This window comes from Pseudoalteromonas sp. NZS127, from assembly GCF_015864805.1.
Taxonomy (GTDB): domain Bacteria; phylum Pseudomonadota; class Gammaproteobacteria; order Enterobacterales; family Alteromonadaceae; genus Pseudoalteromonas; species Pseudoalteromonas nigrifaciens.
Genome location: NZ_JADYWN010000002.1, coordinates 1 through 57,671, shown reverse-complemented (window position 1 = coordinate 57,671; position 57,671 = coordinate 1). Strand labels below are relative to the sequence as shown.

General features: G+C 39.6%; 47 protein-coding genes, 17 tRNA genes and 1 pseudogene (1 of these 65 running past the window's edge). 47 read left to right on the top strand and 18 right to left on the bottom strand.

Annotation, left to right across the window (positions count from 1 at the left end):
- The 10 genes from prfA to rlmM all read left to right on the top strand — a co-directional run.
- Nucleotides 1-1,041, top strand: the 3' portion of a protein-coding gene (gene prfA / locus I6E78_RS02090; protein WP_011327744.1) for a peptide chain release factor 1. Its footprint begins 45 nt before the window's first position; 1,041 of the gene's 1,086 nt are visible here — the last part of the coding sequence; its start codon lies off the left edge, out of view; its stop codon occupies nt 1,039-1,041.
- Nucleotides 1,042-1,046: 5 nt separating this feature from the next.
- Complete coding sequence (prmC, locus tag I6E78_RS02085) at nt 1,047-1,886, top strand: peptide chain release factor N(5)-glutamine methyltransferase (RefSeq protein WP_086997954.1); 840 nt, start codon at nt 1,047-1,049, stop codon at nt 1,884-1,886.
- A gap of 83 nt (nt 1,887-1,969) precedes the next feature.
- Nucleotides 1,970-2,344 (top strand): SirB2 family protein, encoded by a 375-nt coding sequence (locus tag I6E78_RS02080; protein ID WP_011327746.1) that lies wholly within the window; start codon nt 1,970-1,972, stop codon nt 2,342-2,344.
- A 148-nt stretch (nt 2,345-2,492) separates the two neighbouring features.
- A complete protein-coding gene (locus tag I6E78_RS02075) occupies nt 2,493-3,323 on the top strand; it encodes a tetratricopeptide repeat protein (protein WP_011327747.1) in 831 nt (276 codons plus the stop codon).
- 14 nt (nt 3,324-3,337) lie between these two features.
- On the top strand, nt 3,338-4,591 hold the full coding sequence (locus I6E78_RS02070; protein ID WP_011327748.1) for a DUF819 family protein: 1,254 nt from the start codon (nt 3,338-3,340) through the stop codon (nt 4,589-4,591).
- Between the two features lie 9 nt (nt 4,592-4,600).
- Nucleotides 4,601-5,455 carry a 3-deoxy-8-phosphooctulonate synthase gene (gene kdsA, locus I6E78_RS02065; protein ID WP_011327749.1) on the top strand — a complete coding sequence of 285 codons (855 nt, stop codon included), beginning with the start codon at nt 4,601-4,603 and terminating at the stop codon, nt 5,453-5,455.
- A 110-nt stretch (nt 5,456-5,565) separates the two neighbouring features.
- A complete protein-coding gene (locus I6E78_RS02060) occupies nt 5,566-6,462 on the top strand; it encodes a transcriptional regulator GcvA (RefSeq protein WP_011327750.1) in 897 nt (298 codons plus the stop codon).
- Nucleotide 6,463: 1 nt separating this feature from the next.
- Nucleotides 6,464-7,093, top strand: coding sequence for an alpha/beta family hydrolase (locus I6E78_RS02055; RefSeq protein WP_182683214.1), 630 nt, complete (start codon nt 6,464-6,466; stop codon nt 7,091-7,093).
- 19 nt (nt 7,094-7,112) lie between these two features.
- Complete coding sequence (locus I6E78_RS02050) at nt 7,113-7,481, top strand: DUF423 domain-containing protein (protein WP_041454382.1); 369 nt, start codon at nt 7,113-7,115, stop codon at nt 7,479-7,481.
- Nucleotides 7,482-7,490: 9 nt separating this feature from the next.
- Nucleotides 7,491-8,576, top strand: a complete 1,086-nt coding sequence (gene rlmM / locus I6E78_RS02045; protein WP_011327753.1) for a 23S rRNA (cytidine(2498)-2'-O)-methyltransferase RlmM — start codon at nt 7,491-7,493, stop codon at nt 8,574-8,576.
- A gap of 72 nt (nt 8,577-8,648) precedes the next feature.
- Here the strand turns inward: rlmM and cysZ are convergent, their stop codons facing one another.
- Nucleotides 8,649-9,362: a sulfate transporter CysZ gene (cysZ, locus tag I6E78_RS02040; protein ID WP_192532571.1), complete on the bottom strand. Its 714-nt coding sequence runs from the start codon at nt 9,360-9,362 to the stop codon at nt 8,649-8,651.
- Between the two features lie 352 nt (nt 9,363-9,714).
- Between cysZ and I6E78_RS02035 the strand changes: the two genes are divergently transcribed.
- Nucleotides 9,715-10,068 carry a YkgJ family cysteine cluster protein gene (locus I6E78_RS02035; RefSeq protein ID WP_011327756.1) on the top strand — a complete coding sequence of 118 codons (354 nt, stop codon included), beginning with the start codon at nt 9,715-9,717 and terminating at the stop codon, nt 10,066-10,068.
- 569 nt (nt 10,069-10,637) lie between these two features.
- On the top strand, nt 10,638-12,197 hold the full coding sequence (locus tag I6E78_RS02030) for a BCCT family transporter (protein ID WP_197181859.1): 1,560 nt from the start codon (nt 10,638-10,640) through the stop codon (nt 12,195-12,197).
- Between the two features lie 67 nt (nt 12,198-12,264).
- Here I6E78_RS02030 and I6E78_RS02025 read toward each other — a convergent pair whose 3' ends face one another.
- From I6E78_RS02025 to I6E78_RS02015, 3 genes are all read right to left on the bottom strand, one after another.
- Nucleotides 12,265-13,002, bottom strand: coding sequence for a DUF3726 domain-containing protein (locus tag I6E78_RS02025; protein WP_058372965.1), 738 nt, complete (start codon nt 13,000-13,002; stop codon nt 12,265-12,267).
- Between the two features lie 11 nt (nt 13,003-13,013).
- A complete protein-coding gene (locus I6E78_RS02020; RefSeq protein WP_197181858.1) occupies nt 13,014-14,723 on the bottom strand; it encodes a hypothetical protein in 1,710 nt (569 codons plus the stop codon).
- 395 nt (nt 14,724-15,118) lie between these two features.
- A complete protein-coding gene (locus I6E78_RS02015) occupies nt 15,119-16,018 on the bottom strand; it encodes a LysR family transcriptional regulator (RefSeq protein WP_058372967.1) in 900 nt (299 codons plus the stop codon).
- A gap of 93 nt (nt 16,019-16,111) precedes the next feature.
- Between I6E78_RS02015 and I6E78_RS02010 the strand changes: the two genes are divergently transcribed.
- The 5 genes from I6E78_RS02010 to I6E78_RS01990 all read left to right on the top strand — a co-directional run bounded on the left by I6E78_RS02010 (nt 16,112) and on the right by I6E78_RS01990 (nt 22,115).
- Nucleotides 16,112-17,557 (top strand): aldehyde dehydrogenase family protein, encoded by a 1,446-nt coding sequence (locus tag I6E78_RS02010; RefSeq protein ID WP_058374533.1) that lies wholly within the window; start codon nt 16,112-16,114, stop codon nt 17,555-17,557.
- Between the two features lie 14 nt (nt 17,558-17,571).
- Entirely contained in the window at nt 17,572-18,564 is a 993-nt protein-coding gene (locus tag I6E78_RS02005; protein WP_058372968.1) for a dipeptidase, read from the top strand.
- 87 nt (nt 18,565-18,651) lie between these two features.
- On the top strand, nt 18,652-20,211 hold the full coding sequence (locus I6E78_RS02000) for a BCCT family transporter (RefSeq protein ID WP_197181857.1): 1,560 nt from the start codon (nt 18,652-18,654) through the stop codon (nt 20,209-20,211).
- Nucleotides 20,212-20,361: 150 nt separating this feature from the next.
- Nucleotides 20,362-20,736 carry a RidA family protein gene (locus I6E78_RS01995; RefSeq protein WP_058372970.1) on the top strand — a complete coding sequence of 125 codons (375 nt, stop codon included), beginning with the start codon at nt 20,362-20,364 and terminating at the stop codon, nt 20,734-20,736.
- 134 nt (nt 20,737-20,870) lie between these two features.
- Nucleotides 20,871-22,115, top strand: a complete 1,245-nt coding sequence (locus tag I6E78_RS01990) for an MFS transporter (RefSeq protein ID WP_058372971.1) — start codon at nt 20,871-20,873, stop codon at nt 22,113-22,115.
- A gap of 21 nt (nt 22,116-22,136) precedes the next feature.
- Here the strand turns inward: I6E78_RS01990 and I6E78_RS01985 are convergent, their stop codons facing one another.
- Nucleotides 22,137-22,874, bottom strand: coding sequence for a sulfite exporter TauE/SafE family protein (locus tag I6E78_RS01985; protein ID WP_058372972.1), 738 nt, complete (start codon nt 22,872-22,874; stop codon nt 22,137-22,139).
- A 280-nt stretch (nt 22,875-23,154) separates the two neighbouring features.
- On the opposite strand from I6E78_RS01985, the gene I6E78_RS01980 reads away from it, so the two are divergent.
- The 17 genes from I6E78_RS01980 to msrB all read left to right on the top strand — a co-directional run bounded on the left by I6E78_RS01980 (nt 23,155) and on the right by msrB (nt 41,326).
- On the top strand, nt 23,155-23,454 hold the full coding sequence (locus tag I6E78_RS01980; RefSeq protein ID WP_197181856.1) for a hypothetical protein: 300 nt from the start codon (nt 23,155-23,157) through the stop codon (nt 23,452-23,454).
- A complete protein-coding gene (locus tag I6E78_RS01975) occupies nt 23,442-23,615 on the top strand; it encodes a hypothetical protein (RefSeq protein ID WP_157756041.1) in 174 nt (57 codons plus the stop codon). The genes I6E78_RS01980 and I6E78_RS01975 overlap by 13 nt, the downstream gene beginning before the upstream one ends.
- Before the next feature lie 1,338 nt (nt 23,616-24,953).
- The gene (locus I6E78_RS01970; RefSeq protein ID WP_197181855.1) at nt 24,954-25,124 is read left to right on the top strand and encodes a hypothetical protein; all 171 of its coding nucleotides are present in this window, start codon (nt 24,954-24,956) and stop codon (nt 25,122-25,124) included.
- Between the two features lie 201 nt (nt 25,125-25,325).
- Nucleotides 25,326-25,769, top strand: coding sequence for a hypothetical protein (locus I6E78_RS01965; protein WP_197181854.1), 444 nt, complete (start codon nt 25,326-25,328; stop codon nt 25,767-25,769).
- A gap of 373 nt (nt 25,770-26,142) precedes the next feature.
- Nucleotides 26,143-28,056, top strand: coding sequence for a biosynthetic arginine decarboxylase (gene speA, locus I6E78_RS01960; RefSeq protein WP_197181853.1), 1,914 nt, complete (start codon nt 26,143-26,145; stop codon nt 28,054-28,056).
- A gap of 2 nt (nt 28,057-28,058) precedes the next feature.
- Nucleotides 28,059-28,982, top strand: a complete 924-nt coding sequence (speB, locus tag I6E78_RS01955) for an agmatinase (protein WP_197181852.1) — start codon at nt 28,059-28,061, stop codon at nt 28,980-28,982.
- 244 nt (nt 28,983-29,226) lie between these two features.
- The gene (locus I6E78_RS01950; protein WP_011327763.1) at nt 29,227-29,436 is read left to right on the top strand and encodes a DUF1656 domain-containing protein; all 210 of its coding nucleotides are present in this window, start codon (nt 29,227-29,229) and stop codon (nt 29,434-29,436) included.
- Nucleotides 29,436-30,296: an efflux RND transporter periplasmic adaptor subunit gene (locus I6E78_RS01945; protein ID WP_086997979.1), complete on the top strand. Its 861-nt coding sequence runs from the start codon at nt 29,436-29,438 to the stop codon at nt 30,294-30,296. Before I6E78_RS01950 ends, I6E78_RS01945 begins: the two co-directional genes overlap by 1 nt.
- Nucleotides 30,296-32,347 carry an FUSC family protein gene (locus I6E78_RS01940; protein WP_197181851.1) on the top strand — a complete coding sequence of 684 codons (2,052 nt, stop codon included), beginning with the start codon at nt 30,296-30,298 and terminating at the stop codon, nt 32,345-32,347. Before I6E78_RS01945 ends, I6E78_RS01940 begins: the two co-directional genes overlap by 1 nt.
- A 67-nt stretch (nt 32,348-32,414) precedes the next feature.
- The gene (locus I6E78_RS01935; RefSeq protein WP_041454384.1) at nt 32,415-33,146 is read left to right on the top strand and encodes an RNA methyltransferase; all 732 of its coding nucleotides are present in this window, start codon (nt 32,415-32,417) and stop codon (nt 33,144-33,146) included.
- A 53-nt stretch (nt 33,147-33,199) separates the two neighbouring features.
- Nucleotides 33,200-36,613 carry a chromosome segregation protein SMC gene (gene smc / locus I6E78_RS01930; RefSeq protein WP_197181850.1) on the top strand — a complete coding sequence of 1,138 codons (3,414 nt, stop codon included), beginning with the start codon at nt 33,200-33,202 and terminating at the stop codon, nt 36,611-36,613.
- Between the two features lie 68 nt (nt 36,614-36,681).
- Entirely contained in the window at nt 36,682-37,428 is a 747-nt protein-coding gene (zipA, locus tag I6E78_RS01925) for a cell division protein ZipA (protein WP_179808210.1), read from the top strand.
- Nucleotides 37,429-37,509: 81 nt separating this feature from the next.
- Entirely contained in the window at nt 37,510-39,531 is a 2,022-nt protein-coding gene (ligA, locus tag I6E78_RS01920) for an NAD-dependent DNA ligase LigA (protein ID WP_197181936.1), read from the top strand.
- Nucleotides 39,524-39,868 carry a DUF3392 domain-containing protein gene (locus I6E78_RS01915; RefSeq protein WP_011327770.1) on the top strand — a complete coding sequence of 115 codons (345 nt, stop codon included), beginning with the start codon at nt 39,524-39,526 and terminating at the stop codon, nt 39,866-39,868. Before ligA ends, I6E78_RS01915 begins: the two co-directional genes overlap by 8 nt.
- Nucleotides 39,865-40,380, top strand: coding sequence for a DUF2919 domain-containing protein (locus I6E78_RS01910; RefSeq protein ID WP_011327771.1), 516 nt, complete (start codon nt 39,865-39,867; stop codon nt 40,378-40,380). Before I6E78_RS01915 ends, I6E78_RS01910 begins: the two co-directional genes overlap by 4 nt.
- A gap of 2 nt (nt 40,381-40,382) precedes the next feature.
- On the top strand, nt 40,383-40,823 hold the full coding sequence (locus I6E78_RS01905) for a hypothetical protein (RefSeq protein WP_011327772.1): 441 nt from the start codon (nt 40,383-40,385) through the stop codon (nt 40,821-40,823).
- Nucleotides 40,824-40,885: 62 nt separating this feature from the next.
- Nucleotides 40,886-41,326, top strand: coding sequence for a peptide-methionine (R)-S-oxide reductase MsrB (gene msrB / locus I6E78_RS01900; RefSeq protein ID WP_086997997.1), 441 nt, complete (start codon nt 40,886-40,888; stop codon nt 41,324-41,326).
- 5 nt (nt 41,327-41,331) lie between these two features.
- Here msrB and I6E78_RS01895 read toward each other — a convergent pair.
- From I6E78_RS01895 to I6E78_RS01850, 10 genes and pseudogenes are all read right to left on the bottom strand, one after another.
- A pseudogene (locus I6E78_RS01895) lies at nt 41,332-42,971 on the bottom strand (response regulator).
- A 939-nt stretch (nt 42,972-43,910) separates the two neighbouring features.
- Nucleotides 43,911-43,986 (bottom strand) — tRNA-Val (locus tag I6E78_RS01890).
- 56 nt (nt 43,987-44,042) lie between these two features.
- Nucleotides 44,043-44,118 (bottom strand) — tRNA-Val (locus tag I6E78_RS01885).
- Between the two features lie 150 nt (nt 44,119-44,268).
- Nucleotides 44,269-44,344: transfer RNA gene (locus tag I6E78_RS01880), tRNA-Val, on the bottom strand.
- 158 nt (nt 44,345-44,502) lie between these two features.
- A tRNA-Val gene (locus I6E78_RS01875) sits at nt 44,503-44,578 on the bottom strand.
- A 151-nt stretch (nt 44,579-44,729) separates the two neighbouring features.
- Nucleotides 44,730-44,805 (bottom strand) — tRNA-Val (locus I6E78_RS01870).
- Between the two features lie 49 nt (nt 44,806-44,854).
- A tRNA-Val gene (locus I6E78_RS01865) sits at nt 44,855-44,930 on the bottom strand.
- 151 nt (nt 44,931-45,081) lie between these two features.
- Nucleotides 45,082-45,157 (bottom strand) — tRNA-Val (locus tag I6E78_RS01860).
- A gap of 49 nt (nt 45,158-45,206) precedes the next feature.
- A tRNA-Val gene (locus I6E78_RS01855) sits at nt 45,207-45,282 on the bottom strand.
- 150 nt (nt 45,283-45,432) lie between these two features.
- Nucleotides 45,433-45,508, bottom strand: a tRNA-Val gene (locus I6E78_RS01850).
- 735 nt (nt 45,509-46,243) lie between these two features.
- On the opposite strand from I6E78_RS01850, the gene I6E78_RS01845 reads away from it, so the two are divergent.
- The 10 genes from I6E78_RS01845 (at nt 46,244) to I6E78_RS01800 (ending at nt 51,457) form a co-directional block, all read left to right on the top strand.
- Nucleotides 46,244-46,319: transfer RNA gene (locus tag I6E78_RS01845), tRNA-Ala, on the top strand.
- A gap of 37 nt (nt 46,320-46,356) precedes the next feature.
- A tRNA-Glu gene (locus tag I6E78_RS01840) sits at nt 46,357-46,432 on the top strand.
- A gap of 144 nt (nt 46,433-46,576) precedes the next feature.
- Nucleotides 46,577-46,652 (top strand) — tRNA-Glu (locus tag I6E78_RS01835).
- 174 nt (nt 46,653-46,826) lie between these two features.
- Nucleotides 46,827-46,902: transfer RNA gene (locus I6E78_RS01830), tRNA-Glu, on the top strand.
- Nucleotides 46,903-47,080: 178 nt separating this feature from the next.
- Nucleotides 47,081-47,156: transfer RNA gene (locus tag I6E78_RS01825), tRNA-Glu, on the top strand.
- Between the two features lie 178 nt (nt 47,157-47,334).
- Nucleotides 47,335-47,410: transfer RNA gene (locus I6E78_RS01820), tRNA-Glu, on the top strand.
- Between the two features lie 178 nt (nt 47,411-47,588).
- Nucleotides 47,589-47,664, top strand: a tRNA-Glu gene (locus tag I6E78_RS01815).
- 174 nt (nt 47,665-47,838) lie between these two features.
- Nucleotides 47,839-47,914: transfer RNA gene (locus I6E78_RS01810), tRNA-Glu, on the top strand.
- Between the two features lie 284 nt (nt 47,915-48,198).
- Entirely contained in the window at nt 48,199-51,066 is a 2,868-nt protein-coding gene (locus I6E78_RS01805; protein WP_197181849.1) for a M16 family metallopeptidase, read from the top strand.
- Between the two features lie 124 nt (nt 51,067-51,190).
- Nucleotides 51,191-51,457: a DksA/TraR family C4-type zinc finger protein gene (locus I6E78_RS01800; protein WP_089367986.1), complete on the top strand. Its 267-nt coding sequence runs from the start codon at nt 51,191-51,193 to the stop codon at nt 51,455-51,457.
- 53 nt (nt 51,458-51,510) lie between these two features.
- On the opposite strand, the gene gloA is transcribed toward I6E78_RS01800, so the two are convergent.
- The gene (gene gloA / locus I6E78_RS01795; RefSeq protein ID WP_086998883.1) at nt 51,511-51,912 is read right to left on the bottom strand and encodes a lactoylglutathione lyase; all 402 of its coding nucleotides are present in this window, start codon (nt 51,910-51,912) and stop codon (nt 51,511-51,513) included.
- Between the two features lie 562 nt (nt 51,913-52,474).
- Between gloA and I6E78_RS18815 the strand changes: the two genes are divergently transcribed.
- Complete coding sequence (locus I6E78_RS18815) at nt 52,475-52,609, top strand: hypothetical protein (protein WP_011327778.1); 135 nt, start codon at nt 52,475-52,477, stop codon at nt 52,607-52,609.
- Nucleotides 52,610-52,675: 66 nt separating this feature from the next.
- Nucleotides 52,676-53,758 (top strand): class II fructose-bisphosphate aldolase, encoded by a 1,083-nt coding sequence (gene fbaA, locus I6E78_RS01790; RefSeq protein WP_011327779.1) that lies wholly within the window; start codon nt 52,676-52,678, stop codon nt 53,756-53,758.
- 232 nt (nt 53,759-53,990) lie between these two features.
- On the opposite strand, the gene I6E78_RS01785 is transcribed toward fbaA, so the two are convergent.
- The gene (locus I6E78_RS01785) at nt 53,991-55,898 is read right to left on the bottom strand and encodes an aminotransferase class V-fold PLP-dependent enzyme (protein WP_011327780.1); all 1,908 of its coding nucleotides are present in this window, start codon (nt 55,896-55,898) and stop codon (nt 53,991-53,993) included.
- Nucleotides 55,899-56,338: 440 nt separating this feature from the next.
- Between I6E78_RS01785 and I6E78_RS01780 the strand changes: the two genes are divergently transcribed.
- Nucleotides 56,339-57,247 (top strand): HNH endonuclease, encoded by a 909-nt coding sequence (locus I6E78_RS01780; protein WP_197181848.1) that lies wholly within the window; start codon nt 56,339-56,341, stop codon nt 57,245-57,247.
- Here the strand turns inward: I6E78_RS01780 and I6E78_RS01775 are convergent.
- Nucleotides 57,244-57,671, bottom strand: a 428-nt coding sequence (locus I6E78_RS01775) for a transposase (protein WP_197181847.1), incomplete at its 5' end; no start/stop codon positions are given. The genes I6E78_RS01780 and I6E78_RS01775 overlap by 4 nt on opposite strands.

Genomic DNA, 57,671 nt, shown 5'->3' with positions numbered 1-57,671 from the left:
TATGAAGAAGTACAAGCGCTACTAAGCGACCCATCGGTCATTCGTGATCAAAACCGCTTTCGTGCACTTTCTAAAGAATACTCAGATTTAGAAGAGGTAGTAAAAACGTTTTTAAGCTACCAACAAGCGCAACAAGATGTAATAAGCGCAGAAGAAATGCTGAAAGATTCAGACCCAGATATACGTGAAATGGCACAAGAAGAATACAAAGAAGCTAAAGCACAAATACTGACCATAGAAGATGAAATTCAAGTATTAATGCTGCCAAAAGATCCTAAAGACAATAATAACGTGTATTTAGAAGTGCGAGCGGGCACTGGTGGCGACGAAGCGGCTATATTTGCCGGCGACTTATTTAGAATGTACAGCCGTTATGCCGAAACTAAAAAATGGAAAGTAGATGTGGTGACCACCAACGAAGGTGAGCACGGCGGCTATAAAGAAATAATTGCTAATATTAGTGGTGAAGGCGTTTTTGGTCAGCTGAAATTTGAATCTGGCGTGCATCGTGTACAACGTGTACCAGAAACCGAATCGCAAGGTCGAGTTCATACCTCTGCGTGTACGGTTGCGGTAATGGCTGAAGTACCAGAAGCTGAGGCAATTGAAATTAATTCGGCCGATCTTAAAGTTGATACGTTTCGTGCATCAGGCGCGGGTGGTCAGCACGTAAATAAAACCGATTCTGCTATTCGTATTACCCATATACCTACCGGTGTGGTTGTAGAGTGTCAGGATCAGCGCTCGCAACATAAAAACCGTGCTAAAGCTATGTCGGTACTTGCAGCGCGTTTGCAACAAGCTGAAGACGAAAAGCGCGATGCAGCAGAAGCCTCTGAGCGTCGTAACTTAGTTGGCAGTGGCGATCGCTCTGAGCGTATTCGTACTTATAACTATCCACAAGGTCGTATTACCGATCACCGTATTAACTTAACCCTATATCGCTTAAACGAAGTGGTAGCTGGTGATTTAAGCTGTATTGTAGAGCCATTAATGCAAGAGCATCAGGCCGACTTACTAGCGGCCATGGGCGACGAGTAATAATAGTGACCCAAACCCTCGAACAAGCAATTGCTGCAGGCGCTAATTTATTAGCACCTAGCAGCGAAAGCGCTAAATTAGACGCGCAAGTTTTACTACTGCATATATTGCAAAAACCTCACAGTTATCTTTTTACTTGGCCAGAAAGCACGCTTAGTACAGAGCAACAGCAGCAATTTGATACATTTTGCCAAAGGCGTTTAAATGGCGAGCCAGTTGCACATATTACAGGGCAACGTGAATTTTGGAGTTTATCGCTAGAGGTTAATGCCACCACTTTAATACCGCGTCCAGATACCGAAACCTTAGTAGAGCAAGCGCTTGAAATGGCGGTGCCAAGTAATGCAAAGGTGCTCGATTTAGGCACAGGGACTGGCGCAATCGCGTTAGCACTGGGGAGCGAAATGCCCACTTGGCAAATTACCGCAGTAGATAGAGTAGCTGATGCTGTTGCACTTGCTACACGTAACCAGCAGCGATTAGCCATTAATAATGTGCAAGTAAAGCAAAGTAATTGGTTTAGCGCGCTTAATGGCGAAAAGTTTCATTTAATTGTATCTAATCCGCCGTATATAGAAACAACCGATATACACCTCAAGCAAGGTGATGTGCGCTTTGAACCGCTCTCAGCACTTGTTGCAGATGATGATGGACTGGCTGATATAAAACAAATAATTACCCAATCACGTGACTATCTTCACGCTAAAGGTTATCTTTTGATCGAACATGGTTTTGAGCAAAGTGGTGCGGTTAGCCAATTTTTTGCACAAATGGGGTTTATAAATATTAAAACAGTGAAAGACTTAGGCAATAACGATCGCGTTACACTTGCACAGTGCTCTTAAACTAAATTACAGCAGTGTAATATTTGCACTGCTTATTCGTTTTTAAAAATAAAAACATTTAACTAAACAGAAGTATTAAAACTATGGATTATTTAGCAGTTAAACATTCACACATGGCTATTGCGATGTTGAGTGTAATTTTATTTTATGTACGCTCATTTTCACGCATGGGTAGTGGTAAGTTGGCAAAAAATAAACTGGTGTTTATTGGCAGCCACGGCATAGACACTTTGTTACTTGTTTCAGCATTAATGCTAATGGGGATCGCTAAAATTAATCCGTTTGAGCAATATTGGTTACTAGAAAAGATAGTGCTAGTGGTTATTTATATTGCCGTTGGTATTGTTAGCTCAAAACAAACAAAAACAGCACCAAAAGTAGCATATACCATTTTTAACACTTTGGTTATTTTAGCTATCGGTTATTTAGCAACCGCTAAGTCGGCACTGCTTTTATAAGTAATAATTAGCCCAATTGAGCTTTGTATAATTGTGTACAAAGCTCAACTATTTCTAAACATAAGTTCACATTCAAGCCCCTCTACATTGGTATCTAGCTTAAAAAGTAGTAAACTACGCCTTCGTTTTCTAAAATGTTGTAGTATGAATGACCACCCTCGGGTTTGATGAACACGATGATTCTTATTTTGATGAAGCTTATGATGATTTTTTGCCACCGGCGATTTATCGTTGTATTCAAGCCGAATCTAAATGGGACCCTCAGATTGACTTAACGCCTAGCTATGAAATTTTAACTTCCTTTGAACAGGAAATAGATGCTTTGTGTCTGCAAACATCTGACGAGCATGTGCGTTTAGATAAGCTATTAGATCGCTTTTATAGTGAATGGCTATTTAGTGCTTCTAGCTTAAAAGTGCCAGAGTACAAATTAAATTGCATAAGCTATACATTAACTATGCGCAGTGGTTCACCAACAACACTTGCTATTTTACTCAGCCATTTTTTACAACATGCCAAACTAGACGCTTGCGTAAGTATTACCCAAGGTGATATTGGTATACATGTAGCTATGAGTGATGAAGAAGGCTATACCATTGAGCCAAGCAGCGGGCAACAAAGCTGGTATATCATTCCTGAAAACGTTGATGAAGATAATGCCCAAGAGCAAGAGCCACTTGAGCTTATTTTTGACGACGAAGTATATAAATTATTTTTAGCCCAGCAAAAGTGGTCGTTTATTAGCGAAAATAAATTTGGTCATGCGTTAAACTGCGTCGAAATGCTGATGGATATAATTGGTGACGACCCTTATGAGCGACGCGACAGAGGGTATTTACTCAATCAATTAGGTTGCCCTAAAATGGCACGTGACGATTTACAGTTTTTTGTAGATGAATGCCCAGACGATCCTGCAATAGAGATTATTCAACACCAAATAGAAGAACTAGAAGACAATAATAATAAAACTCACCATTAAAAATAGGAATAACTATGGTTGAAGCCCAAACTGCATTAATTACTAACGATGCTGTGGTACTTGGTTTACTGGCTATTATTTTAGGGTTTGTGTTTAAAACCTCTAACAGCCAGCACCCAGGTTTTAAAGCATTTTATAAATATGTACCCGCTTTACTGTTATGTTACTTTTTGCCCTCATTACTTAATACCTTTGGTATTGTTGATGGTAATAAATCAAACGTATATTACGTAGCGTCACGCTACTTATTGCCAGCGTGTTTAATACTGCTGACTATAAGTATTGATTTAAAAGCCATTATAAACTTAGGCCCCAAAGCACTCATTATGTTTTTAACCGGTACTACTGGTATTGTTATTGGTGGCCCTTTAGCTATTTTAATTATGAGCGCAGTGTACCCAGAAGCAATTGGCGGACATGGCCCCGATGCCGTATGGCGCGGTATGACCACAGTAGCAGGTAGCTGGATTGGTGGCGGTGCTAATCAAGCATCAATGAAAGAAATGTTTGAAGTTGGCGGTGATATATTTTCGGCCATGGTGACGGTAGATGTCATTGTTGCTAACTTATGGATGGCCGTTTTATTATTAATGGCAGCGAATCATAAAGCCATTGATGCAAGAACAGGTGCCGATACCAGCGCCATTGAAGATCTTAAAAACCGGGTTGAAAAATATCATGCTGAGCATGCGCGCATGCCAACGCTTAACGATTATATGATGATTATTGCCATTGCCTTTGGTATTACCGGCTTGGCACATTTTTGTGCTGACTTTTTAGGCCCTTACTTTGGTGCTAATTTCCCATGGGCACAAGAGTACAGCTTAAACAGTAAGTTTTTTTGGTTAATCGTGATCTCAACCACTATTGGTATTAGTTTATCGTTTACTAAAGTACGCCATATAGAATCGTTTGGCGCGTCGAAAGTTGCTTCTACATTTTTGTATATTTTGGTTGCATCAATCGGCTTACACATGAATATAACGGCGATTTTTGAAACACCAATGTATTTTGTAATTGGCATTATATGGATGCTTACCCATGCGAGCTTAATGTTAATTGTAGCTAAACTAATTAAAGCACCGTTATTTTATATGGCGGTAGGCTCACAAGCCAACGTAGGCGGCGCGGCATCTGCACCCGTTGTTGCCGCTGCATTTCACCCGTCGCTTGCTCCTGTAGGTGTATTATTAGCGGTACTTGGCTATGGCGTAGGTACTTATATGGCTTATATTTGTGGATTAATGATGCAAGCAGTTGCACCATAAGGAATAAAAATGAACAACCAAATTATTAAAATTAATGACATAGAACTTGCAAACAACAAACCGTTTGTATTGTTTGGCGGTATTAATGTATTAGAGTCTCGTGATTTAGCCATGCGTGTTGCAGAGCATTACGTAGAAGTAACCACTAAATTAAATATCCCTTATGTATTTAAAGCGTCGTTTGATAAAGCTAATCGCTCATCAATCAACTCTTACCGCGGCCCGGGTTTAGACGAGGGTTTAAAAATATTTGAAGAAATTAAAAAAACATTTAATATTCCGTTAATTACCGACGTACACGAACCACATCAAGCAGCACCTGTTGCTGAAGTAGTTGACGTTATTCAGTTACCGGCATTTTTAGCCCGCCAAACAGATTTGGTTGTTGCTATGGCAAAAACCGGCGCAATTATAAACGTAAAAAAACCACAGTTTTTAGCCCCACACGAAATGCGCCATATTATTACTAAATTTAACGAAGCAGGTAATAACAACGTGGCACTGTGTGAGCGTGGTTCAAGCTTTGGATATAATAACTTAGTGGTTGATATGCTCGGCATGGACGACATGAAAGTAATGGCACCTGTTATTTTTGATGCTACCCATGCACTACAACGCCCAGGTGGCCGTGCAGATTCGGCTGATGGTCGTCGCGCCCAAGCAGCAGAGCTTGCTCGCAGTGGTATGGCACTTGGTATTGCGGGCTTATTTATAGAAGCACACCCCAATCCAAATGAAGCAAAATGCGATGGCCCATGTGCACTAGCATTGAGTAAATTAGAAGGCTACTTAACACAAATGAAAGCCGTAGATGATTTAATTAAAAGCTTTGCACCGCTTGATACCAGTGCCAGCGATTTATAATTTATAACCTATATATTAGGTAATATTTAAAAAGCGACTAAGGTCGCTTTTTTTACACCTTAAATATATAATTCCATGCATAAGAAAAACTAATTCAAAGCGTGGTTATCATGTCAAGACGGGTCCCTCCATTAAACGCGCTTAAAGCCTTTGAAGCAGCAGCACGTCATTTAAGTTTTACCAAAGCTGCAGAAGAGCTATATGTAACGCAAGCCGCTGTAAGTCATCAAATAAAAACATTAGAAGAACATTTGGGCTTAAAGCTATTTATACGCAGAAACCGCTCGCTATTATTAACCGAAGAAGGGCAGGGTTACTTTCTCGATATAAAAGAAATATTTACCCAACTAATAGACGCCACCGAAAAATTACTAGCACGAGGTGCAAAAGGCTCTTTAACGGTAAGCTTAACGCCAAGCTTTGCGATTCAGTGGTTAGTACCCAGATTAAGTTTATTTAATGAGTTACACCCAGAAATAGACGTGCGAATAAAAGCGCAAGATCTAGACGAAAACTCTTTAACCGACGATGTCGACGTTGCTATTTATTATGGCCGGGGGCATTGGAGTGGGGTGCAAACTTTTAAGTTACATACCGAGTATTTAGTGCCGCTATGTAGCCCGCTATTATTAAATGGCATTAAGCCACTTAATCAACCCAGTGATTTAGCGCACCATACTTTATTGCACGACACCACGCGTAAAAATTGGAAAACATGGATGAAAACCGCCGGTGTACGTAATGTACAAGTTAACCAAGGGCCTATTTTTAGTCACTCATCTATGGTGTTACAAGCCGCAGTGCATGGTCAAGGTGTGGCTATAGGCAATAGTGTACTCGCTAAGCCCGATATTGACGCCGGACGATTAGTGATCCCGTTTAATCATAGTTTAGAGAGTAAAAACGCTTATTATTTAGTGCTGCGCGAGTCGCAAACTGAAATGGGTAAAATAGTGTCATTTAAAGAATGGATGCTGAGCTTAGTAGAGCAAGAACAAGAGTATTAATATGATTGAATGGTTTAAAAGTACACAGCAGCCAGCTATAGCACAGTTTATTTTTGCCCATGGTGCAGGAGCCGGTAGCGACCATGAGTTTATGCAAAATATGGCACAACTCATTAGTGAGCAAGGGATTGATGTTGGTTTATTTGATTTTGAATATATGCAAATAGCGAAACAAACCAATAAACGCCGCCCACCCGATCGCGCGCCTAAATTGCTTAGCTACTATGAGCAAATACTTAGCCATGCACAGCCAGGGTTGCCGTTATTTATTGGTGGCAAATCTATGGGGGGACGAATGGCGTCAATGCTTGCCTGTACTAGCGAGCATGCTATTTTAGGTGTATTAGCGTTTGGCTATCCGTTTCATCCGCCAGGCAAGCCTGAAAAGCTACGCACCGATCACTTTGCTGATATAGGCTGCCCATTTTTGGTATTACAAGGTGAGCGCGATACGTTTGGTACTCGTGAGGAGCTAGCTACTATGTTAATGCCCAAGCAACCAGAATATTGCTGGCTACCCGATGGCGACCATTCACTAAAACCGCGTAAAAAAAGTGGCGTTAGTGAGGCGCAAAATCGAGCAACTGCAGTACAAAGTGCTGTGCGCTTTATAAAATGCATTGTTAAATAAGTATTCGAGAGAGTAATAAATGATTAAATTATTTTTAATGACCGGGAGCTTTTTTTGTATGCTGTCGGTAATGCTAGGGGCGTTTGCCGCCCACGGTTTAAAAAGCCGACTGTCGGAGTACTCATTAGGTGTGTTTAAAACCGCAGCTGAGTACCAAATGGTGCATGGATTAGCGCTTATAGCTGTGGCGGTGTTAATTAAGTGGGGTATTAACCTCAATTGGGCTGGCGGTTTTTTTATTGCGGGCACACTGCTTTTTAGTGGCAGTTTATACTTACTTGCCATAACAGGTATGAAGTGGCTAGGCCCAATAACCCCATTGGGTGGTTTATGCTTTATTATTGGTTGGATTGTTATTTTAGTGCAAGTTGCACGATTTAAGTTTTAAAGGGTTAATATGTCTAGTGTTGTAATTTACTGTCGTAGTGGGTTTGAAAACGATGCCGCTGCTGAAATAACGTTCCACGCTGCCGAGCAAGGTTTTGCCGGTTATGTTAAAGCAAAGCCAAATACCGGTTATGTTATTTATGAGTGTTTTGACGCGCAGCATGGCGACGAAATAATTAAAAAAGTTGATTTTAAAAACATGGTGTTTGCTCGTCAATGGTTTGCTGGTACGCTGATCGAAAACATGCCAGTAGAAGATCGTGTAGGGGCGGTTGTAGAGGCTGCTAAAGATTTTACCTTGTGCTCTGAGCTACGTGTAGAAACCCCCGATACCAACGAAGGCAAAGAGCTTTTAACCTTTTGTAAAAAAATATCAACGCCCCTTAAAAAAGCCCTCGAAAAACGTAATATTGTACTGCGCGAGCCAAAAGCAAACCGCCCAGTAATGCATGTACTGTTTTTAACTAACAACACCGCTTATGTGGGTTACTCGTATAGCTTTAATAACTCGCCATTTTTTATGGGTATTTTACGTTTACGTATGCCAAGTGATGCGCCAAGCCGCTCTACTTTAAAATTAGATGAAGCATTTAATGTGTTTATTCCAGAACAACAACGCGAGTCACGCGTTGCAGCCGGAATGCGCAGTGTTGACTTAGGGGCGTGTCCAGGTGGCTGGACTTATCAGTTAGTGCGCCGTGGTATGTTTGTAAGCGCGATAGATAATGGCCCAATGAACGACGATTTAATGCAAACAGGGCAGGTAAAACATTTTAGGGCCGATGGCTTTAAATATCGCCCAGAAAAACGCAACATTACTTGGTTAGTATGTGACATGGTAGAAAAGCCAACTAAAGTAACCAGCCTAATGATTGACTGGGCAGTAAATGCATATGCTAAAGAGCTTATTTTTAACTTAAAGCTGCCAATGAAAAAACGCTTTGATAGTGTTTACGAGTGCTTAAGCATGATCAGAGCTGAACTAGAAAAATACGGTATAAGCTATGAGTTACAAGCTAAGCATTTATATCATGATCGCGAGGAAGTGACCGTGCACTTAAATGTGACCAAAGTGCCACAAAGCTTGTATAGCTAATGATGAATTAGTAAATAACCAGAGTTAAGGTTAAATCAAAAATGGGTCAAGTGACCCATTTTTTATTTCATATTATTGATTTCGGTATTGGCTGCGAAAGTTATCAACCCATAATTTGGTGCCACCACAAACAGCAACAGGCATTACAATTAAATTTACCAACGGAATGGCTGTTAGCAACATTACTGCAAAACCAAACCCGTACGATAAACCTTGCTTGCTTTGTAAATCGTTTTTCATTTGCTTAAAGCTGATTTTATGATTATCGAACGCGTAATCTTGGTATTGCACGGCAAACATCCAACACGAAAAAAGCACCCACAGTATTTGCCCTATAACCGGCAACACCCATAACAATATAAAAAAGCCAATGGCGCGGGGAAGGTAATAGCAAAGTTTTGTCCACTCTCGGCCAAGCATGCGTGGCACATCTTTTAATAACTCAGCAAAGCCATCATCATTAATTTTTTGACCTGTTAAATGCAACTCAACTTTTTCACTGAGTAAACCATTAAAAGGTGCGGCAATAAAGTTTGTGATTACAGTAAATAACATACTGTAGCTAAACAGCACTATTAACAGGGCAATGGGCCACATTAACCACTCAAGCCAGCTTAACCACTCGGGTAGCATATTATTTATGTAGCTAAAACTGTCGCTTAACCAGCCAAATAAAAAAAACAACGAGCTACCAAAAAGTAAAATATTAATTAACAACGGAATAAACACAAAACGCTTTAATCCCTTTTGAGTAATTAATTTAAAACCCGAAAAAAAATACTCCATACCTTGTATGATCTGCACAACTACCTCAAAAAATATTTTTCATTTGCACTAGTATAAATAGCTGAGTAATTTTAAACAGTATTTTTAGGTAACAAAGTGTTTAAGTAAAATAATAACAACGGCCAGCTTACTACTTTGTTCATCCTGCTTAATAAATAATATTTAGTTTATAAGCTGTGTATATTAGCGCTATGGCGTAACTAAATGCTAACTTAGCTTGATTTTTGGGCAGTGCAAAGCGTACTATAGCTGATCTAGCCACTCTAGGCTTAGGCATCGCTTTGATGCGTTGTGGAGAAATTAGTAAAGTTGCCGCGTCAGTGCGTTGCAAAAATAAAGGGTATAAATAGTGATGTACAAAAATCAGGAAGTAATTTTACGATTACGCGCTAATATTCCAGCGTTTGAATGCGTAAAAGGATGCCACGACTGCTGCGGGCCAGTAACAACGTCTTCAGAGGAAATGTCGCGCTTACCGGTAAAAACAGATGCTGAGCATGAAGCGGCGTTAAACGAGTTCAATTGTGTACATCTTGGTCCCAATGGCTGCACTGTATATGACGAGCGTCCATTAATTTGTCGCTTATTTGGTACTACGCCAAGAATGCCTTGCCCGAATGATCGTCGACCAGACGAACCTGTTGACCCTAAAATTGAGCGTGAAGTACATCACTTTATAGCAAACACGCGTCAAGTATTAGTGTAAGTATCGGTATTTATTAAAGTAATAGAGCGCTTATTAAGCGCTTTTTTTATGTATGTTATACGCGTTGCTAATAATTTAAAAACCATCAATAAGTTTATTCCAAACACTCTCTTAGTTATTTTACAAAAATACTATCAATACATATTAAATTTATTACGAGATTGATTATGCATTTGACTATTAATAAACTTAGCCTTATGTACCTTTTTTTATCGCAGTACTTTCGCATCTCTTTATTTATATTACCATTTCTGTTTGCCTAGCCCCTTCAAAATTGTTGTTTTATATTTGTTTATTATTAAAAATAGCTGTAAGCAAGGCTTTGCTATTGTGTAAATTCACTATTAATAATTAGAGTACCGTTGGATTAGGTTGCTGAAAAGGGTAAAATATTCACAAATTGGCAGTTAAGATATTTGTTATGGCATTTTCTAAACTCGAAATAAAGCAAGATCGAAAGATAATTTAACCTTTTGATTAGCGTCGCTTCATTGTGTAATTTCGTATTTAGGGTGGGTGTTGTGGTATGTCGCTATGTCGGTAACTAAAAATCCATCAGGAGACGATAAATGAGTACCACTGGAGTAACAAAACAACATAAGGATGAGCATTCATCTACAATAAAGTATTTGGCAGGGGTTGATATACCGGTATTTTTAATCAGTGGTGGCATCCTTGTGCTATTTGCTGTGCTAGCACTTTATGATATTGATTTGATGTCGGGTTGGATCAATACCGCCTTTGCTTTTTCTACTAAAACGTTTGGTGCCTTTTGGCAAATATTATTGCTTTCGACCTTTATAATTGGGTTGTTTTTAGCCTTTGGACGTACCGGGAAAGTGGTATTAGGTGGCTTAAAAAAGCCAGAGATTACTACCTTTAAGTGGATCAGCATTATTATGTGTACACTCCTTGCTGGTGGCGGGGTGTTTTGGGCTGCTGCTGAGCCAATGGCACATTTTATTTCGCCGCCACCAATTTTTGGTGGTGAATCAGGCACTAAAGAGGCTGCATTTAATGCTTTAGCGCAAAGCTTTATGCATTGGGGATTTTTAGCCTGGGCTATTTTAGGCAGCCTTACAGGCATAGTGTATATGCATTTACATTATGAAAAAGGTTTACCGCTTAAGCCGCGTACTTTGTTGTATCCGGTATTTGGCGATCGCGTAATGAAAGGCGCATTTGGTGCTATTGTCGATTCGTGTTGTGTTATAGCTGTAGTAGCAGGCACGGTAGGCCCTATTGGCTTTTTAGGCTTGCAAGTAAGTTTTGGTTTAGAAAAATTATTCGGTATTCCAGATACTTACACCACTCAAGTGGCCATTTTATTTAGTTTAATTGCAATTTATACTCTATCTGCTGTTAGTGGTGTTACTAAAGGAATTCAATTACTCAGTCGCTTTAATGTAATTTTAGCCGTTGCGTTAATGCTGTTTATTTTGCTGATGGGGCCTACAGCCTTTATTTTTGATAGCTATATTCATTCGTTTGGGCTTTATATTAATAACTTTATTCCTATGGCCACCTTTCGTGCCGATACCGCTTGGTTAGACTGGTGGACAGTATTCTTTTGGGGCTGGTTTTTAGGTTACGGACCTTTAATGGCTATGTTTGTTGCACGAATTTCGCGCGGCCGTACTATTCGTGAAATGATCACGCTTATCTCAATAATTGCTCCTGTTATTACTTGTTTTTGGTTTACGATAGTGGGTGGTTCAGGAATATTTTTTGAGTTAGCAAACCCGGGTGTTATTTCAGAACCCTTTGCGGGCTTAAATTTACCCGCTGCGCTGTTGGCCATTACTGAGCAGCTGCCTATGGGCTTTGTTATATCGGTGTTGTTTTTAATTTTAACCACAATATTTGTAGCAACCACGGGTGACTCTATGACCTACTCGGTATCTATGGTAATGACAGGTAACGATCATCCGCAAACACCCATTAGAGTGTTTTGGGGCATTATGATGGGAGTTATGGCAGCAATATTAATTTCGATAGGTTCTGGTGGTATTTCTGCACTGCAATCGTTTATTGTAGTAACCGCCGTACCAGTGTCTTTTGTGTTGTTACCATCACTTTGGACGGCCCCACAAATTGCGAAAAAAATGGCTACTGAGCAAGGTTTATAAGCAATAGACGTTAAAGCTAAATAAAGGATTGATTGCCCAACGAGAGGCAATCAATCTTATTTACAGGTTAGCGCCCCCCTGCATCGAGTCTAGAGCGATCGGTGTTTTCTACCAAGACTCCCGCACCGAGATAATTTATTTTTAGCCAAATATCTTCGTCAATTTCGATCCCATGATTAACTGAGTGATTTTTGTTTTTTTCAATTTTTTCAGCGCTAATCATATGACTGTCATCACTTTGAAGTGAAGTAGTTAAATCGACCCTTGAACTACAAATAATGGTTAACGCTTGCTTGTCATCATCAGTGGTTATTAAGTTGGTTACACCGCTGCTATAGCTAGGATAACGTCTACCCGAAAGAATAGCTGCAGTATGTTCGGTAATTATATCGCTGCCATTTTTCCAATAAGCCGCAGTACTGATCCCTCTGCGACCTCGGTCGGTCAATGCTTTTAGTACAAACATTCTGTTATGACAGTTATGCACAGTTACGGTTGCAATACCTGTTTCGAGTGCTTTTGCATGGGCCAGATCTACTGCTGCAGCAATACAATTTAGTGCACTACGATTGTGCGCATCAATAATTGCAGAAGTGCTATCTTCATAAATTACATTACTTAGCGGCTTGTCAGCATCATCACAAAGGTATGGCAGCGCCTGGCGTAATTCTTTTAAGCCATTTAAACCATGTTTTTCTAACCACAACACCATGTTTGCAGCATCTTCATAGTTACCAACAAAATAGCCACTAGCTTCAAAACACCTACGTAGCGAGGCTTTAAGTTCATTCATAGAAATATTCACAAAGAATCTCCTTATTGTTTTGGTGTTAATGGCATAAACCAGTCATCAATAAATGGTTTACCAATGTCTTCAAGTAATGGTGCGCCTTGAAACATGGTATTTCTTACCCATAATCGAGATCGAGGATCAAATTTACTCACGCCAAAAAAAGCAAGTTTACAGCGCAGTAAATGTATAGGTAACACATCGCGATCGAGTAAGTTGGCCTGGATATCACCATATACACTGCGGTTCATGCTTTGAATACGCCTTACAATACCGCGTAACTTAGGGTGAGCTACCATAAAGCGCGCAGTAATGTGCTCCGGGTTGTTTACTATATATTCAACCAGCATGTTATAGCATTTGCGCACCGCGTAACCTACGGCAAGCGCCATCGCTTTCTTTTTACCTTCTACGTCGGCAATACTACCGAGGCGAGGTTCCATTTTCTCTTCTGAGCGATACCAATAAGTTTCTTTAGCGCCCTCAGCGTCAAAGTCTATAGCCAGCGCCCAATCATAACGTTGTTCAATAACTGCTTTTAACTGCTGTAATGGCATAAGTGGATCTAAATCTAAAAACTCATCGGAACAGTGAAAGTCTTCAAGCTCATCAACTAAATCCGGATAAATTTCTAACATAATAGAAACTAACATTTCCTGACCTTGTAAAGAGCAGTGTTGTTCACTATAAGCAATTAACTCATCCCAACTATTAAAGCCGCCAGTAACCAGTGCTTTAAGTTTTTGCATGTCTTGGACGACAATTTTGTTTAGAGCTGTTTGCGATGCATCTTCAGTAATGGTTTCATGTGTGTACTGAACGGCACGGGTTATTAACTCAACCGTTAATTGTTGAGTATATGCAGTAATTGCACCCAGTGCTCTGATACGAGCTAGTGCGAGTTCTCGCATAGATATCCACTGGTTTATGAGTAGTGGATGATTTACTAAATAGGGTGCCATGCCTAGCCCGGTAGAATTACCAATGCCAAAATAACGTTTAATATCATGGTGCATAGGGGTAAATGTGGCAGCATTACGGTGGCGGGCAATATGCTCTACTTGCAGTAAACTAAAGTTACGTAGCATAAAACAAACAAACATCTCACTGGCAAATGGGCGTGCAAAGTCAGGAAATTTTTGTTGAACTTTTTCCCAATCAGCCATACCCAATTTACCACTGCCATAAACAGCAGTAGTGCGATACAAATAGCCTACTTCTGCTATTTTTGCTACTTCGGGTTGCTTACCGCTGGCTAGTTGCTCAACCACATAATCAAAGTTACGGGCACTGCGGTTAGCACGCGATAACACAAAAACCCGCGAGTCAACGCGTCCGGCTTCTTGTTTTGGTACATTTTGCTGTAACTGGACAACATATTCTGGGGTCACTTGGCCTTCAACTAACGCCATAGTTAAATCCCACTTTGTAGCAATTACGCGATCATTACGCTCTTCTGACAGTAGCTGTTCAGAAAAAAGTACAAAACTAAAGAATCCATCGGGTGCTTGTACTTCATAAACAACCGTCCCAAATCCTTGTTCATTTAGATCTAAAGTGGCAAGTTCAATTTTCCAACGCTCGCGAAAAATTCGACGTACCAAAGTGCGCATAAAGCTTAGGCGGCTTTGATGTAAAGAGCCTAACCTTTCTAGTTTCATAACTTGACTGGCAGGGCGCAGTGGCAGTGCGTTGTCGCCCCAAAGTGAAGCGTGAATATCGGCATGTTTAGTCATGTTAATGATCTCATATTATACCGTTTGAGTACGTTTGATTGATCACACGTTGCGCGTAACTGGGATTAAGTGTTAACCAATTTAAATGGTATAAATAATGTGTACTCAAAGTGGTGCTATTTTACTGGTGGCGCCATTTTTGACCAATAGCTGGAATTAGCACAAGTCAAAAAAGTCTATCTATCGATAAGTAAAACTTATTGTTGCGGACTGTTTTTTGATTCTATTGAAGTATTTATATATTAAAATTGTTTTAAATGTAACTTAATAACGTTAGTTAGCGTGTTTCTTGTTGTTTGTTTTGTTAAGTTGAATTTAGTGATCATCTAGTTAAAAAGTTAATCACTATCGCAAAGCATATTAGGTTTGTAACTCATTATACGTGCTCTGGGGCACTATTGTTGCTCAGCCCCGTGCTTTAAAATAAAGTCAGTTAACGCTTGTGCCGCTGGGGCAAGTGACTTGTTTTTAAGTTGTACTATGCCTATTTCGCGCACCACATGCGGGGTTTTTAATGGAATAAAACACAAGGTGTTGTTGTGTTGCGGAAAAGCAAAACGCGGTAATGTGGTTATACCCATTCCAGTTTCTAGCATGGCTATAAGCGATAGCATGTTTGAAATATAAAACTGCGAGTTTTCGAGTAGCGGCTCAGCAGCTGTTTTTTTAAGTAAGCGCGAAGTGCCATTACTTATAAATCGCTGTTGTTGTAGATCCTGCCAGTGTAGTTCTTGCACGTGTGTAAGAGGGTTATCTTTATGACAAACAACACCTATTTCATCCTGCCATATAGGGGTAAACAGTACATTATCGTGTTCATGACCAGGTGTAAGACTGGCAATTCCTAAATCAACTTGTTGTTTTTCGACTTTTTTTAATACTGTTTCAGAATTATCATCATAAAGACTAATGTGTAACTCAGGAAGATCTGCCACAAATTTAGATAATAAGTTAGGCAGTAATCTACAGCCGATGGAGGGCACAGATGCAAGGCGTAAATGGCCCGTTTTATTTTGGCGCATTAATACCATATCTTGAGAAATACTGTCGTGATGGGCAATCAGCTCTTTTGCTTTGGGCAAAAAGTTTCTACCAAATGGTGTAAGCTCAGTCATAGTACTTTTCGTACTTCGCTTTTCAAAAACATCGGCACCTAATTTATTTTCAAGGTCACGAATCGATAAAGAGATTGCCGGCTGTGTACGACATGCCTTTTGCGCAGCGTAATGAAATCCTTTTAATTCAGCAACCCAGACGAAATGTCGTAGCTGGGTAATTTTAAATTCAGGTAGCACGATAAGTTTTCCTTATCAAAATATATTAATTATTAATTTTAGTTATTAGAGCATGGTTCTTATACTGAATCCAATTATTTAATGGAGGTATTTATGTCATCAAATTCAGTGTTTCAAAATTACATCGCAGGTCAGTGGGTTGAAGGTAAAAGTTCAATTGAGAATATTAGCCCAGCAGACTTAAGCGATACGATAGGACATTACGCCCAAGCAGATAAAGCACAAACAGAAGCAGCAATTGATGCTGCGATTGTAGGTCAACTCGAATGGCAAAAAAGTGGTCTTGAAGAGCGCTATCGCGTTTTAATGGCCATTGGTGATGAGTTAATTGCCCGTAAAGATGAGCTTGGCAAACTACTAGCACGTGAAGAAGGCAAAACATTAGCAGAAGGCGTGGGCGAAACTTATCGTTCAGGTCAATTTTTTCATTACTACGCTGCAGAAGTGTTACGCCAAATGGGCGAAACGGCCGATTCAGTACGTCCAGGAGTTGAAATTGAAACCCGCAGAGAACCTGTTGGTGTTGTGGGTATTATTACTCCATGGAATTTTCCTACGGCTACTGGCGCATGGAAAATTGCTCCGGCACTGGCCTTTGGTAATGCCATTGTATTTAAACCCGCTAACCAAGTACCAGCAAGTGCATGGGCATTAACCGAAATCATCTCACGTCAAGGTTTACCAGCAGGTACGTTTAACTTAGTTATGGGGCCTGGCGCTGAAGTAGGTGATTTACTTATTAATTCTAAAAAAATTAATGCGTTAACATTTACAGGTTCACTGGAAACAGGCCGTAAAGTGGCTATAGCTACAGCAACAAACCTAGTTAAATGTCAGCTTGAAATGGGCAGTAAAAATGCCTTAATCGTACTAGACGATGCCGATTTAGATAATGCAGTGGAATGCGCTGTGGGTGGTGCATTTTTTGGTACTGGTCAAAAATGTACTGCATCATCGCGCTTAATTGTTACCGAAGGTATCCATGACCGTTTTGTTGCTGCTGTAATTAAAAGAATGGAACAGCTAGTAGTGGGTCACCCACTTAGAGATGGTGTGCATATTGGTGCTGTCGCCGATGCACGTCAAATGGCACAAAACTTAAAGTATCTACAAATAGCTAAAGACGAAGGCGCTACGCTTGCCATCGGTGGTGAAGTGATCACTGAGGAAACCGAAGGTTATTACTTAAAGCCTGCTCTGTTTATTAATACTACTAACGATATGACCATTAACCGCGAAGAAGCGTTTGCGCCAATTGCTTGTGTTATCAAAGTTAAAGATTATGAAACAGCCTTAGCCACATTAAACGATACAAACTATGGTCTTACAGGCGGAATTTGTACGCAATCACTTAAATATGCGAGTGACTTTAAACGCCGCGCACAAACAGGCTGTGTCATGGTTAACTTGCCAACAGCGGGTACTGACTACCATGTACCATTTGGTGGTCGTAAAGAGTCTAGCTTTGGTGCACGTGAGCAAGGTACTTACGCGAAAGAGTTTTACACCATAGTTAAAACAACTTACATCCGCTCATAATCTAAGGAATCATTATGCATAACGATCTAATTGTCATTGATGGATTGCAGTATTCCAATTGGAATAGGACTATTTTTGAACAACTTAAAAGTGGTGGCGTAACAATGGTGCATGTGACCATTGTTTACCACGAACAAATTCGTGAAACATTATTACGTATCGCACAGTGGAATCGCCTGTTCGAGATGCATAATGATCTGATTATGCCAGTAAAAAGTACAGATGATATTCACCTTGCCAAAAAGTTAGGCAAAGTGGGGATTATGTTTGGTGCACAAAACTGTTCAACCATTGAAGATGACATTGGTATGGTGGAAATCATGCGCGAGTTAAATTTAATGATTATGCAGCTCACTTATAACAACCAAAGCTTGTTAGCTTGTGGTTGTTATGAGGCTGAAGATAGCGGTGTTACCCGTTTTGGCCGCCAAGTTATTAAAGAAATGAACCGCGTAGGCATGATTGTTGATATGAGCCATAGTGGTGAGCGAAGCACGCTGGAAGCAATTGAAATATCGCAGCGTCCTATCGTCATTTCGCATGCTAATCCAAGTAGTTTTCATGCCGCTAAACGTAATAAATCAGACACTGTACTAAAAGCACTTGGTGAGTCGGGCGGTTTATTAGGGTTTAGTTTATATCCATTTCATCTTAAAAATGGCCCCGATTGCACTTTAAACGAATTTTGCGACATGGTGGCAAATACGGCCGATTTAATGGGTATAGATAATATTGGTATTGGTACCGATTTATGCCAAGAGCAGCCAACCTCAATTTTACAGTGGATGCGAAACGGACGTTGGTCTAAAGAAATGGATTATGGCGAAGGCTCTAAGTCGGATGCAGATTGGCCCAAACCGTTACCTTGGTTTAAAGATAGTAGCGATTTTCCCAATATTACAAAAGGGCTTCAGGCACGAGGTTTTCATGATAATGAAGTTGCAAAAATAATGGGCTTAAATTGGCTTAATCTTTTAAATAAAGGCCTGAAACCACAAGACGTATAAATTAATTTGTTATTAAGGAGTGATATCAAAAAGTAATACAACATATTGATAAACTATAACTAAAAGAGATCCATCAGGAGACGAGAAATGAATACCACCAGTACAACGATAAAACAGGATATGGGTACATTACCCTGCAATAAAATTCTGCCTGGGGTAGATATAGCGGTACTATTGATCAGTGGGGGAGTACTCGTGTTGTTTGCTGCACTAGCGCTTTACGATATTGACTTGATGTCGAGTTGGATCAATACCGCCTTTGCATTTTCTACTAAAACTTTTGGCGCATTTTGGCAAATACTACTGCTTTCGACTTTTGTTATCGGTATATTTTTAGCGATCGGTCGCACGGGTAGGGTTGTTTTAGGTGGGTTAAAGTCTCCTGAAATTTCGACGTTTAAATGGATCAGCATCATTATGTGTACGCTGCTTGCTGGTGGAGGCGTATTTTGGGCTGCCGCTGAGCCAATGGCGCACTTTATTTCATCGCCGCCGCATTTTGGTGGCGAGTCGGGCACTAAAAACGCGGCTTTTAATGCATTAGCACAAAGCTTTATGCATTGGGGGTTTTTAGCCTGGGCTATTTTAGGCAGCCTAACTGGCATAGTGTACATGCATTTACATTACGAAAAAGGCTTACCGCTTAAACCACGTACTTTACTTTACCCTGTGTTTGGCGACCGTGTAATGAAAGGCGCTTTTGGTGCTATTGTTGACTCATGTTGTGTACTTGCGGTTGTTGCCGGTACTGTAGGACCAATTGGCTTTTTAGGACTACAAGTGAGCTTTGGTTTAGAAAAACTATTTGGCATTCCCGATACCTATACAACTCAAGTGGTTATTTTATTTAGCTTAATTGCTATTTACACGCTATCGGCAGTCAGTGGTGTGACCAAAGGGATTCAGATGCTAAGTAGCTTTAATGTTATTTTAGCGGTAGCGCTAATGTTATTTATTTTAGTAATGGGGCCAACGGCATTTATTTTCGACAGCTATATTCAATCATTTGGTCTTTATATTAATAACTTTATTCCTATGGCGACCTTTCGCGCCGATACCGCCTGGTTGGATTGGTGGACGGTATTTTTTTGGGGCTGGTTTTTAGGCTATGGTCCATTAATGGCGATGTTTGTTGCACGTATTTCACGCGGTCGCACTATTCGTGAAATGATCATGCTGATCTCTGTAATTGCCCCTGTTATCACCTGTTTTTGGTTTACGATAGTAGGTGGTTCAGGAATATTTTTCGAGCTGGCTAATCCCGGTGTCATTTCAGAACCTTTTACTGGTTTTAACTTACCTGCAGCGCTATTAGCCATTACTGAGCAGCTGCCTATGGGTTTTGTTATCTCAGTATTATTTTTAATATTAACCACTATTTTTGTGGCAACCACTGGTGATTCGATGACCTATTCAGTCTCTATGGTAATGACTGGAACTGATCACCCGCAAACATCAATCAGGGTGTTTTGGGGAGTTATGATGGGGGTTATGGCTGCTATTTTAATCTCTATTGGCTCTGGAGGTATTTCTGCTTTGCAATCGTTTATTGTAGTAACCGCAGTGCCAGTGTCTTTTGTACTGTTACCTTCGCTTTGGACCGCGCCGAAAATAGCTAAAAAAATGGCTGATGAGCAAGGTTTGTAAACGTTAAAATTAAGGATAAAAGGGCTATGGCTATAGCCTTTTCATTTACTGCATTTTAATAGAATTAATTTTAAAGTCCCAAATTTTTCCAACAGTTTGGGCAAAACAACCAACCATAATGTTACTTATCCAATTAGAGCTGAAACTAAAATGAAAACACCTGTTAAAACTAATTTATTCGCATCTAAAGCCCCATTAGAATGGGCAATTATTGCCAATGGCACATTATCAACTGCACAAATACCAATTGATGCAGAAGGCAAAGTTGTTGCCGGTGGTATTGAAGCACAAGCGCGTCAAACAATGGAGAACTTTAAGCACACAATTGAAGCAGCTTCGCTTACTATGGATGATGTAACGCAAGTCCTTATTTACGTGACCGAACGTTCGCAGTTGGCCACTTTTAATAAAGTGTACGCAGAGTATTTTAAGCCACCTTATCCAAATCGTGCTGCTATGATAGTAGCAGGCTTAGCCCGAGAAGAGATGCTGTGTGAAGTAGTGGCTTACGCTGCAGTACCTTAATTATTAAAGTTAAGTACCTCGTTTTTGCGCCCAAAAGGCTGGTAGATGAAGGTATGAGTAAGCCAGCACTATGCTGGCTTTTTACGTTTACATAATGCAAATAACAGTAGTAACCACTTCATTAGGGACAAGGTATGCGAGCAACTTATATTTCATTACTAGCGTTATTTTTTAGCTGTTTTATTTTATTATTAGGTAATGGCTTACTCAATGTGTTACTTCCAGTACGTATGGGGCTTGATGGCGTAGATATAGATACTATAGGCATGGTTTTGTCGTTGTACTTTGTAGGCTTATTAATAGGGGCTCTTTATAGTATTAATTTGATTCGCCGAGTGGGGCACATTCGCATGTTTGCTGGATGTGTGGCACTGGGAGCTATTAGTGTACTTATGTATAGTATTTATCCCAGTATTATTTTGCTGGCAGTTATGCGCGTTATTATTGGTTTTTGTAATGCTTGCGCATTTACTGCTATGGAAAGTTGGTTAAGCGATAGCTCAACTAAACAAACCCGAGGTAAAATGCTTGCAGTGTATAATTCGGTTGTTTTGTGCGGCTTATTTGGTGGGCAGTTTTTTATGGGCTTAGCAGAGCCTCAACAATCTACATTATTTGTGTTGGTAGGAATATTACTATGTGCATCCGTTATCCCGTTAATATTTAGCCGCCATACCGGGCCGACTATTCAAGACGTAACCGCTATGCCCTTACTGGCTTTGTATCGCATTTCGCCATTAGGGGTAGTGACTTGTTTTATTTCTGGCTTGATTTACTCCGCCATTTTTAATCTACTGCCAGTGTTTGCACTGCAATACAATATTATTGAGTTTCAGCTTTCTTTGTATATGGGCGCAGCAATTTTTGGTGCGTTTTTATTGCAATTCCCAGTGGGTTATTTTTCAGATCGATACGACCGACGCTCAGTACTACTTATTTTATTGTGTATTTCGGTATTGGCCGATATTGCAGTAGTACAGTTTGTATCATTAAATATGATCCCGGCATTATTTATTGTTACCGCACTAACTAGTGGCATTATTGCGTGTACCTATCCGCTAAGTATTTCGGAAGCGTTTGATCGCTTGAAAAAAAGTGAAATGGCGGCCGCCATGGGCAGTATGATTTTGGCATTTGCCTTAGGTGGGATCATTGGACCTTATACAACGTCAGTTATGATGAAAGAATTTGGGGTCAATGCAATGTTTTACTTTATGGCATTGGTACAGCTTTTTCTCGCAGTTTTTGTGGTTTATCGTATGATTAAGCGCCCAGCACTGCCAATCGACGAACAAGAAGTGTTTGTAATGCAAAGTCCTGCAATTTCTCCGGCAATAGAATTTGACCCGCGTACAGAGCAAGAGCCCGAAAGTAACTAGCTTAAGTCTGCGCCGCTAATTTTATGAGTTAAACAAATCGTGACTAACTTGAAATAAAATTAGCGCGCAGGCGCTTAAAGAAAGTAGCGCAATAGCGGGTTTAAGATAGTGAGCTTTAAAGTACTTTTCTAATCGTCGAGACAGTAAAAATCCAAATAGCACTGCGGGTAATAACGGCAATGCAAGCTGAAGTTGATAATAACTAAAGTTACCCGTCACTATTAATAAAAATAATGATAAAATAGTTGATATTAAAAAGAATATACTTAGCTCGGCACGTACCGAACTCGCATTACTATTTTGATACACAATAGCGATAGGCGGCCCGCCAATCGAAGTAGAAGTCCCCGCGAGACCAGAGAAAAAACCACCGATAAATAAATTTTTTGCTGAGTAACTAATTTGCCAATGACTGTAGGTTAATAGCACGCACAGTATAATTAATATTGAAAATAATATGGTGAAAAACAACGGCGGTAATAGTAACAATAGTGCCACAGCTAATAACGACCCCATAAAACGCCCGCATAAAGCAATGCTAATACAACTAATCTGTATGTTCTTTTTATTATTTAGTACACTTAATAGCGATAAGCCTAATCCTAAAAGCAAAATAGGGGCGGGTATAAAAGCAGGATCAATCAATACTAAAATTGGCGCAGCAATAACCCCTAAGCCAAAACCAAGTAAACTTTGCAGTGCAGCAGCACCAGCAATAAGGGTTAAAACAAGGATTAAAATTAAAGGGTCGGTGAGCATAATCACATAGCAAGGAGGCATAAGTGGATGAATTATCTTAAATATTTAATGTCAAGTCTAATTAGGAGTTTTTATCTTTTAATAATAATTACTAGTGGCTGAAGTTGTTATTAGTTATACCCATATAATTCAATTTATTTAAGTTCCCTTTATATTCAGCCACTTAAGTTAACTGATTTCACACCCAGAGTAAGTCTTCTTATGATCACCCTGCATAAAATAATAAATATTTAACAACCAACGGTAAATATCGTTATTACCAAATAAGAAAGCGATATGTATGCATTTAAATAACTTAGCCGCTAAATACATTATTGGCGATATTACCGTATCAGCTTCACGTTACGATTTAACTGCCATGGTAGGCGAGAATAAAGTAGATGCAGTACAGGTAGCTTATAATCGCGACCATCTAAGCTTGGCAGCTCGCTTACAAAGCTCTAGCGATATGCGTTTTTACCAAGGACTAAAACCCAGCGGTGAAATAGTTAAAGAAAAAATGTGGGAAATATATTCAGGCTATAAAATTTACAATATTCAACTACAAGCCACTTATGCCAATGTAGCATGGACTCTGTAAGTGGTTTAACCGTAGACACCAGCCAAGTGATGCTTGATGCAATATATAATCATAAAGCGGGGAGCTTTTACGTAGAGTACAGTATGTGGGTCGATGAAGCCGAGCAAATATTTGAAGCTGCTGATGAGTTGTTGATTAGCTATCGATTCGATTTTTGCTGATGCATAAAAAAGGCGCCAATATTATTGGCGCCCTTTTTTGTTATTACTTAGATTTTCTCTTTCTTGGTTTTGCAACTTCAACAGTATTTGATTCTTTCAGTTTACGTTTTTCTTTTAACGATAAAGCGGGTTTTTTCTTATCATTTTTAGACATATTCACCACCTAAACAATAAATAATAGATTAATTTAAAATGCTTTTTTCACAAACTAAAAACCTAACAACAATCAAGGTAAGTTACCTCCAGACTTTGTCGAAAATAAACGTTAGTTACTTATAAATTATTCGCATTAAAAGTGGAGCGGGGTTAGTTTCCTTCTACCGATAAGCCGGCTGATCCACGTTCGGCTTCATCGTAAATAACCACCGCAGCTCACTTTATTTGCCTAATTAAAGGCATAGCTAATAACATTAAAAGTTAGCGTTACTTAAAGTAACTTAAGCCTTTCTCTTTTTCCTTGGCTTTGCTACTTCTGTTGTATTCGATTCTTGTTTTAACTTACGTTTTTCTTTTAACGATAACTGTGGTTTTTTCATATCATTTTTAGACATATCATCACCTATTAATAAATAACAAATTAATTACTTCTGCTTTTAGTAAACTAAAAATTAAAGAAACAATATCAATCGGCTATTCACCTCCTTTAATAAGATTAAATAATTACTGATCTTCGTTTATATTGCTTAAAACTAAACGAAGAAACTTTATGCTTTTACTGTATTTAATAACCAAATTTGCCACACGCTAAACAATAGCGCATAAATAATATTGATAATAAAAACACAGTAATATTTAAATCTCACTTTAATCTAGGCGATAGAAAGCTTGCCGAGAATGGCCTAAATTAAAAGTTAAATTAAAAATTAATAGTAAATTCTGTGAAACAGATGGACGCAGAGAAGCGTCCGCTTAAGCGGGGAATTTTAGGGCGAAGCTCCCCAAACAAATAATATAATTAAATAAAAAAATATATGTTTTCATAGCTCCAATATAGCAGCTTAAATAATAACTTCAAGCTCTCTTAGATGCTTTAATTAAAGATTAAATTTATGGGTTAAATAACCATTATTTTTAAACTGAAAGCAGTACTCATTTAAGTATTAATTTAGTTAAGGTATTGTTTTAAATTGGTTTATATTCTACGCGTTTGGCTTGTAAGGGGGCGGGAATATTAACCAACACTTTTAAAGAGTATGACGGCCTTGAATGTAATACGTAATTATAGCGGAAAAATATTTTTAGATTATTTAAAAATGATTACGTAGCAATACTTTAAGTTATTTGTTAAAACTATTAAATTATTATCCTAGGTATAAATGTGAGTATAAGGAGTATTTTATGTCGAAAAAAGTAGTAACTTTTGAATACGAAAAAGAAACAAAAAACAGTGTTCGTTACAAAGAAGCCCCAGATGAAGGCGTTGCCCCTATTGTTGGATCTTTGTATGTTCAGAAGTGGTTTGCTGGGAATAGCAAAACGCTTGAAATAACGATAGATAAAAAAGACTAATTAGCGGCATTATTTTTGCGCCATGTGTTTGTTTAGGTAAAAGCGACTAATAAATACTACGTTTTATTTAAGGGCGCATAATATATTTTTAAACTAATAAAGTTGCTTATAGCGTATTATAGTAACTCATTTATTATTAATATTAGGCTTAAGTAAAAGTACGCTAGCCTCACAAATTTGATTAACAAGGAAGTTGTATAGATGAAGTATTTTGTTTTAATTTCTATTTTAATTCTTAGTGGGTGTACATCAACACCTAAAGTTATATCTGACTCGGATATAACCAGCACTATGAATTTAATTGCCCTTACCGAAGAAGCCGCTCCTGCAGGAATAAAAGGCGTATTTAAGTTATCAATAAAGGCGGCGGGCATTCAAAACAGTGGTATCTATTTAAATACAGAATTGGATTATAGAGATAGAAGAAATGTGAGTGTCGCTATTCACCCTAGAACAGTAAATGCTTTTATAAAAAAGTATGGAACTTCGCCCGATTTATATTTTATTAATAAAACTGTTGAAGTTACGGGCGAGGCTAAACGTATGATAATTGATTTTTACGCTATGGGTAAAAAAACAGGAAAGTACTATTTTCAAACGCATATAAATATAACATCACTCAATCAGATAAAAGTATTGGACTAGGTGAGTTATTAAATAAGCTATAATTTGTCGGGTGGCGCTGCGTTTATCCGACTTTAGCTTGTACCCTTTTTTATTTTAATATCGCTAATATTGACTTTTCAAGCCGCAATTTAGCAACTAATTTTACGCTATATATCTGCAATCCTTAATAACAAAAGTTGTAATAAAAGCCGTATATTAAGCGCAATTTAGATTCTTCCTTTATGTTACCTGCCTCTGAGGCGCTATGATCTTTAGCGTTACTTTGTTTCTAATTTTTAACATTAAAATTTACTCGTTACGAGTAAAAATTCTTGTTGGACTTAAACCGCTATTTTTCTTTTAATGCGCGCAATTAGCCAGTTCGGCATTTCTAAATAAAAGAGAAAGATAAATGAAAGAAACAACATCACTAGAACAAGCTCGTACGAGCTACAATGTTCGTCATTGGAGCCAAGGTTTTTTTGGTATTAATGAACAAGGTGATGTATATGTTGCCCCTAAAGCCGATGCGCCAGAGCAAACTATTGCACTGACGGACATTGCTAAGCAACTAGAAGATAAAGGCTTAAGTTTGCCTGCATTAGTACGTTTTCCGCAAATATTACATCATCGTGTGCACAGCTTATGTGCTGCATTTAATACCGCGATTGCAGATTACGGCTACCCTAAAGATTATTTATTAGTTTACCCAATTAAAGTAAACCAACAGCGTGAAGTGGTTGAAGAAATTGTTGCCAGCCAAGCACAACTAGAAAAAAAACAACTAGGTTTAGAAGCAGGTAGCAAACCAGAGTTATTAACCGTACTTGCATTGGCTGAAAAAACCAGTGCGGTGATTGTATGTAACGGTTACAAAGACAAAGAATATGTACGCTTAGCGCTAATAGGCGAAAAGCTAGGCCATAAAGTATACATAGTGCTTGAAAAGCTCTCTGAACTCGACATGGTTCTTAGCCAAGCTAAAGAATTAAATGTAAAGCCACGCATTGGTATTCGCGTGCGCTTGGCATCGCAAGGTAAAGGTAAATGGCAAGCAAGTGGCGGCGAAAAATCAAAATTTGGTTTATCGGCATCACAAGTTTTGCATGTGGTTAATCGTTTGAAAGAATCGGATCAACTTGATTTAGTCCAGTTGGTGCATTTTCACTTAGGTTCGCAAATGGCGAATATTCGTGATGTACGTTTAGGTGTAAGCGAAGCAGCACGTTTTTACTGCGAGTTACGTAAACTAGGTGCAAAAATTGAGTGTCTTGATGTGGGCGGTGGTTTAGCTGTTGACTACGATGGTACTCGTAGCCAGTCACATAACTCAATGAACTATAGCTTAGCTGAATACGCTAACAATATTGTGTACACCATAGGCGACATTTGTAAGCAGTATGAACAGCCGTTTCCAACTATTATTTCGGAGTCGGGGCGGGCATTAACCGCGCACCATGCTGTGCTTATTTCAAATGTGATTGGTACTGAAAGTTATACACCTGAAGAAATTGAAGCACCGGCTGATGATGCCCCGCAGTTACTTAAAAATATGTGGATGTCGTGGCAGCAATTGCATGTATTAACTGATGACCGTGCATTAATTGAGATTTATCACGATAGCCAAGGCGATTTAGCCGAAGCACATAATCAGTTTGCAATGGGGTTACTAAACTTAACCCAGCGTGCGTGGGCTGAGCAAACAAATTTACGCGTGTGTTATGAGCTTAATAAGCACATGGACAACAAAAACCGCTTTCATCGGCCAATAATTGACGAGCTTAATGCACGTTTAGCCGATAAGTTTTTTGTAAATTTCTCGTTGTTTCAATCACTGCCAGATGCGTGGGGAATTGATCAGGTGTTTCCGGTGTTGCCATTAAGTGGCTTAACCGAAGCGCCAAAAAAACGTGCAGTATTACTGGATATTACTTGTGATTCTGACGGTGCACTCAACCATTATGTTGATGGTCAAGGCATTGAAAGTACACTACCAGTACCTGAGTTTAGTGCAGATAAACCATATTTAATGGGGTTTTTCTTGGTGGGTGCTTATCAAGAAATATTAGGTGATATGCATAATTTATTTGGCGATACGCACAGCGCTATGGTGAATATGGATGAGCACGGCGTAGCCAACATTACCGAAATAAACCAAGGCGATACAGTAGCCGATATGATGCGTTACGTGCATTTAGACGTTGAGAGTTTTCAGCAGTCGTATCAGCAGTTGGTAAGTAGCAAAATTGCAGAACACGAACAGCAAAGCGTTTTAGACGAATTGCAAAATGGCCTTGATGGCTACACTTATTTAGAAGAGCTATAAGTATGTCGACTTTGTTTGATCATCCAGATCACTCATTGTATTCCAATGGGATGACCTTTTTACGTTGTCCTATGGTGCAAAATATTACCGCGATTGACGCTGATGTAGTAGTGCTTGGTTTACCATTTGATATGGCGACCTCGGGCCGCCCAGGTGCACGTTTAGGCCCAGACGCGATTCGTCGTGCATCGGTGCATTTAGCGTGGGAAGGCACTAAGTATCCATGGACGTTTCCATTATTTGAGCATTTAAAAGTGGCCGATGCTGGAGACTTTACTTATCCGGTAGGCGACGCAGAGTATTTTACGGCGCAGCTTGAACAAGCCGCGAGTAAAATATTAAGCCAAGGTAAAACCTTGTTAGGGCTAGGTGGCGATCATTTTGTGACTTTACCATTGCTACGTGCGCATGAAAAACAACATGGCAAAATGGCTTTGGTGCACTTTGATGCGCACACAGATACTTACAGTAATGGCTCACGCTACGACCACGGTACCATGTTTTATCATGCACCAATGGAAGGGTTAATTGATTTAGAGCACAGTATTCAAATTGGTATTCGCACCGACTTTGATCAAAGCAAGCATGGGTTTGCAGTGATTGATGCCATGCAAGCCAACGATTTATCGGCAAACGATATTGCTGCGCAAATAATTGCGCGAGTAGGTGATTTACCGGTTTATTTAACCTTTGATATTGATTGCCTTGATCCTGCGTTTGCACCTGGTACAGGCACTCCCGTGTGTGGTGGTTTAACATCAGACAAAGTACTTAAAATATTACGTGCTTTAAAAGGCATTAATATGGTAGGTATGGATGTAGTAGAAGTATCGCCAGCGTATGATCAAAGTGAAGTAACCGCCATTGCTGCAGCAACCATTGCGCATGAGCTTTTGCACTTATGGACATATAAAAATAAGTATTAAACTAAATTAAACTAAAGAAAATACTAATAAATAGGGCACCCTTAAAGCGTGCCCTATTTTTTTGCGCCCCATAAAAGTAGTATAATTTTTTAGTCGTGTTTATTTAATACCGTTATGCAGTAATTTGGTGTTATTTAACCTGAATTTAGGTTATTTACATATCATTCTATTATAAGCTCGTCAGGCTCAGTCTATACTGAGCTTAATTATCCACTTATAAAAACTAAAATAGGATACCTTTTTTATGCTTCAGGCTGTTGTTTTAGGAGGGCTAGAATTTAGTCCTTTGGTTGTTTATTTTCCCATAGCATTTTTATTAACAGCGCTGAGTCGTTTTATTTTGCACCGTTTAGATTGGCACGATCGCATTTGGCGGGTTGCCTGGTTTGAGGTGTCTTTATTTGTATGTTACTTAGCATTAACCGTATATTTATTAAGTGGAAGAATAATTTAATGGCCAAATATTTACGTATTTTAGTTACAGTACTGGTTATTTTTATGGCCGTATTTGCAGGGCGTTGGGTATGGAATGATTACATGCATACACCATGGACCCGCGATGGCCGCATTAGAGCCAATATAGTTACGGTAGCGCCAGATGTGTCTGGTTGGGTAACTCATTTAAACATGATTGACGGGCAAAGTGTAAAGCAAGGGGATCTGCTTTTTAGTGTTGATGCTAAGCGTTATCAGGCAGCGCTAGAGCGCAGTAAAGCCAGTACCGAAAATGCATTATATACCTGGGAGCTTGCTAAGCATAAATACGAGCGTCGAATAGCATTAAACAGCCAACAAGCAATTAGTGAAGAAAGTTTAGAAGCAACGCGAATTAATACAAAAATAGCAAAAGCAAACTATGAACTCGCTAAAACAGAACAAGCAGTAGCGCAGTTAAACCTTGATAGAACCCAAGTTGTTGCACCTGTGTCGGGTTACATAATTAACTTAGATTTACGCCAAGGCAATTATGTTGCTCAAGGCGTGTCGGTATTTGCCATTGTACAAGCTGACTCTTTTTATGTAACCGGATACTTTGAAGAAACCAAAATCCCTCTTATTCATTTAAAGCAACACGCAAATGTAGCTTTGTTAAGTGGTGGTAAACCTTTAACTGGTCAGGTAATGAGTATAGGGAAAGCAATTGCTAATACTAATACGCAAAGTAATGGCCAGCGTTTACCACAAGTTCAGCAAACCTTTAACTGGGTACGCTTATCGCAGCGCATTCCGGTGGATATTAAATTAGACGCGTTTCCTGCAGATACTCAGCTTAGTGCCGGAATGACCGCAACTATTCGACTTGTTGAGCGCTAATGGAGGCTGTGCTGCGTAACCTGTTTTTACCTAAAAAGCAGGCTGTTATTTTTGCACTAAAAGGCGTAATTGCTATGGCAATGGCGCTTACAGTTGCTTTGTTTCTTAATTTAGATCGCCCTTACTGGGCTTTAGTTTCAGCGGTGTTTTTACAAATACGCCCAGAGAGTGGCTTAGTGGCCGAAAAAGCTCTGTGCCAAATAGTAGGCACTGTTATAGGCGGCTTGTTTGGCATATTACTATTAACGCAGCTCATATCTTACCCTTACTTAGCACTGGGCATACTGGGGTTGTGGCTGGGTATTAACTCAACGTTATCGGCTTTGGTTAGGCAAACAAATTTTATTTATGGGTTTGCTATGGCGGCGGTTACCGCCGAAATTATAGTGTTACTGGTAATAGCAAGCCCTACCACCGTAAGTAGCCAAGCTGTATTTAGTATTGCCCAATCGCGTATGAGCGAAATTATAATTGGCTCAATTTGCGCCGGCATTGTGAGCCATTTATTTTGGCCAGTAAAAGTGAAGAATGGGCTGCAAATTCAGGCAAAGTCATTAATAAACCAAACCCTTAATTACCTAGTTACTGAGCTAAACATACAAGGCTCGCACGAAGAACGACACCAGCAAATAGATGGCATTTTGGCAACCTTAGGCGCAGTTAACGAAGATTCTAGCGCGGTGCGTTACGAAGGCCCTAAAGGTCCTGGGCGCGCTCGTGCAGCAAATCAACTGTCGCAAAAAGTATTATCTTTACTGGCGTTAATTCAAATATTTGGCCGTTTACAACGTAGCCATACAAAATTGATGAGCCCGTTACTGACTCAATTATTTACTCAGCTCAAACAGATTTTAGCAAATATAGCGCAAGCAAACAGTGTTGATGATTGCATAGAACAAGTAAAAAACTTGCGCCGAGAGTTAACCGAATATCGTGCGAATAATAGCAGTGAGCTGCCCTTTGAATCGCATATGCTCAATGTTAGTGTTGATATAGCCACAGAGTTAACAGTGCTGCTGCGTGCTTATCGCGCCCTTGAAGAGCGCGATACAAGGCTGCTAAATGCACCTAGCACAGTAACTTACCGTGATCCGTTAGCGGCAATAATTGTTGGGTTTCGCACCGTTATGGTGTTTTTTATTGGCGCGTGTATTTGGGTAAGCACAGGATCGCCGGCAGCAATAATGATTATGATTTTACCGGTGATATTTTCAATTATGTTAGCGCGTTTTCCACTCATTGTTTTGCGTGTGGTGTTAAAGCGGATAATGATTGGAGTTGTGGTTGCTAGTTTTGTCAGTATTTTTTATGCACTTAACTTATTAGCCTACAGTGGTGGGCAATTAGAAATACTCATATTGGTATTAGCTGGTCCTTACTTTATTGGTTTATTATTACTTGCCGATAGAGAAACCCTGCCTTACGGATTAGGCTTTTGTATACCGTTTTCTATTTTGGTGAGCCCAAGTACCGATATGAGCCGAGCATTTTCAATTGATTATACGCTGAGTGCGGCAATGGCTATTTTTACTGGGGTAGCTATTTTATTTTGGGTTTTTCATTTAATTACAGGGCCAAGCGCCCAGTTATTAGTGCATAGAATTTTTAAAGCAACCCATCAAGACCTGCTCGATATTAATAAACACAGTGCGCCTATTGTTTGGTATAACCAGCGGATGGCCGACCGATTATTACGACTCACTCATTACGACCAAGGTTCGCAGTCTCGCGCTATTACTGACTTGGCATTAACCGCATTAAATTTAGGCCACGCAGCAGTGCGATTACGCTCTGTGTGCGAAAACGTAGCAGGTAAAGATCTAAAATATTTTACACTGTGGCAGCATGCTCTTGCCGATGCATTTTTGCTGGCAAGTAAAGGTCAAGTTGATCAGCGGTTTAAACATGCATGCGACGCGTTATATCAAGAGTTAGTGTGTATATTAGGAGAGTCGCAGCAGGTTGAGGCAATACAAGGAATGTTTATGCGGATTAACTTAACCTTTGAGCGCAGCGCCAATAGTATTAAGACCCCAAACTCACTACTTTAGCTATTTTTCGAGTTCAGAAGTAGGTATGAGATCTGCTATACTGTGCGCATCATTTTATGGGGCTGTTATGATTTCAAAAAACCAACTCAAACTTATTCGCCAACTTGGCCAAAAAAAGTACCGCAAGCAATTTAATCAATACCTTGTACAAGGTGAAAAAAACGTACTTGAGTTATTAAACAGCCCATTAAAGGCGGTTGATATATTTGCTACCGAGGCATTTATAAATACCTATCAAGCACAGTATCTGGGTATTAATTTTATTTGCGCCGAGGAAGAGCTGCTAACAAAAGCAAGTACGCTGGTTAGTAACAATGCCGCCATTGCTATTGTAAATATGCCACAAGCAGCACAATTACAAACCAGTGGCTTAATATTAGCACTTGATGGCGTATCTGATCCGGGCAATTTAGGCACTATTATTAGAGTTGCTGATTGGTACGGTATTAAACATATTGTAACCAGTACAGATAGCGCCGATGCATACAACCCTAAAACAATTAGTGCCACTATGGGTTCGTTTGTAAGAGTGTCGGTAAGCCAAGTCGATTTACCTGCGCATTTAGCCACATTAAAATTACCAATTTATGGTGCCTTTTTAGACGGGGAAAATGTGCACAACACCCAATTTACAGGTTCAGGCGTGTTATTAATGGGCAGTGAGTCGCACGGTATACGCGAAGCGTGTGCCAAATTAGTAACTGATAAAATAACCATACCGGCTTTTGGTCAGGCTGAGTCGCTGAACGTGGCTATGGCAACCGGTATTATTTTAGATAATTTTAAACGCCAAGCTTAAAACTAAAGCAAGGTTAATGTTTATAACCAATAATATTCGGTAATAACAAAAAGATGCGCTTAAGCACTATAAAATTGGCAGGCTTTAAATCGTTTGTAGAGCCAACTAAAATTCCATTTCCTGATCAAATGACCTGTGTTGTAGGCCCTAATGGCTGCGGCAAGTCTAATGTTATTGATGCAGTGCGCTGGGTGCTTGGCGAAAGCTCGGCTAAAAATTTACGTGGCGACGCCATGGCCGATGTTATTTTTAATGGCTCAACTAATCGTAAAGCTATTTCGCAGGCCTCGGTAGAGCTTACTTTTGATAACGACAAAGGCGACTTTCCTAATACCTTTGCCGATCGTAATCAAATTGCTATAAAGCGTTTAGTTACTCGCGATGGTCAGTCGTTGTATTTTTTAAATGGCAGTAAATGCCGCAAACGCGATATTACCGATATATTTTTGGGCACAGGCCTTGGCCCACGTAGTTACGCAATTATTGAGCAAGGCATGATCTCGCGCTTAATAGAGAGTAAACCGCAAGAACTTAGGGTGTTTTTAGAAGAAGCCGCCGGGGTATCTAAATACAAAGAGCGCCGCCGCGAAACGCAAACTCGAATAAAAAGCACCCGTGAAAACTTAGAGCGCTTACTCGATGTACGCAAAGAGTTACAAAGTCAACTTACTAAGTTAGCGGTGCAGTCGGTTGATGCTAAAAAATACCGCGAGTTAAAAGCGCAAGAGCGAACGTTAAAAGGGCAAATTGCCGTTTTAAAATGGCAAAAACTACACCAACAACAACTCGAAAAAAGCCAACAAATAAATAAATTAAATGAGCAAGTTACGTTTTTTAAAACGGCTCATTCTGGTCACGACGACGTACTTGCAAGCTTAGAAACCCAAGTACAAGCCTCGCAAGAAAGCGTAAGTGATGCGCAACAGCAACAACATGTAATACACACTGAGCTTACGCGATCTGAGCAACAACAAATAAGCATAAAGCAACAAATTCAAACGCTTAAACAAAATCAGATTAAACTACAGCAGCGCCAAACGCATAGTTTAGAGCTTAAAACGCAGCAGCAAACAGTGTGCGAACAACTAGAACACGCTTTGCAGCAGGCAATAGAAAACAACTTAATGCGCAACGAGCAAGTAAGTGAGTTAAGCCAAGAGCTTGAGAGTGCTTTAGAGCTAAAGCAGCAACACACTGAGGATTGGCAATCGCTTAGCGAGCAACTGCAGCAACTTAATAATAAGTTGCAGATGCAAGCAAATAATATTGAGCAAACTCAGCAGCAAAGCAAACACGTTAATGAACAAAGTGAGCAGTTAAATAAGCAAATTACACACCTAAAAAGTAGCGATGTTGAACAGCAGTTAGCTTCTCAAAAACAACAAAGGCAAGTGCTTACTCAAGAATTAGCAACTAAGCAAACGGCGCACAGTAAAGGCCAAATGCTGCTTTTAGAGCAAAGTTCGCAGTTAAACAATGCCGAGCAGCAATATAAGCAACTTAGCCAGCAAGCTAACGAGCTAAAAGCCAGTATCGCAGGACTAAGCAGTACATTAGGGCTAGATAATGAGAGCGAGCACCACAACACCTTATTTAACCAATTAAAGGTTAAAGACGGGTTTGAGCACTGTATTGAACAGGCACTTAAATCGCTTGAGCATTTAAATGTAAGTGAGCAGTCGGCAAATAATAGTGTGTGGCATAACGAATCAACAAAAAGCAATCAGGCAAATGTAAAAAATAGCTTAGCGGCATTTATAACTCAGGGGGTTTACCCTGAAGTATTGAGCCGTATTGCTTATAGTAAAAGCGGTGAACTTAAAGCATTAGAGGATAATTTTTATATTGCTGTAATGGATGAAACCGCCGCTTTGCATGGTCGGAACTGGCATATAAGCTCAGATCGAAATGCTGAAAACTCATTACTGGTAAAGCACAAGCAATTGCAGCTTAAAACAGCGCAGCTAAAAAATGTAGAGGGTGAGTTACAACTCGCAGCCCAAGTACTTGAGCAGCAAAAAGCACTGCAAAGTGAGCTTAGTACGCAGCAAAGTGAACTTAAAGAAACCATACATCAGCTGGCTCAAAATATTGCCGTAGCGAGTACGCGCAACGATATGTTAAAAGAGCAAGTAGCGCAGTACCAGCAGCAATTGCAACAGTACCAAACGCAACAACAGCAATTAGTTATGCAGTTAGCACAAATAAAAGGGGTGCTTAAAGATCAAACAGTGCAGTTTGAAACACTTAAGCAGCAACAGTTAAGTTTAAGCAGTGATCTTGCTACTGCAAATAACAAGCGCACCCACAGTGATACAAATTATAGCCAAGTATTAGCTAGGCTTGAGCAATATAAAACGCAAGCTCATCAAGCAACGCTTGCAGAGCAACAGTCACGTAGCGAGTGGCAATTAAGCCAAGCTAAACTAAGCCATGCAGAGCAAGCGCATTTAAGTGCAGAGCAGGGTGCAAAAGAATTACACGATCAATTAACCCAGCTGCTAATACCCGAGCAAGAACTACTTGAAAAAATAGCCCAGTTACTTAAACAGCATGCGCAAGGCGAGAAAAACTTAAACACATTACAAAATAAATTAAACCAAGCAAAAGAGAGCTTAAGCACGAAGCAAGCGAGTCTTAAAAGTTCACAAGGTGAGCTGGTGGCGCTACAAGAGCAGCATCAAAAATTAAGCATAGAAGAGCAAAGTTTATTAATAAAAGCACAGTTGGCGCTTGAACCGCTAGAAGAGTTAAAGCAAAACCTAAAGCAGGTGCTTGATGAGTTACCAGAAACACTCATTATAAGCACAGCACAAAATAAACTCGCAGATATTGTTAATCAGTTGGAGCGCTTAGGGGCGGTAAATTTAGCCGCTATTGATGAGTTTGATCAAGCCAAAGCGCGCAGCGAATATCTTGATAATCAATTAGATGACTTAACAAAAGCGCTGAGTACCCTAGAAGGGGCTATTCGTAAAATTGATATAGAAACCAAAACTCGCTTTAAAGCGACCTTTGATCAAGTTAACCAAGACTTTGCAAAGCTATTTCCAAAGGTTTTTGGTGGTGGAAGTGCTTATTTAGAATTAACCAGTGACGATTTACTCGAAAGTGGTGTTAGTATAATGGCACGACCACCAGGTAAAAAAAATTCAACAATTCATTTGTTAAGTGGTGGAGAAAAAGCGCTGAGCGCATTATCATTAGTGTTTTCTATATTCAGGCTCAATCCAGCTCCATTCTGTATGCTGGATGAAGTAGATGCACCGCTAGATGATGCCAACGTGGTACGTTTTTGCCGTTTGGTTGAAGAAATGTCACAATCGGTGCAGTTTATTTATATTAGTCATAATAAAATTGCGATGGAAATGGCTGGTAGATTAACAGGTGTTACCATGGCTGAGCCAGGTGTGTCGCGCGTAGTGGCAGTAGATATTGAACAAGCTGTGCAACTTGCACAGGCATAGTTAAATTAAACGTATTAGGTTTTAACTAATACACAGGTTTAGGCATATAAAATAAAAAAGGTGAGGGGATGGCCGAAGAATTAAGATGGGTTTTAATCGTGATCAGTGTATTTGTCATAGGTGGCTTATTAGTACACGGTTTATGGTCAGTGCGAAAAAAAGACAACCCAGAAATACCTGCTAACGAGCGGGTCGAACCACAACACACAGCTCACTCTCATTCGCCAAGTGCAGAGCCCGCACAGAGCGTTGCCTTTGAGCAAGAAGAACCACAATTTGGTGAACTAAATTTTGATGCCAACGAGCCGCAAATAGATACTAGCGTGCCAGAAGTGCCAATTGAAGATGACCTTAGTGTAATTGAGGCAGAGCATGACCTTGAGCCAAGCGAAGAGCCTGCAGAGGTTTCAGACTTTGTGATTGTGCATATTCAAATGCCAGATGGAATGAGCATGCAAGGCAGTAAATTATTGCCCGCGGTAAACACCTTAGGGTTTAAATACTCAGAGGAAGGCTTTTTTAATCGTCATTTAGATCCAGCAGGCCAGGGCCCGGTATTATTTAGACTAGTAAATATGTATAACCCAGGTACCTTCGATATTGATAATATGGAACAATTTAGTACCGCAGGCGTTAGCTTATTTATGACCTTACCGTGTGAAGGTGATGGCTTAGCAGCATTTAATATGCTGCACAGTGCAGCTAAAAAGCTTAGCGACGAATTTGGTGCGCAAATTTTAGATGCGCAGCGTGAAGAAATGACCGTAGATCGCGTTCGTCAATATGTTGAACAGGTACGTGCATTTTCTGCGTAATTAACGCAATAGGTTAAATTTTTATAAGCCACTGGGCGTTGACTCGTCAAAGTGGCTTTTTTTATGTTTTTTGAGGTCAAAATGGCAAGCAGCATTAGTGAGCAAATAAACCATCTTCGTAGTACGCTTGAACAGCACAGTTACAATTATTATGTACTTGATACCCCCAGTATTCCTGATGCTGAATACGACCGTTTATTACAACAACTCAGCGCACTAGAAACTCAGCACCCAGAATTAATAACTGCCGACTCACCAACCCAAAAAGTGGGCGGTGCTGCGCTAAGTAAATTTGAGCAAGTAGCGCACCAAGTGCCTATGTTATCGCTTGATAACGCCTTTAGCGAAGATGAGTTTATTGCCTTTAATCGCCGTATAAAAGAGCGTTTAATGAGTACCGAAGAGCTTACTTTTTGTTGTGAGCCAAAACTAGATGGCTTAGCTGTGTCGATTATTTATCGTGATGGCGTACTAGTGCAAGCCGCGACCCGAGGTGATGGGTTGACGGGAGAAAATGTAACTCAAAACGTTAAAACAATTCGTAATGTGCCACTTAAATTACGAGGTAGCGATTATCCTGCTGAACTAGAAGTGCGCGGCGAAGTGTTTATGGATAATGCAGGCTTTGAAAAGTTTAACATTGAAGCTGAAAAACGTGGTGAAAAAGTATTTGTAAACCCACGCAACGCCGCCGCAGGTAGCCTGCGCCAGCTTGACTCTAAAATTACGGCTAAACGCCCACTGATGTTTTATGCCTACAGCACAGGTCTTGTAGCCGACGGTAGCATTGCAGAGGATCATTATCAGCAATTAGAAAAATTGACTGATTGGGGGTTACCACTTTGCCCTGAAACAAAATTAGTAGAAGGCCCACAAGCTGCACTGGCTTATTATACTGATATTTTAGCGCGCCGTGGCGAGCTTAAATATGAAATAGATGGCGTGGTAATAAAAATAAATCAAAAAGCCTTACAAGAGCGTTTAGGCTTTGTAGCACGCGCTCCGCGTTGGGCTATTGCTTATAAGTTTCCGGCCCAAGAAGAAATAACCAAATTACTCGATGTAGAGTTTCAGGTGGGGCGTACGGGAGCAATTACACCCGTTGCACGCTTAGAGCCGGTATTTGTTGGTGGTGTTACTGTATCAAACGCTACCTTGCACAATGGCGATGAAATAGCGCGCTTAGGCGTAAAAGTGGGTGACACGGTAATTATTCGCCGTGCAGGGGACGTAATTCCACAAATAACGCAAGTAGTACTTGAGCGCCGCCCTGATGATGCCCGCGATATTGAGTTTCCGGTAACTTGCCCTATTTGTGACTCCCATGTAGAAAAAGTAGAAGATGAAGCCGTAGCGCGTTGTACTGGTGGTTTAGTGTGCCCGGCGCAACGTAAACAAGCGATTAAACACTTTGCTTCGCGCAAAGCACTCGATATTGACGGCCTTGGCGATAAAATTGTTGACCAACTCGTCGACAGAGAGCTGATTAAAACCCCTGCAGATTTGTTTATTTTAAAGCAAGGACATTTTGAATCGCTTGAGCGTATGGGGCCAAAGTCGGCTAAAAATTTGGTTACTGCGCTTCAAGACGCTAAAGCAACAACTTTGGCTAAGTTTTTATACTCATTGGGTATTCGTGAAGCGGGTGAGGCAACCACACAAAATTTAGCTAATCATTTCTTAACCCTTGAAAACGTAATAAATGCCAGCATTGATAGTTTAACTCAAGTAAGTGATGTGGGCGAAATAGTAGCAACCCATGTACGTAGCTTTTTTGCCGAACAGCATAATTTAGATGTTGTAAATGCGCTGGTAGAGCAAGGTATTAATTGGCCTGAACTTACTCCACCTTCAGCGCAAGAGCAGCCATTAGCTGGCCTTGTTTATGTGCTTACCGGTACCTTAAACACATTAAACCGTAATGACGCCAAAGCACGTTTGCAACAGTTAGGTGCTAAAGTGTCGGGTAGTGTGTCGGCTAAAACCGATGCGTTAGTAGCAGGCGAAAAGGCCGGCTCTAAACTAACTAAGGCACAAGACTTAGGTATAGATGTACTGACAGAAGAAGATTTAATTAATTTATTAGAGCAACATAATGGCTGATTTATTAAATATATTAAATTCACTTTTAATTAACGTAGGGCAGTGGCTGCATAGTTATTTATATAATTTATCTATGCTGATAATGGTGTGCTTAGTGTCTTTATACGCAGGCGATATTATAAAGCTAACCAAAGGGCTGGTTGCACGTCGTCATTTTATAGTAAGAGTGCTGTGCTTTGTATTGATCACCGCCTTTGGATTTGGTTTTGTGGTTGTGTGGCTTAGCCCGCTACTGATTAAGGCGTTATTGTTTTTTGGCACTAAGTGGTTAGGTGTTACCTTGTTAGCAGCATTTTTTATATTGGGCACTATTGCCGATAGGAAAAATCAATTATGAGCCGCTATGGCCCAGAGTACTGGGATAAGTACGGCAGTTACCGTACACCCATCGCCTTTCATTTAAGTGTGCTGGTATTGTTACGAGCTTACTTTATTTGGATAGTGGCAGGGTTAAGCCGACGCCCAGAATTGGATTTGATGTCGATATTTTTTAAATCTAAAAACGATTTTTTTATTGCTATTGCCATTGGCGCTATAGCCATAGTACCAATTATTTTATTTTGTTTGCGTCGACCCCGCGAGTCTCATAAAAGTAGTGAACGCTTAGCTAAGATTTGGCGTTATATGCGCTGGCCTCTTATTTTGTGTGCGGTAATAGACTTAACTTGGTTAAGTATTCAAGCGGCTCATAGCTATTATCATTTTTCGTTATTTTTAGCGATTCAAATGGTGGTTGTATTATGGGTGCTGTGGTACTTAGCTAAAAGTCGTTATTTAACAGTGTTTTTTAATGATTGGCCTGAGCCTACCGAAAAAGCCGCAGCAGAAAAACGCCTTAATAAGGATTAAAAGTGGACGCTATAAATAAAAAAATAGCGGTGGTGGTGCTGTTTATAGGTGTGGCGCTTAGTGTGCTAATGCTAACTACAAAGCTTACAGAGCAGCCTTGGTTTATATTTTTATTTGTCTTATGGGTATTTGTTTTTTGCTCTTGTTGTTACCGATTAACCCCACTGTTTAAAACACGAAACCAAGTTAATGATTTTATTAAGCGCGATGCAAAACATTTAGTATTGTTTAGCTTAGCGGGATTTTTTGATAAAAAATCTGGCCCGCAGTGGTTAGCAATTAAAAATATTAAGCACCTTTCAACCCGCAATAATGAACTGCTAGTACACAGCTACCAGCAAACGCAATTTAGTATTAGTTTACCTGCGTCAAAAGTAGAGCTAGATGCTTTTTTACAGCAGATACTGACTAATTCAGAAAGACGAAGTATTACATTTGATTAAGTTGATCTTAAGCAAATGTAATAACGTAATAATTAACCAATCAAGCATTTAAAGAGGCTGTTATGTTGAAGTGGAATGATGTTATTAATTTTGCCAATAATGGCAATCCAACGCCGCCGAAAAAGGTTATTAAAACCGACGCTCAGTGGCAAGAGTTATTATCTGAAGATACCTATTACGTTACTCGTAAAAAAGGCACTGAGCGACCGCACAGCTCCGGTAGCTGCACATTGTTAGAGCCAGGCAAGTATGTATGTATATGTTGCGATAACTTATTGTTTGACGCAGATGAAAAGTTTGATAGCGGTACGGGTTGGCCTTCGTTTACAAAACCCGCAACAATAGAAGCTGTTGCCTATATTAGTGATAACACTCATGGGATGCAGCGTATTGAAGCAGTATGTAATGTGTGCGATGCGCACTTAGGTCATGTGTTTCCTGATGGCCCATTACCGACTGGCCTGCGATACTGCGTTAATGCCGCGTCAATGAAAAAGCTTTAACGCGTTTAGTCGGCTTGAATATCTAGCTGCATATCTTTTGCTTTATGCAAAATTTTATTTAAACGCTGCGCCTGATCTGCAGGTAGTTTAGCTTTGCTCAGTAAGGCGTAGCATTTTTTAGCAAGCCCCATATTAAACGAATCACCCCCTTGTTGTTTGGTCGAATCAAACAAACATTGCAATAAGTTAAGTGCGATACTCTGATTACGAGGCATTACCCTAAATGCTTGAGTAAACGCTTCTAGCGCCGTATTTAATTGCCCTCTATTAAATTGATTCACAGCATGGTTGTTTAACTCTTTAGGCCCCATTTTAATATCACGACGCTCGCTTTGCTGTTGTTGAATATAACGTAAATAGGTTGTGTCGCTTACACTTGGATGACGCTGACAATGCGTAATTATTTGGGCAAATAAATTTTGAGCTTTTTGATGAAAGCCTAGTTCGTGAAATGCTTTTGCTTTATCGAGTGCGCCGTCTACAGAGCGAATTTGTGTATCATCTTCATCAAGCTGCTCTATTAGTCGCTTAGCTTTTTGGTGTTCATCTTTTAAGTAGTGTAGGCGTGCGTTTAATACATCGATTTGCGCCTGGTTTACATTATTAGGAAACTGCTTTTTTAAATCATTAATATATTGATTAGTTTGGCGAGAAATTCGTTGTATTTGATCCGTTTGATCTGTGGTTAGCGCAAAGTCGATACCGGCACGCGCCGCATTTAAATAAATATCTGGGCTATCGTGAATTGAGTATTTTGCATAGCTTGCAATATCTTTTTGGGTTAAATAGCTCTTTTCATAATCGTGATTAATTAACGATACATTACTCAAAGACTTTTGACGCATAATATTAAGAGGAGCAATATCCGCAGCCTGGCTTAAAAACTCTTGTGCGAGCTCAAATTGATTAAGTTTTATTTCTAAACGACCTAATAAATCAAGCGCGATTAAACGAGTTTCGTTGCGCTCTAACATGGTTTTAAGCATGCGCTGGGCTAAAATATGTTCATTATTTTCTATCAGTGCTTCTACTAAACCTACTTTAGCCCATGCAAATTTTTGGATATCGAGTACCGACTTAAAAAAGTCTTTGGCCTCTTGGTTACGATTAAGGCGTAGTAGGGCATCACCTTTTAATCGCAGTAAAATAGGGCTGTAGTTGTTGTTTTTATTTAATGCTGCACTTATGTACTTAAGTGCTTTGGAATCATTACCGTCATCAATAAAATTGTAAACTGTTTGTAAATCACGTTTACGTTTTAAAATACGCTCTATACGTATTTTAAGCTCTTGTGCTGTAAATGGTTTAACCAAAAAATCATCGGGTTGTAATTCAAGAACACTATGTACAAGCGAGCCACTTGTTTCTGCAGAAATAAAAATAACCCAGTGGAGCTTTTAATTAACTGCTTTATTCGCAATTCCTCATAAAGCTGATAACCATCTTGATGCTTATTTAGATTGAATGAGCATACAATTAAATCAAATTGCTCGTTTATACACTGCTCTTTTGCCGAGTTAGCATGATCTGCAAATCGTAACTGTCCAAAGCCAAGCTTTTCTAGCGATTGTTTCATATAGCTTTGGGCGAGCGGTTGCTCCTCCACTATAAGTATTTTGGCTGTTGAATAGATCTTTGTTGGCATTTGGCTTAACAGTGATTACGTTTAACACAGACTATAATCAACAGTTTAGCTGCTTACAAGGGAATTTAGGTTATTACTCAACTTTATTAAGTACTTAATATGCATTCACAGGCTTATATGAGGTGGGTAATACTTAGCTTGATACCTGCGACCCTTGCCATTCGTTATAAAGGGCGGCGATGCTCTTTTTCTTTCAATTGAGCTAATTGCCCAAAAGGACTTATATATTATTTTAGTATTTTATGGAGATATTAAGAAATGTTCATATGTGGTGGGTAATACTTAGCTTGATACCTGCGACCCTCGCCATTCGTTATAAAGGGCGGCGATGCTCTTTTTTTTCAACTGAGCTAATTGCCCAAAAGGACATATATATTATTTAAGTATTTGATGGAGATATTAAGGTATACCAAGAAGTATTTTATGGAGATATTAAGAAATGTTTATATGTGGTGGGTGATACTTAGTTTGATACCTGCGACCCTCGCCATTCGTTATAAAGGGCGGCGATGCTCTTTTTTTTCAACTGAGCTAATTGCCCAAAAGGACATATATATTATTTAAGTATTTGATGGAGATATTAAGGTATACCAAGAAGTATTTTATGGAGATATTAAGAAATGTTTATATGTGGTGGGTGATACTGGACTTGATACCTGCGACCCTCGCCATTCGTTATAAAGGGCGGCGATGCTCTTTTTCTTTCAATTGAGCTAATTGCCCAAAAGAACATATATATTATTTAAGTATTTGATAGAGATATTACGAGATACTAAGAAGTGTTTATATGTGGTGGTTAATACTTAGCTTGATACCTGCGGCCCTCGCCATTCGTTATAAAGGGCGGCGATGCTCTTTTTCTTTCAACTGAGCTAATTACCCAAAAGGACTTTTATATTATTTTAGTATTTAATGGAGATATTAAGAAGTGTTTATATGTGGTGGGTGATACTGGACTTGAACCAGTGACCCTCGCCTTGTAAGGGCGATGCTCTCCCAACTGAGCTAATCACCCACATATAAAATAGGTATAACGCTTAATTAAATGCTTTAAACATTTAAACTGTAATTTGGTGGGTGATACTGGACTTGAACCAGTGACCCTCGCCTTGTAAGGGCGATGCTCTCCCAACTGAGCTAATCACCCAAATTACATTATTAACTATCAAGGGTGATAGTTAACACTGGACTTTAACCAGTGAACACTGCCTTTACTTGTAAATAGCGGCGATGCTCTCTTTTTTCTAACTGAGCGAATCACCCATTTAGATTTTTGTAATATACACCATTTTAAAAATGGTGGGTCGTACTGGACTTGAACCAGTGACCCTCGCCTTGTAAGGGCGATGCTCTCCCAACTGAGCTAACGACCCATATTACATGCTACTACCTATACAGATAGTACTGGACTTTAACCAGTGAACTTCGCCATTACTTGTAAGTAGCGGTGATGCTCTCTTTTTGTAACTGAGCTAACGACCCATATTAAAATTTTAAAACGCGACTATTATATAATCATAGGTTTTATATGTGGTGGGTGATACTGGACTTGAACCAGTGACCCTCGCCTTGTAAGGGCGATGCTCTCCCAACTGAGCTAATCACCCACATATAAATTAAAACGCTACTATTAAAATAAATAGTACTGGATTTTAACCAGTGAACACTGCCTTTACTTGTAAATAGCGGCGATGCTCTCTTTTTTCTAACTGAGCTAATTACCCACTTAGATTTTTGTAATATACACCATTTTAAAAATGGTGGGTCGTACTGGACTTGAACCAGTGACCCTCGCCTTGTAAGGGCGATGCTCTCCCAACTGAGCTAACGACCCATATTACAATTTTAAAACGAGACTATTATATAATCATAGGTTTTATATGTGGTGGGTGATACTGGACTTGAACCAGTGACCCTCGCCTTGTAAGGGCGATGCTCTCCCAACTGAGCTAATCACCCACATATAAATTAAAACGCTACTATTAAAATAAATAGTACTGGATTTTAACCAGTGAACACTGCCTTTACTTGTAAATAGCGGCGATGCTCTCTTTTTTCTAACTGAGCTAATTACCCACTTAGATTTTTGTAATATACACCATTTTAAAAATGGTGGGTCGTACTGGACTTGAACCAGTGACCCTCGCCTTGTAAGGGCGATGCTCTCCCAACTGAGCTAACGACCCATATTACAATTTTAAAACGAGACTATTATATAATCATAGGTTTTATATGTGGTGGGTGATACTGGACTTGAACCAGTGACCCTCGCCTTGTAAGGGCGATGCTCTCCCAACTGAGCTAATCACCCACATATAAATTAAAACGCTACTATTAAAATAAATAGTACTGGACTTTAACCAGTGAACTTCGCCGTTGCTTATTAGTAGCGGAGATGCTCTCTTTTTCTAACTGAGCTAATTACTCATATAGAAATTTAGATGTGAACACTTATAAAAAGTGGTGGGTGATACTGGACTTGAACCAGTGACCCTCGCCTTGTAAGGGCGATGCTCTCCCAACTGAGCTAATCACCCACATCTAAACAACAATACAATGCTGCGTTGTTGTGGGGCGCTATTATAGATAGAGTTGTAAATGTGTCAACACTTGAATGATAAAAATGTGCTGAGTGGGGGTTTTATAAACAACAAGTAATGTTTGGAGTTTGTTTTATCGACAAATCAATGCTTAGTGTTTAAATAAACGCCGTATTATCTGTTTAGGCTTAGATAGTTAATATCGAAAATCAAGAAAGTAATAAGCCAATCTATTTTAACTTAGTTGCTGTGGTGTGTTTATTGATCATAAAGTGCAGCTTATATAAAGTAATCACTTAAGTTATAAATTTACGCCGTGATTAAATCCCCTTTAAATTAAACCAATTTTAATCCGCAAAAAATCAATGCGATCTAATAGTGCGTAAAGTGGTTATTATGCCAAGGCATAAAGTAAGGATACGTCATTGAACGATGAACTAAATATGCCAAGTTGAATTTGCATATAAATGTATACCTTTTCTATGCTCAATAAAAATTAAAACAAGCAGAGCAGGGGTTATCTAATCATCCAGCCATAATTTATAATACACTCAAGGGGCTAATTTACTGTAAATTGCCCTTTTTAGCCTGCTTGGTAGCCAGTTTGTTGAAAAATAAACCATTTAAATAAAGCAGAACAAAAAACTGTTGACTTTATTTTGGGTGGTGCATAGAATGCGCCCCGCACTAAGCAATACACGACGTGTTTATCACAGCGTGTGTAAATAAGTTGGGGCTATAGCTCAGCTGGGAGAGCGCTTCGCTGGCAGTGAAGAGGTCTGCGGTTCGATCCCGCATAGCTCCACCAACTTATTAGTGTTTGTCCTAGGGTAGCAGTTTTCTGTGTCCCCATCGTCTAGAGGCCTAGGACACCGCCCTTTCACGGCGGTAACAGGGGTTCGAATCCCCTTGGGGACGCCATTTAGCTTTAATTAGTTAAAGGCGGTTTTACCGAGAAAATAGCGTCACAATTAAAGCTCGAGTCTTTACTTGTATTAAGCGCAATTACCTTAAAACTCAGGATGTGAGTTAAACTAATCAATTGTCCTAGTGATACATTTATGTGTCCCCATCGTCTAGAGGCCTAGGACACCGCCCTTTCACGGCGGTAACAGGGGTTCGAATCCCCTTGGGGACGCCACTTACTATCTATAGTAGGGTAGTGTTATTAAAAGCTCGCCTGAAACGAGTCTAAAAATTCAGTTGTCCTAGTGACACAGAAAATGTTTCTGAGAAGATAATGCCATTCGCCTCACAGGCTCGGTCTCATCTTACACAGAAATAGCAAATCAATGATTTGCAAACCAATTTCTGCGTCCCCATCGTCTAGAGGCCTAGGACACCGCCCTTTCACGGCGGTAACAGGGGTTCGAATCCCCTTGGGGACGCCACTTACTATTTAATAGTCAATGCAGTGTTATTAAGAAAGCTCGCCTGAAACGAGTCTAAAAATTCAGTTGTCCTAGTGACACAGAAAATGTTTCTGAGAAGATAATGCCATTCGCCTCACAGGCTCGGTCTCATCTTACACAGAAATAGCAAATCAATGATTTGCAAACCAATTTCTGCGTCCCCATCGTCTAGAGGCCTAGGACACCGCCCTTTCACGGCGGTAACAGGGGTTCGAATCCCCTTGGGGACGCCACTTACTATTTAATAGTCAGTGCAGTGTTATTAAGAAAGCTCGCCTGAAACGAGTCTAAAAATTCAGTTGTCCTAGTGACACAGAAAATGTTTCTGAGAAGATAATGCCATTCGCCTCACAGGCTCGGTCTCATCTTACACAGAAATAGCAAATCAATGATTTGCAAACCAATTTCTGCGTCCCCATCGTCTAGAGGCCTAGGACACCGCCCTTTCACGGCGGTAACAGGGGTTCGAATCCCCTTGGGGACGCCACTTACTATTTAATAGTCAGTGCAGTGTTATTGAGAAAGCTCGCCTGAAACGAGTCTAAAAATTCAGTTGTCCTAGTGACACAGAAAATGTTTCTGAGAAGATAATGCCATTCGCCTCACAGGCTCGGTCTCATCTTACACAGAAATAGCAAATCAATGATTTGCAAACCAATTTCTGCGTCCCCATCGTCTAGAGGCCTAGGACACCGCCCTTTCACGGCGGTAACAGGGGTTCGAATCCCCTTGGGGACGCCACTTACTATTTATAGTAGGGTAGTGTTATTAAAAGCTCGTCTGAATCGAGTTAAACTATTCAGTTGTCCTAGTGACACAGAAAATGTTTCTGAGAAGATAATGCCATTCGCCTCACAGGCTCGGTCTCATCTTACACAGAAATAGCAAATCAATGATTTGCAAACCAATTTCTGCGTCCCCATCGTCTAGAGGCCTAGGACACCGCCCTTTCACGGCGGTAACAGGGGTTCGAATCCCCTTGGGGACGCCACTTACTTATTTTAAGTATTGTATAAAGCAGTGTGATACCAGACGTTCTATTCATGACGTTATCAAGAACAATTATATCTTGTAAATGCCGCTTAATTTATTTAATAAGCTAGTGCAGTGTTATAAGAATAAAACTACAAATTTATACCCTCATTTCACACTTCATTTTTATATCTATCTATTTACACTTCGTTACAAAACCAATCTTACAATTGTTTCATATTCCTTGTTGTACTTTTAATTAGTCTTTAAACTCATTGAGTTAATTTAAATATGGACTAAAAAATGAAACTCACAAAAATCGCACTTGCTGTTTTACTTGCATCAGGGTTAGCTGCATGTAATAGCTCAACTCAAGCTGTTGATAAAAAGATTATTACAGAAGCATCAATCCCAGGCGTTACACTTATTGAATCAGTGAAATCAAACGCAGGTGAAATCAACATACCGTATAAAAAATATAAACTAGATAACGGTTTAACTGTAATTGTGCATGAGGATCATTCAGATCCCTTAGTACACGTTGATGTAACATACCACGTTGGTTCTGCTCGCGAAGAGTTGGGTAAGTCAGGCTTTGCTCACTTTTTTGAGCATATGATGTTTCAAGGCTCAGAAAACGTTGCTGATGAGGAACATTTTAAAATAATATCTGAAGCAGGCGGTACTTTAAATGGTACAACTAACTCAGATAGAACAAATTATTTTGAAACCGTACCTGTAAATCAATTAGAAAAAATGTTGTGGCTAGAAGCTGATCGAATGGGCTTTTTACTAGATGCTGTAACCCAAGAAAAATTTGAAGTACAACGCGAAACAGTAAAAAATGAGCGCGGCCAACGCGTTGATAATCGCCCTTATGGTCGTTTAGGTGAGCGTGTTGCTCAAGCAATGTATCCAGATGGGCATCCGTATTCTTGGCCTGTAATTGGTTTTATGGATGACCTTAACCGTGTAAATGTGAATGACTTAAAAGCATTCTTTTTAAAGTGGTATGGTCCTAATAATGCAACGCTTACCATTGGTGGCGACATCAACGCTAATGAAATACTACCACTGGTTACTAAATACTTTGCGCCAATTCCAAAAGGCACTGCAATACCTAAAGTAGAAAAAACAGCGGTAACACTAAATGCTGATAGATATATTTCAATGGAAGATAAGGTTCACTTACCTTTATTAAGTATGAGTTTTCCAACGACTTACGCTCGCTCTGAAGATGAAGCACCACTGGATATACTTGCAGAAATATTAGGTGGGGGGAACAATTCATTACTATACAAAAACCTAGTTAAAAACCAGCTTGCTGTTCAAGCAAGTGCAAATCATCCATGCCAAGAGTTAGCATGCTCAATTAGTCTTTATGCTTTACCTAATCCTACAGCAGGAAAAACGTTAGCTGATATGGAAAAAATTATTCGTGATTCATTTGTTGAATTTGAAGAGCGTGGTGTTACACAAGATGATTTAGATAAAGTAAAAGCTAAAATAGAATCGGGTGCAATTTTTGGTCTGCAAAGCGTATCAGGAAAAGTCTCTCAACTTGCCGCGTCAGAAACGTTTACAGGTAACCCAAACTCAGCTAAAGATGAGATTGCACGTTATAACAAAGTTACAAAAGCTGATGTTATGCGTGTTTTTAATCAATATATCAAAGGTAAATCTGCCGTTATTATGAGTGTTGTGCCAGAAGGGCAGACTCAACTTATAGCTGCCCCAGACAACTTTACTCCTAAAGCGCATGATTTTGGAGGGCCATCGACCACTTCAGCTGATGATTTAGTGGCACGAAGAGCAGTTGATACATTTGATCGAAGTGTTCATCCAGAGGCCGGTGCAAATCCTGCTGTGGATGTTCCTGCACTTTGGCAAGCTAATACTGCAAACGGTATTAAAATATTAGGTACTCAAAGTACAGAGACGCCAACGACTGCTATTTTTATTAAAGTTCCGGGTGGCTTGTATAATGAACAAGCGAGTAAAGTGGGTTTATCGTCAATGACTGCATCGCTAATGAGTGAGGCTACGCAAAACTACACCACAGAGCAAATGAGTAACGCGCTTGAAAAGTTGGGTAGTCAAGTAAGCATATACGCTGATAAAACACATACAAATGTATATGTTTCTAGCTTAACTAAAAATCTAGATGCAACATTAAAGCTTGTAGAAGAAAAGTTATTTAAACCGGCATTTAATGCAGATGACTTTGAGCGTAATAAAAAGCAAAGCATTCAAAACATCCAACATTCAATGAAAGATGCAGGTTATTTAGCCTCTAATACGTATAGCAAATTACTATACGGAAATAACATAGCTTCACTACCAAGTAGCGGTACTGTTGAAAGTATAGAAGCCATTACGCTCGATGATGTTAAAGCTTTTTATAATGCAAACTTTAAACCGCAGGGTGCCCAAGTTATTATTGTTTCTGATTTAAAAGAATCAACAATTGAACCTAAAATTAAAGCTGCCCTTACAAACTGGCAGGGCAAAGCTTCAAGCGTTGATTTAAATTTTGCTGAGCCAAAAGTACAAACAAATGTAATTTATTTAGTTGATAAGCCTGGCGCACCGCAATCAGAAATTCGTATTGGTAAGCGTGGCATGGTTGAAGATATTACCGGTGAGTTTTTTAAAGCTAACTTAATGAACTTTGCATTGGGTGGCACGTTTAACAGCCGTATCAATCTAAATTTACGCGAAGATAAAGGCTACACTTATGGTGCTCGCTCTCATTTTTGGGGTGATAAAACATCAGGTGGCTTTACAGCCTCTGCAGCGGTGAGAGCAGATTCTACTGCTGCGTCTATTACAGAGTTTACCAACGAGCTTAATAACTACGCTCAAAATGGTGTAACAGACCAAGAGCTTATGTTTATGCGCAAAGCTATTAACCAAAAAGATGCGCTTAAATACGAAACACCTAATGCAAAACTTGGCTTTTTAGCACAAATATTAGAGTTTGATTTAAAACCTAGCTTTGTAAAAGAAAGAAATGAAATTGTTAGTAATATTAGCAAAGAAGAAGTTAACGCCTTAGCTAAAAAACATTTAAACACTAAAGAGATGATTTATTTAGTTGTTGGTGATGCCAAAACCTTGCGCCCTGAGCTTGAAAAGTTAGGCATGCAGGTGATTGATTACAGTTTATAACTGTTAAAATTAATCGATTAAAAACAAAAAGCCGCTACAAGCGGCTTTTTTGTTCTATTCAGTGCCAATAAAGCTGTTAATAGCTATTATAAGTATAAACGTCCAACTCATTAGGAGGTTATATATGGCAAGTGGATGGGCACGAGAAGGTGCAGTTCAAGATCAAATAGACGCAAGTGTTAACGATGCTGTTCAGTACGCTCGCAGTAATTTGGCTTCAGGCTCAAGTGCTGAGTTGTGCGAAGAATGTGATGCTGCGATCCCTCAAGCGCGTAGATTGGCGTTACCCGGTGTTCGTTATTGTGTTGCATGCCAGCAAGCAATTGAAGGCAAGAGCGCAACAGTAGGGGCTTTTAATCGCCGAGGCAGTAAAGACAGTCAATTGCGCTAAAAAAGGTGCTAAAAGCACCTTTTTAATTTAAACCTACTTGCTTTAATACAAATTTAAAAACGACTCATATCTTCTTTTTTCTGAATAAGCTCAATTGCATAGCCATCGGGGTCTTTTACAAAAGCAATTTCAGTAGTACCACCTTTTACCGGGCCAGGCTCACGACTCACATTACCACCGGCTGCTTTAATATCGGCGCAGGTTTGGTAAATATCATCAAATTCAATGGCTATATGGCCATAAGCATTGCCTAAGTCGTAACTGTCTTGATCCCAGTTATAGGTTAGCTCTAATACCGTATTGTCTTTTTCGTCTCCGTAACCAACAAAGGCTAAGGTATAACGATATTCTTCGTTATCTGCACGGCGTAACTCTTTCATCCCAAGTACTTTGGTATAAAATTCGATTGATTTTTCTAAATCAGCAACACGTAACATAGTGTGTAATAAACGCATTTAAGCACCCTTGGATTGTCTTTAAATTTAAAAAATACTGTTACAACATGACGAAGACTGCGCAAAATAGCGCTTATTATAAAAGTAAGCTGAAACTCATTTTTATAATATATCGCATGTTTGCTTAGCAGCTACTTTGGCCATACACAGAGTAAAACACTGCAATTTGAGACTCAAAATATAATTGCGTATTCAGCGCAGGCCAGAAAATATAACAGTAGTAAGTCTTGATGCACATTCTATGGTTTTCATATAGATTTGCAATACATCTAGGTTGCACAACCTCTTAAACAATTTCACTATGGGATTTATTTAGCGTGCAGCAATCTAATTGCTCTGTTTCTACTAAGGCGCAAGCTTAGTTGAGGTATTAAAAGCAATAAAAACACCAGCCGAAGCGTAAAGTAGGTACAGGTACAGTCATAAATACAGCTATACTAGAGCAAGTATGTGCAGTGGGTACCGATTTAATAGGTATAACTGCTACGTAACCAAAATCACTCAGCGAACTTGTTAACTGTAATGTGCCAGTATTGCCCGGTGTTTTTAATACCGTGATATTATGGCGTTAAAATACGGCTTTGATGAGCAAAAACATTTTCCGCCATCTTTGTGTGATGGTATTGATTTTTTATCGGCTGTATTTTTTGCTCTGTTAGTTTTTGCCGTAACAGGCGTTGCTAAAAAGGGTGAGTAGAGCAACAAAACTGGCGAGCAATTACAGATGCTTGTATAAAAGCTTTAAAACAGTAAGGAACCTATAATGAATTATTTAGCTACAACTATTCAACCCGGCGTTATAGTTGGCGATGAAGTAAGTGCGGTATATAAGCATGCCCGAACAAATCAATATGCATTACCTGCAGTTAACGTTGTTAGTACCTCGTCTATAAATGCAACTCTTGAAGCCGCGCAAACAATGAAGTCACCGGTTATCATTCAACTTTCAAATGGTGGAGCGCAGTTTTTTTGTGGTAAGGGCTTGTCGCTACCTGAACACCAAGGGGCTGTACTTGGCGCGGTTAGTGCTGCTAAGTATGTTCATTCTGTTGCTAAGCATTATGGTGTAGCGGTTATGCTGCATACCGATCATGCTTCAAAAAAATTATTACCTTGGATTGATGGTTTATTAGATGAAGGCGAGCAGCATTTTGCACTTACTGGCAAGCCGCTTTTTAGTTCGCACATGATCGATCTTTCAGAAGAATCTTTAGAAGAAAATATTGAAATATGTGAACGTTACTTAGCGCGCATGGCAAAAATAGGCATGACCCTAGAAATTGAACTAGGATGTACCGGTGGTGAAGAAGACGGGGTGGATAACTCTCATCTCGATAGCTCTGCGCTTTATACCCAGCCAGAAGATGTAGCTTACGCTTACGAGCGCTTAAGTCGTATTAGTCCAAACTTTATTATAGCGGCGTCATTTGGCAATGTTCATGGGGTATATAAACCGGGTAATGTTGTGCTTACTCCTACTATATTAAAAGACTCACAGGCCTATGTAGCAAAACAATTTGGCTTAGAGCATAACGCAATCAATTTTGTGTTTCATGGCGGTAGTGGCTCTGAGTACGATAAAATTGCAGAGTCGTTAACATACGGCGTAGTAAAAATGAATATCGATACAGATACGCAGTGGGCGTGTTGGAACGGTATTTTAAACTATTACCAAGACAAACAAGCGTATTTACAAGGGCAAATTGGTAACCCAGAAGGGGACGACAAGCCTAATAAAAAATATTATGACCCTCGCGTATGGCTTCGTCATACAGAGCAGCATATGGCCGCAAGACTAGAGCAATGTTTTAACGATTTAAATTGTGTAAATCGGTACAGCTCATAAAAATAGCTTGTTAGTAAGCTAAGGTAAGTTACTCGTTATGTTAGGCTCAACAGATCTGTTGAGCCTTTTAATACTAATAACACCGTTTTCTATGGCTAAGCTATTTATTCGTTAAATAAAATACAGCTAAACATTAAAATAGTAATTCAAAAATTAACTCAATAACGCTTTATACAGCAGCAATGCCTAGCGACACAGCTGCTCAGTAAAAAGACTATGACCAAAAGACGCTTTACTTCTTAACCTTGCCTTTAAGAACATAGATCTCGCCATCGAAGCTTCCCTGAATCGTCAATCCTTGTCCCGCTAACTCTTTCAGATACTCTATATGATCTTCAGTTATATGCTGCCCCGGAACCAACAGTGGGATGCCCGGTGGATATGGCGTAACTAAACCGGCACAAATGCGGTTGTTACTTTTGCTAATAGGCACAGATTCGCGTTCGCCATAAAATGCATCGCTTGGAATACACGCTAGGTCGATGGCAGGTAAATTCTCCGGCAAGCGGGAGCGACGCGTCGATGTTGACAGTTTTACCTTACCGCTGTCGAGTTTTTTTAATGCATTGTACAGACGAATGATCTTCGAACGCGTACCTCCAAGCGTCAGTAAAACCAAGATAGTGCTGTGAGTGTATTTTTCTATTTCTAGCCCAATTTCATCCAGCAAGAATTTATGAATATCTTTTAACGAATAAGGCAATTGACTAATATCAATGAGAATTTTTAGTGGATCATGGCCCATATTGTCTCCGCTAAAATGCGGAAATATTTCCATAAAGTCTTGCTTACCAAGCACTTTAATATGGTTGAGCGAGGTCATTTGTTGTTTAAATTCTTCCACATGTTTTAGCAAGGCATTGAGCAGCTTATAGCCTTCCATTTCTAATTGCTTTTGGCACACGTCAAGCGACGCTATAAGTTGATACTTCGGCGATGTGCTGGCGTAAATACTGTAAATTTCTCGAAAGAAATCGGCATCAAAATCTGGATCGTTAATATGAATATAAGACGCTTGAGAAAACGCCGATACCACTTTATGCGCAGAATGGGTGATATAGTCGGCCCCAGCATGAATGGCAGAATAATAGCGTAAGCTGGGATGAAAAAGGGAGTAAGCAAACCACGCTTCGTCGATAAACACTTTAATACCATGTTGATGGGCAAAAGCTACCACTTGTTTCAGATCGCTAAGTAGGCCATCGTAAGTGCAACCAGTGAGAACCAGCAATTTTGCATCGGTATTTTGCTCGATCGCCTGCTTTATGTCGGCCAACGAAGGTGGTGCGAAGATCCCATATTTAGGATTTAAAATACTCGATAAATAAATGGGAAAACTAGCTGATTGCAATATGCCATAGTGCACAGATTTATGACAATTTCGGTCGATGATTACTTTATCGCCCTTGCGTAGCAGTGTCTGCAAAATGATTTTATTTGAGGTAGATGAACCGTTCGTAACGAAATAGGTATGCTTAACTTCAAACGTCGCCGCTGCTGATTCTTGAGCACGGCCAATGGTATTGGTACTGTCTGACAATGAACCTAACGAATCGACTGAAACCGACAGGTCGCCAACAAATACATTACGGCCATAAAACTGATAAAAATCTTTGATATAAGGGGAGTTTCTAAAGCTAGAACCGCCGCTATGGCCAGGTGTGTGCCATGAATCGTTTGCTTCGCCAACATAACGGCGATATGCCGTCCAGAATGGGGTTTCTCCTCGATCATCGAAGTCGTTGATCATATAACCTAAAATAGCTTCTGGGTCAGAAATCACCTCATCTTTAAAAAAGAAAGACTCAATTTCCCCCGACTCGTTAACTATTTCTAACCCTTTCGTGTCGTCGCCGATTACATACACAGGCAACTCGATACGGATCCCTTTTAACTGCTCGATAAAGCGACTATATGTTCTCTCGCCCTTGTTGTGTACATCCCAACTGAGAACCACAGCTTGAATATCACCATCTTCCTCTACATATTCCAACGCTTGCTTTAAATCAAGACATTCAATTATGTCGATATGAACATCATTTCGCTCAAAGTTAGGGATCGTTTTCGACAGATTTGTTGAAAGCTCTTGCAAGATGATAGGGTCTTGCTCAATTAACAAGATACGAAGTAAAGGTAACATAGGCGTTTTCGCAATAAAATTTCATAATGTTTAGTAGCATAACCAAAGGATTGATACTTGTGAAATTAATAGTTTGAAAATGCGCCAATAATTACGCAAAATCACGAATAAATAGATTTTATTTAAATTGACTTACAAGGTATGAAAAATCAAAGGTGCCAAAGTCAGCCACCTACTTTAATAAACAAAGTAATACTGGAATGCGCATTAATTATTGAGTTGAAGTAGCTCATATCTGACTTACAGCTATGAGCGATAAGCGCTCATTGAGATTGGCTAAATATCGTCGTTAATTGATTGGTTAAACTGCTCTTTGCACACATATTCATGAAAATGAGCCTTGAGCGCATATTGGTTCATTTAAATTTATCTGAAAATTTTAGAAAACTTAGTGATAGTAATACCTTAGATAATTTGTTAAAACTATATAAAGTAGATAAATGAGCGTTAAGTCGGCAGAAATATGCGCGATGAGCGCACTATTAAATTGTTATATTTTCAAGATAGCCAAAATTAAGGTGCATGATTCAAATATGGGAAAATATTCATTCACAGCGGCTCAAAGGTCAGCGATCTATGTCAAACATGGAGAGAAGTGTTATATGTGTACATCTCCAATTGATCTTAAATCAATGCAAGTTGACCATGTAATTCCAGAGAGTTTACTAGCTGACAAAGATCAACTGTCTTCAGTCTTAAACGATTTTGGTCTTCCAAGTGATTTTGACCTTAATGGCTATGGAAATTGGTTACCGTCATGTGCAACATGTAATCGAAAGAAATCCGCAAAAGTATTTACACCATCACCTATTATTCAAATTGAAATTGAGAGGGCAATTAATAAAGCCGATGAAGTTAATGAACTCGCTCAGAAAACGGTTTCTAATCGTGAGTTATCAAAAGCTATAAATACTCTAGATAGGGCCAAAGAATCTGGAGGTATAAGTGAAGAGTTTAAAATGTCACTTCAACCAATTATTGACTATCTACTAAAAGAGCGTAATCCTGATGCTCTATACGAAGATATTAAGCTAAGTCCATATTATGAAATTTCTCCAGGGCGGCAGCATATAGTTCAAGAAATAACTAAATATATGGGCTTAGACTTTATTATTTTAAGTCCACCAAAAAGTATAATTCTCTCTTTTGATAAACTATATGAACAAACTAAACAATATGGCATGCACCCTTTACTTCCAATTAACGGAGGGGCAATGACAGGGCTACATAGCGTAGGAATTATAAATCATGACAACAAGTTAACATCATTAGGAATTACTGTATTTAAAGCATCAGCACAAGAACAAAAAAATCTAACAACACGCCCTGAGGTGGACAGCAAGCACTAAAGCTCACTTTCCACCGCAAATTTTAACAGCGGTGATCCCTTACTTTTCAATGCGATTAAGTAAGTTGATTCATCGTAGGGCGTATGTGTTTTCCAGCACCTAAATAGTATTCTTATCCACTTAAATGCTAATGATCTGATGATGGTATTATGGGGTTTTCCTTTGGCTTCTTGCTGCCGATAATATGCTTTTGCCCAAAATGAATAACGTACAGATAATCCTGCCCATTCGACAAATGTTTGCCTTAAAAATTTAGTGCACGAATATCGCCAGTGTATCCATTCCTTCTTGCCACTGCGCTCAGTAACAGGGGCAATGCCTGCGTATTTTTGTATGTCAGCAGCGCACTTATAACGGTCACGATTTGACCCCATAGCGGCTAATAACCGAGGCGCTAATTGTGGTCCTGCACCTGGTAAACTAT

What these genes read in the sequence shown, in the direction of transcription:
- rlmM (WP_011327753.1), top strand. Translation starts at nt 7,491, where the DNA reads ATGTCTAGTGTTGTAATTTACTGTCGTAGTGGGTTTGAAAACGATGCC.
- msrB (WP_086997997.1), top strand. Translation starts at nt 40,886, where the DNA reads ATGTTGAAGTGGAATGATGTTATTAATTTTGCCAATAATGGCAATCCA.
- gloA (WP_086998883.1), bottom strand. Translation starts at nt 51,912, where the DNA reads ATGCGTTTATTACACACTATGTTACGTGTTGCTGATTTAGAAAAATCA.
- I6E78_RS01975 (WP_157756041.1), top strand. Translation starts at nt 23,442, where the DNA reads ATGGACTCTGTAAGTGGTTTAACCGTAGACACCAGCCAAGTGATGCTT.
- speA (WP_197181853.1), top strand. Translation starts at nt 26,143, where the DNA reads ATGAAAGAAACAACATCACTAGAACAAGCTCGTACGAGCTACAATGTT.
- cysZ (WP_192532571.1), bottom strand. Translation starts at nt 9,362, where the DNA reads ATGGAGTATTTTTTTTCGGGTTTTAAATTAATTACTCAAAAGGGATTA.
- I6E78_RS01800 (WP_089367986.1), top strand. Translation starts at nt 51,191, where the DNA reads ATGGCAAGTGGATGGGCACGAGAAGGTGCAGTTCAAGATCAAATAGAC.
- I6E78_RS02080 (WP_011327746.1), top strand. Translation starts at nt 1,970, where the DNA reads ATGGATTATTTAGCAGTTAAACATTCACACATGGCTATTGCGATGTTG.
- I6E78_RS01985 (WP_058372972.1), bottom strand. Translation starts at nt 22,874, where the DNA reads ATGCTCACCGACCCTTTAATTTTAATCCTTGTTTTAACCCTTATTGCT.
- I6E78_RS02030 (WP_197181859.1), top strand. Translation starts at nt 10,638, where the DNA reads ATGAGTACCACTGGAGTAACAAAACAACATAAGGATGAGCATTCATCT.
- I6E78_RS01965 (WP_197181854.1), top strand. Translation starts at nt 25,326, where the DNA reads ATGAAGTATTTTGTTTTAATTTCTATTTTAATTCTTAGTGGGTGTACA.
- I6E78_RS02005 (WP_058372968.1), top strand. Translation starts at nt 17,572, where the DNA reads ATGCATAACGATCTAATTGTCATTGATGGATTGCAGTATTCCAATTGG.
- I6E78_RS02035 (WP_011327756.1), top strand. Translation starts at nt 9,715, where the DNA reads ATGTACAAAAATCAGGAAGTAATTTTACGATTACGCGCTAATATTCCA.
- zipA (WP_179808210.1), top strand. Translation starts at nt 36,682, where the DNA reads ATGGCCGAAGAATTAAGATGGGTTTTAATCGTGATCAGTGTATTTGTC.
- I6E78_RS02075 (WP_011327747.1), top strand. Translation starts at nt 2,493, where the DNA reads ATGACCACCCTCGGGTTTGATGAACACGATGATTCTTATTTTGATGAA.
- I6E78_RS01990 (WP_058372971.1), top strand. Translation starts at nt 20,871, where the DNA reads ATGCGAGCAACTTATATTTCATTACTAGCGTTATTTTTTAGCTGTTTT.
- I6E78_RS01935 (WP_041454384.1), top strand. Translation starts at nt 32,415, where the DNA reads ATGATTTCAAAAAACCAACTCAAACTTATTCGCCAACTTGGCCAAAAA.
- I6E78_RS01970 (WP_197181855.1), top strand. Translation starts at nt 24,954, where the DNA reads ATGTCGAAAAAAGTAGTAACTTTTGAATACGAAAAAGAAACAAAAAAC.
- I6E78_RS01915 (WP_011327770.1), top strand. Translation starts at nt 39,524, where the DNA reads ATGGCTGATTTATTAAATATATTAAATTCACTTTTAATTAACGTAGGG.
- smc (WP_197181850.1), top strand. Translation starts at nt 33,200, where the DNA reads ATGCGCTTAAGCACTATAAAATTGGCAGGCTTTAAATCGTTTGTAGAG.
- I6E78_RS01945 (WP_086997979.1), top strand. Translation starts at nt 29,436, where the DNA reads ATGGCCAAATATTTACGTATTTTAGTTACAGTACTGGTTATTTTTATG.
- I6E78_RS01940 (WP_197181851.1), top strand. Translation starts at nt 30,296, where the DNA reads ATGGAGGCTGTGCTGCGTAACCTGTTTTTACCTAAAAAGCAGGCTGTT.
- I6E78_RS01950 (WP_011327763.1), top strand. Translation starts at nt 29,227, where the DNA reads ATGCTTCAGGCTGTTGTTTTAGGAGGGCTAGAATTTAGTCCTTTGGTT.
- I6E78_RS01785 (WP_011327780.1), bottom strand. Translation starts at nt 55,898, where the DNA reads ATGTTACCTTTACTTCGTATCTTGTTAATTGAGCAAGACCCTATCATC.
- kdsA (WP_011327749.1), top strand. Translation starts at nt 4,601, where the DNA reads ATGAACAACCAAATTATTAAAATTAATGACATAGAACTTGCAAACAAC.
- I6E78_RS18815 (WP_011327778.1), top strand. Translation starts at nt 52,475, where the DNA reads ATGGCGTTAAAATACGGCTTTGATGAGCAAAAACATTTTCCGCCATCT.
- I6E78_RS02020 (WP_197181858.1), bottom strand. Translation starts at nt 14,723, where the DNA reads ATGACTAAACATGCCGATATTCACGCTTCACTTTGGGGCGACAACGCA.
- I6E78_RS02070 (WP_011327748.1), top strand. Translation starts at nt 3,338, where the DNA reads ATGGTTGAAGCCCAAACTGCATTAATTACTAACGATGCTGTGGTACTT.
- I6E78_RS02000 (WP_197181857.1), top strand. Translation starts at nt 18,652, where the DNA reads ATGAATACCACCAGTACAACGATAAAACAGGATATGGGTACATTACCC.
- I6E78_RS01995 (WP_058372970.1), top strand. Translation starts at nt 20,362, where the DNA reads ATGAAAACACCTGTTAAAACTAATTTATTCGCATCTAAAGCCCCATTA.
- I6E78_RS02055 (WP_182683214.1), top strand. Translation starts at nt 6,464, where the DNA reads ATGATTGAATGGTTTAAAAGTACACAGCAGCCAGCTATAGCACAGTTT.
- ligA (WP_197181936.1), top strand. Translation starts at nt 37,510, where the DNA reads ATGGCAAGCAGCATTAGTGAGCAAATAAACCATCTTCGTAGTACGCTT.
- I6E78_RS01910 (WP_011327771.1), top strand. Translation starts at nt 39,865, where the DNA reads ATGAGCCGCTATGGCCCAGAGTACTGGGATAAGTACGGCAGTTACCGT.
- I6E78_RS01980 (WP_197181856.1), top strand. Translation starts at nt 23,155, where the DNA reads ATGCATTTAAATAACTTAGCCGCTAAATACATTATTGGCGATATTACC.
- I6E78_RS02010 (WP_058374533.1), top strand. Translation starts at nt 16,112, where the DNA reads ATGTCATCAAATTCAGTGTTTCAAAATTACATCGCAGGTCAGTGGGTT.
- I6E78_RS01780 (WP_197181848.1), top strand. Translation starts at nt 56,339, where the DNA reads ATGAGCGTTAAGTCGGCAGAAATATGCGCGATGAGCGCACTATTAAAT.
- fbaA (WP_011327779.1), top strand. Translation starts at nt 52,676, where the DNA reads ATGAATTATTTAGCTACAACTATTCAACCCGGCGTTATAGTTGGCGAT.
- I6E78_RS02060 (WP_011327750.1), top strand. Translation starts at nt 5,566, where the DNA reads ATGTCAAGACGGGTCCCTCCATTAAACGCGCTTAAAGCCTTTGAAGCA.
- I6E78_RS01805 (WP_197181849.1), top strand. Translation starts at nt 48,199, where the DNA reads ATGAAACTCACAAAAATCGCACTTGCTGTTTTACTTGCATCAGGGTTA.
- I6E78_RS02050 (WP_041454382.1), top strand. Translation starts at nt 7,113, where the DNA reads ATGATTAAATTATTTTTAATGACCGGGAGCTTTTTTTGTATGCTGTCG.
- speB (WP_197181852.1), top strand. Translation starts at nt 28,059, where the DNA reads ATGTCGACTTTGTTTGATCATCCAGATCACTCATTGTATTCCAATGGG.